This is a genomic window from Geodermatophilus sp. SYSU D00815 (assembly GCF_054050035.1).
This window is the reverse complement of record NZ_JBJGYO010000006.1, coordinates 111,735-166,603: the sequence shown is the minus strand read 5'-3', so window position 1 is coordinate 166,603 and position 54,869 is coordinate 111,735. Positions and strand designations below refer to the sequence as shown.

Here is a 54,869-nt window from a genome sequence, read left to right as displayed (position 1 = left end):
TCTTCGCCGTGGCGATGGGGATCATCACCGGCATCGAGCTGATCGGTCAGAAGCCGGTCTCGGCGATGGTCACCAGCTCCTCCAGCGCGGGGACGACGACCCTCGGCGAGCTGGGCGACGACCAGGCGGACGCCGGGACCACGACCCCGTCGACGCCGACCTCGCCGGGCACGAGCACGCCGGCGACGCCCACCGCGGAGGAGTCCCCGTCCCGGCCCACCGGGTCGGTGGAGGACGACTCGGAGCCCACCGGCCCGACCGGGTCCGCCTCGTCGTCGGCGCCGACGGGGACCGGCGCGCCGAGCTCCGCGGCCGGACCCACCGGGTCGGCCTCCGGCGCGCCGCAGACCACGCAGCCCGCGCCGCTGGGGGGCGCCACCCCGCCGGCCGGCGCCGCGTCGCCGGACGACACGGAGCCGCTGGACGGTGCCGCGCCGCTGGACGGTGCCGAGCCGGCCCCCTGACGCCCTGCGGGCATGGCCGAGCCGGGGAGCTGGAGCTCTGAACCCGACCCGGTGCCCCGCCAGGGAGTCCCCCTCCACCCGGCGCGGCGTGGCCTGCTGACAGGCTGCCACGACGCGCGCGGTCCGGCATCCCGAACCGGCTGCCCCGGCGCTGACCTGGGTATGCGGCGGTCCTCGCGTACCGACCGAGGAGAGCCGATGTCCGAGCAGCCCCCCGTCGCCCAGGTCACGCAGCCGCTCACCGACGACAGCATCCGCGTCCGGCAGCTGAGCCACTACCAGTTCTCCTGGGTGGCCCAGGAGCCCGGGAGCGCCGGCGTCTTCACGCTCCAACTCGTCCTCGACCAGGGCGCGTGGGAAGAGGTGCTGACCCTCTCGGCGGACGACGCCGACGCGCTGCAGGACCTCCTGCGGGACAGCGACGACGTCCACTACGACGTCGGCCGGCGGGTGCTGATGTTCGGGACCACGCCCGTCAGCTGACCCGCGCGACCGCCGGAGGACGCCGTCCGAGCGGTCGGCCGGCTCAGTCGTCCCGGTCGCGGCCCCGGTCGCGGTCGCGGCCCCGGTCGTCCCCGTCGCCGTTCCCCCCGTCGGAGTTGCCGTTGCCCCGACCCTCGTCCGTCGCGCCCGTCGCCGCGGGGGCCGGGGCCTCGGCGGTCGGCGCGGTCGTGGACGGCGCGGCGGTCCTGGGTGGGGCCGGTGGCGGCGGAGTCGCGTAGGTCACGGTCACGAGCTGGCCGGGGGCGAGCTGCCCGACCGGGTCGAGCTCGAGCACCTGCCCCGCCGGGACACCAGCGCGCTCGACCGCCTGCAGCCGCACCGCGAGCCCGAGCGCGACCAGCTGGCTGCGCACCTCGGTGACGTTGCTGCCGACCAGCCCGTCCGCCGCGAGGGCGACGGTCGTCGCGACGGCCGGTTCGGCGCCGGCGGTCGTGGCCCGGGGCGTCGCCCCGGCCGGCTCGGCGCTGCCCGGGGCGTCCGGGGAGAGCAGCACCGCGACGCCGACGACGACGGCGAGCACGGCCGCGAGGGCCAGCGCCACGAGGGCGACCACGGCCCCGCGCCGCCGCCCGCCGCCGAGCGCGAGGACGTCGGTGGCGGTGGCGCTGTGGGGGTCCGGGTCGACGTCGGTCGTCAGGAGCGTCGTCGGGCTGCGGTCGGGATCGGCGGCCGGCAGCAGCGCGTCGACGGCGTCGCGCAGGGCGGCGCCGTCGGGGAACCGGTCGGCCGGCTGCCGGGCCATGGCCCGCGCGACGAGGGCCTGCACGTCGGCCGGCACGTCGGCGGGCAGGGGCGCCGGCGTCTCGCGGGCGTGCTTGAAGGCGGTGGCGACGGAGTTGTCGCCCTCGACCGCGCGGTGCCCGGCCAGGCACTCGTAGGCGATGGCGCCGAGGGAGTAGACGTCGCTGGCGGGTGTGGCCCGGGAGCCGTCCAGGCGCTCGGGGGCGAGGTAGTGCACCGACCCCATCACCTGGCCGGCCCGGGTCAGCGGCACGTTCGCCGCCGACCAGGCGATGCCGAAGTCGGTGAGCTTGGCGACGCCGTCCGGCCGCACCAGCACGTTGGCCGGCTTGACGTCGCGGTGCACGACGCCGGCGGCGTGGGCCGCGGCGAGCGCCGACGCCGTCTGCCGCACGACCTCCAGCGCCGTCGTCGGGTCCAGGCGGGGCGTGCGGCGGAGCCGGGCCGCCAGGGTCTCCCCCTCGACCAGCTCCATCACCAGGTACGCGATCTCCTCGCCGTCGCCGTCGACCCCCTCGCCGTAGTCGTGGATCGCGGCGATGTGCGGGTCGCCGAGCTGCGCGGCGTGCCGCGCCTCGTAGCGGAAGCGGGTGAGGAACGTCGGGTCGGCGGTCTGCGCGCCGCCGAGCACCTTCACCGCGACCGGCCGGCCGAGCACCGTGTCGCGGGCCCGCCACACCCGGCCCATGCCGCCGGCGGCGATCACCGACTCCAGCTCGTAGCGATCGCCGAGCAGGTCGCCGGGGCGGGATCCGGTCCTGCGGATGTCGTTCACCGCGGCTCGCACGTCCAGCCGTCGTCCTTCCGGGGTCACGTGGGGTCGGGCAGCCGGACCCCCGTCCCGGCGTGACCTCACCGTAACCACGCGGTCTCGCTGAGTCGTGAACCGACGCGCGGGAGGACCACCACGGCGGAACCTCCTTCGGGGGAGGCGCTCCCGCCTGCGACGGCCACCGCCCCGGGCGGCCGGATAGCGTCCCTGCCCCGTCCCCTGACCCCACCGGAGGCACGTCCATGCGCACCCGCGCCCTTCCCGCCGCGGCCGCGCTCGCGGTCCCCCTCCTGCTCAGCGGGTGCGGGGGTGGCTCGGTCGAGGAGTTCTGCGCGGTCCACCAGCAGGTGGACGAGGCGGAGAGCGCCGAGGAGGGACTCCCGCTGCTGGAGGACCTCCAGGACGTCGCGCCGTCCGACCGGCTCGAGGACTCGGTGGAGGCGGTGCGCGTCGCCCTGGCGCGGGTGGAGGAGCTCGAGGAGCTGCCCCGGGACGAGCAGGCGGAGGTGGAGGGCGCCGTCGAGTTCCTGGACGCGTACGTCGACCAGAACTGCGCCGGCTGACCGGAGCCGACCCCTCCGGGGACGGCGCTGCGCGCGGCGGCGGCGGCCCGGCACCGTGGCCGGCGCCGCCGCCGCGGCGTGGTCAGCCGGCGCGCCGCCGCGCGGCCAGCCCGATCCCGAGACCGGCGACGCCGGCGACCAGGCCCAGCGCGCCGACGACGAGCGCCGTCACGGCCAGCCCGGAACCACCCGAGTCGTCGGAGGCAGCCGCGTCGGACCCGGCCGAGGCCTCGGCCACCGTGCCGCCCTCGGCCTCGCCGCCCGCGCTCTCGCCGGCCAGCGCGAGCACCGGCGCCGGGCGCTCCGGCTCGGGCTGCCCGTCGACGGTCGGCTCGATCCACGCCGCCTCGGTGCCGTCGTCGTAGGTCTGGATGGCGGGCAGGGTGAGCGACTCGGCGTCCGGGAGCGGCCCGGCGCTGATCGAGAAGGTCTGGTACTCCCCCGGCCGGATGCCGACCCCGGGGTCGGCGGTCCAGGTGATCTCGCTGACCGCCTCGGTGATCGTGGTGCCGTGCGACTCGATCGCCGGGTCCAGCGTGGTCGTCGTGGTCACGGCGGTCCAGCCGGGCACCGGCTTGACGCTGACGAACGCCAGCGGCGTGTCGGTGGGCAGCTGCACGCGCAGCCCCGTCGTCGACGCCGTGTCGCTCTCGTTCGGGACGCTGAAGGTGAGCTCGGCGAAGCCGCCGGCGGCGGCGTTCGGCGAGCCCACGCTGACGTGGGCGGACGCCGTCCCGACGCCCAGCGCGAGGACGGCGGCGACCGCGGCGAGGATCGCCAGGGCGGCGCGGCGCAGTCGGATGGTCACGAAGGTCTCCTGGTGGTCTCGGTCGGTCCGGCCGGCGCCGTCCCGGTCGAGTTCTTAGTCGCCGCGGGGGCTCGTCCGGTTCCCCGAGCTCCGCCCCCAGACCTGGGGAGTCCCGTCAGGGCGGCCCCGGCGGCCGATGAGTTCCGGCCGGGCCGCGGGTCCGCCATGGTGACCCCCCGGTCGAGACACCACGGAGGACGCGATGACGACCACGCCGGACCACCCCACCGCGCTGCCCGGCCGCCCGCCCGTCGTCGACCTGGCCACCTGGCAGACCGCCCGCGACGAACTCCTGGTCCGCGAGAAGGCCCACACCCGCGAGGGCGACGCCCTCGCCGCGGCCCGCCGCCGGCTGCCGATGGTGGAGTTCGACGGCACGGTCGAGGTCGTCGGACCCGACGGCGCGGTCCCGTTCCTGGACCTGTTCCAGGGCCGCGACGAGCTCCTGGTCTACAAGCACATGTGGTACGACGGCGCGCCGCACCAGGGGCAGTGCGAGGGCTGCACCATGACGACGTGGCAGCTCCGGGACACCGTGTACCTCGACGCGAGGGGTGTCTCGTTCGCCGTCCTGACCACGGGCCGCTGGGACGAGGTGGCCGCCTACGTCGAGTTCATGGGCTACACCCAGCCCTGGTACTCGGTGCGCGGCGTCGACGAGCCCGTCGGCGGGGAGATGGGGTACCTCACCTGCTACCTGCGCGACGGCGACCGCACCTTCCTGACCTACTCCACGACCGGCCGCGGCAACGAGCCGGTCGTCGGCTCCTTCGGCCTGCTCGACAGGACGCCCTACGGCCGCGGCGAGGTGTGGGAGGACAAGCCCGAGGGCTGGCCCGAGGGGCGCCACGCGTGCTGGTACTGGCGCTCCGACGCGGACGGGAACCCCACCTGGGGGCCCACCAGCCGCCCCGTGCCGCAGTGGACCCGCCCCGGCGCCACCCCCGTGGAGACCCTCGGCCGGCGCGGCCCGCACCACTGACGCGCTCCTAGCCCTCCCCGGGGCCGTCGAGGCGGACCTCGGACCAGTCGAGGGCGTCGAGGTTGACGACGACCGCCTCCTGGGTGGTGCGCGCGATGACCACGACCGCCTCGGTGTCGGGATCGGGGTTCTCCTCCCGGTGCGGCACGTACGGCGGGACGAAGACGTAGTCCCCCGGCCCGGTCTCGATGCGGGTCTCGACCGGCTCGTCGCCCTCGAGGTCGACGAACACGAACACCGGTGTCCCGGAGACGACGTAGATCGCCGTCTCCGAGGCCCCGTGGTGGTGGTTGCCCGAGGCCGTCGCGCCCGGCACGTGGGTCTGGCCCATCCAGAGGTGCCGCGCGCCGACGGTCTTGCCGCTGACCGCCTCGAGCCGCCGCATGCCCGAGGTCTGCGTGGTGTCACCGACCAGCCCGGACGGCGCGATGCGGTGCAGCCGCCGGTGGAACGGGTCGATGTCCGCGGGTAGCAGCACACCGCTGGGGGTGCGGACGAACTCCCCGCCGGCGCTGCCGGCGGGGACGTGGAGTGCGGGCATCAGGCTCCCTTGACGAGTGCGAGGTTCGGGACGGCGACCGGCGCCGCGAGCAGCCGCCGCAGCGCGTCGGCGACACGGCGGGCGATCTCGGGCGGGAGCCCCTGGCGGGTCCACGCCGCCAGCGGGAGGGGGTCGGGCCGGGGCAGGTCGTCGCGCGCGACCAGGCCCTCCGGGGTCTGGCCGAGCGTGGCCAGCAGCGCCACGCCGAGCCCGGCGCCCACCGCGGCCTGCACGCCGGCCAGCTGCATCGCCTCGGCGCCGACGACCGCGGGGATGCCGTGCCGCGCCAGCGTGTCCAGGGCGCGGGTGCGCAGCGCGCAGGGGTCGTCGAACGCGACGACCGGCACGGGCCGCGGCGCCGGCGGCAGCCGCCACGACGGCGCCGAGCACCAGGTGAGCTCCAGCTGCCCCACCGGCGTCGCCCGCGGGCCGTCGGCGGGGCCGAGCAGCAGCGCGACGTCGACCCGGCCCGAGGCCAGCGCCTCGCGCAGGCCGGTCCCCCGGTCCAGCCGGAACCGCACGCGGTGGTCGGGCAGCACGGCCTCGAGCGCGGCGGAGAGACGGGGCAGCAGCTGCGCCGCGGCGTGCTCGGTGGAGCCGATGACGACCGTCTCCTCCGTCTCGACGCCCAGGCTGAGCAGCGCCTCGTCGTGCGCGGCGAGGATCCGCCGGGCGTGGCCTAGCAGCTGCTCGCCCTCGGCCGTGAACCGGGAGCCGCGGCCGTCGCGCTCCACCAGCCGCCGGCCGGTCGCCGTCTCCAGCCGGCGGACGTGCTGGCTCACCGCCGCCTGGCTCAGGTGCAGCGCGGTGGCGGCCCGCTGGAAACCGCCGCAGTCCGCGACGGCCACGAGGCTGCGCAGCGGAGCGATCGCCAGTATCCGGTTCATGTCGATCAGATTAGTAGAGAAAGGATCGCGGCTCGTGATGGGTCCCCATCACGAACAGTCGTTGGACACCCGCGGCGCCGTCCCCGCATGATCGTCGGCATGACCCCGCCGGCCGCCGTGATGCTCACGTGTCGTCGCTGGCTGGACCTCGCTCGCAGCGAGGCGAGCCTCTGTCGCTGACCTGATCGGCTGATCGGTCCGCCGCGCCGCCGCGCGGCAGCGACACCCCCTCCGGCACCGCGCCGTCCCCTCCCCGCCCCCTGCCGCCCCGCGGCCGGGGGTGGCTCGGCGCTGCCTCCCCACGCCCACGTCAGGAAGGTCCCCCATGTCCCGTCGCACGCTGAAGCTCGGCGCCGTCCTCCTCGGGGTCGGCGGTCCGGGCCAGCACAGCACCTGGCTCGACCCGGAGATCCCCGGCGACGCCAGCGTCGACGTCCGCTGGTACATCGCCCGCGCCCAGGAGGCCGAGGCGGCGAAGTTCGACCACGTCTTCATCGTCGACAGCCAGTTCATCACCCCCGACTCGCCGCACCACTACCTCAGCCGCCTCGAGCCGCTGACCCTGCTGTCGGCGATCGCGGTGCACACCCGGCACATCGGCCTGGTCGGCACGCTGACGACCTCGTACAACGAGCCGTTCGACGTGGCCCGGCGGCTGGCCTCGCTCGACCACATCAGCGGCGGGCGGGCCGGCTGGAACGTCGTCACCAGCGGCGACGCCGGGACGGCGGGCAACTACGGCCGCGACGAGCACTACGATTACGCGACCCGCTACGGGCGCGCGCTCGAGCACGTCCGGGTGGCGCAGGGGCTGTGGGACTCCTACGAGGCCGACGCCTTCCCGCGGGACAAGGAGCGCGGCGTCTTCTTCGACCGCACCAGGCTGCACGCCCTCGAGCACCAGGGCGAGTTCTTCTCCGTCGTCGGCCCGCTGAACATCGAGCGCTCGCCGCAGGGCCAGCCGGTGATCTTCCAGGCCGGCGACTCCGAGGAGGGCCGCGACCTCGGCGCGGGCATCGCCGACGCGATCTTCACCCACGCCCAGACATTGGAGCAGGCGCGGGCCTTCCGCACCGAGCTGCGCGAGCGGGCCGCCGCCAAGGGCCGCGACCCCGAGCAGCTGCTGATCGTGCCGGGGATCTCGGTGATCGTGGCCGACACCGACGAGGAGGCCCGGGAGAAGGAGGCCGCCGTCCTCGGCGGCAGGACCTTCGACAAGGCGCTCGCCGAGCTCGGCCGCCCGTTCGGCTGGCACGACTTCTCGCAGTACGACCTCGACGCCCCGTTCCCCGAGGTGGGCGACGCCGGCGAGCGCAGCTTCCGCACCCAGGCCGAGGCGATCAAGAAGCTGGCGCGGGAGAAGGGCCTCACCCTGCGCCAGGTGGTCCAGCACCAGCTGGACGCCCGGCGCTCCCCCTTCGTCGGCTCGCCGCGGACGGTCGCCGACGAGATCCAGCGCTGGTTCGAGGCCGGCGGCCTCGACGGGGTGAACGTCACCGTCAACGCGCCCCGGGAGTTCGCCCGCTTCACCGACCAGGTGCTGCCGATCCTGCGCGAGCGCGGCGTCGTCCGCAGCGAGTACGAGTCGACCACCCTGCGCGGCAACCTCGGCCTGCCGGTGCCCGAGAACCGCCACACCGCCGCGCGCCGCGCCGCGACCACCCCCGACGAGCCGGCCGTCCCGGCGCTCGTCCCGTGAGCCCCGTGCCCGAGAGAAGGACGACGATGACCCCCGCCCGCCCCACGCCCCTCCGCCGCCGGTCCGGCACCGGCCTGTGGGCCGCCCTGCTGCTCGCCGCCGCGCTGGTCCTCGGCGCCTGCGCGGGGGGCGGCGCGGCCGGCTCCGGAGGCGGCGGCCCCGCCGAGCTGAAGTGGGCCACCTCGTACTTCCCGACCCACTGGGACCCGGTGGTCGCCGGCAGCGGCGCCCAGTTCCGCATCCTGGCCCTGGCCTACGCGTCCCTGACCAACATCGACGAGAACGGCGACCCCGTGCCCGGCCTCGCCGAGAGCTGGGACTACAACGACACCGGGGACGAGGTGACCTTCCACCTCCGCCCGGGCCTGACCTTCAGCGACGGCGCGCCGGTGGACGCCGAGGCCGTCACGACCTACATCGAGCGGGCCAAGACGCAGGAGAACTCCGCGCTGTTCGGTGACCTCACCACGATCGAGTCGGTCACCGCCGACGGGGACCTCGACGTGGTCGTCCACCTGACCCAGGTCGACTACCAGATCCCGCTCCTGCTCGGCCAGCGCGTGGCGATGATCCCCAGCCCGCAGGCGTCCGAGGACGTCGCCGCGCTCGACCAGAAGCCGGTCGGAGCCGGGCCGTTCGTGGTCACCGAGCTGATCCCCGGCACGAAGGTGGTCCTGGAGAAGAACCCGGACTACTGGGACGCCGACAACATCCACGTCGACCGCGTCGAGGTGGTCTCCGCCCCGGACGCCGCGACCGTCGTCTCCGGCCTGCAGACCGGCGTCTACAACTTCGCCGACATCGACGCCAGCCAGGCCGAGGCGGCCGAGACCGCGGGCCTCGACGTCTTCGTGCAGCCGGGCTTCAACGCCGCGAACATCAGCCTGAACATCAACAAGGCACCGTTCGACGACCCGCGGGTGGTCGACGCCGTCCGGTACGCCACCGACCGCCAGGAGTACGTGGACAAGCTGACCTTCGGCTACGGCCAGGCGACCAACCAGCCGTTCCCGCCGGGCTACGCGGCCTACGACCCCGAGTCGGCCGACCTCTACCCGTACGACCCCGACAAGGCCGAGCAGCTGCTGGCCGAGGCCGGCTACGAGCCGGGCGAGATCGAGCTGGACCTCGTCATCCCGTCGGAGAACCCCATGGCGGAGATCGTGCAGTCGCAGCTGGCCGCCGTCGGCATCACGGTGGACATCACGATCGACAAGAACTGGTCCACGCCCTTCTTCGCCAAGGACCTGACCTTCTCGCTCTACGGCACCACCGGCCGCGACTCCGCCGTGCAGACCCTCACGGCCCACTTCGGCCCGAACGGCCCGCTGAACCTCAGCACGCCGTACGAGCCCGAGGGCTTCGAGGAGGCCGTCGCGACGGTCCGGCAGACGCCCATCGGGTCGGCCGAGTACGAGGCGAACCTCCAGGCCGCCACCCGGGTCGGGCTGCAGAGCCAGGCGCTGGTGTTCGTCTACGAGGACCCGAACCTCTTCGCCAAGAGCCCGGACATCTCCGACCTGCCCGGCAACCCCGGCCACGTCGAGTGGACCGGCGTGACGATCGGCGGCTGACGGTGACCTCCACCGCGGGGACCAGGGTGCGGCGGGCCGCCGGCCGCACCCTGGCCACCCTCGGCCGCTCGGTGGCGATCTTCGTCCCCGTCTTCCTCGTGGCGACGTTCGTCACGTTCGCGCTGCGGGCGCTGTCCGGGCTGAGCCCGGCCCGCATCCAGCTCGGCGAGAGCGCCACCCCCGAGGCGATCGCGCGGGTCGAGGCGCAGTGGGGCCTCGACCGGCCGTTCCTCGCCCAGTACTGGACGTGGTTCGAGGGCGTGCTCCACGGCGACCTGGGCACCAGCTGGTCCAACGGCGCGGACATCTCCCTGCTGATCGCCGAGGGCCTGGCGATCAGCCTGTCGATCGCCACGTTCGCGCTGGTGATCGGCGTGGTGCTCGGCTTCCTGCTGGGCACGCTCGCGGCGCTGCGCCGGACCACGTGGGTCGACCGGGCGATCACCGGCTTCACCACCGTCGTCTCGGTGATGCCCGCGTTCGTCGTCGGGATCGTGCTGGTCACGTTCCTCGCCGTCGGGCTGGGCTGGTTCCCCTCCGCCGGCTACGTCCCCGCGAGCGCCGGCCTGGGCCCGTGGCTGGCGCACATCACCCTGCCGGCCCTGGCGCTGAGCTTCGACGTCGTCGCCGACGTCGCCCGCCAGCTGCGCAGCGGCCTGGTCGCCGCCTACCGCGAGAACTACGTGACCGGCGCGGTCGTCCGCGGCCTGGGGCCGCGGCGGGTCTTCCTCCGGCACGTGCTGCGCAACGGCGCCGGTCCGGCGCTCGCGGTGCTGGGCCTGAAGTTCCCCGCGCTGATCGGCGGCTCGGTCGTGACCGAGTGGATCTTCGGCCTGCAGGGCTTCGGCCGGTTCGCCAACGACTCGGCGCAGGCCGGTGACGTGCCCGCGGTGCAGGGGGTGCTCGTCGTCTCGATCGTGCTGGTCGTCGTCTTCAACCTGGTCGTCAACGTCGTCCTGGCCCGGGTCACCCCGGCCTCGCAACGGGGGGTCTGATGGTCCGCCGCGTCCTCTCCCTGCCGTCGGCCCGGATCGCGCTGGGCATCCTGGTGGTCATCGCGTTCCTGGCCCTGGCCGGCCCGTGGATCGCCCCGCAGGACCCGCTCGCGGCGAGCGCGGACACCCTGGCCGGCCCGTCCTGGCAGCACTGGCTCGGGACGGACTACCTCGGCCGGGACGTGCTCAGCCGGCTGCTCGACGGCTCCCGGGACAGCGTCGTGGGGTCGGTCGAGGTCGCCCTGGTGGCCCTGGCGGTCGGCGCCGTCCCCGGCATCCTCTCGGTGTACCTGGGCCGGGTCTTCGAGTGGGCGACGCTGCGGCTGGCCGACACCCTGGTGGCCCTGCCGTTCCTGCTGTTCGCCGTCGCGGTGACCGCGCTGCTGGGCAACGGCCTCACGCAGGCGATGCTCACCGTCGGCGTGCTGGTCTCGCCGCTGTTCTACCGGGTGGCCCGGGCGGCGACGCTGGCCGTGGCGCGGTCGCAGTACGTCGAGGCGGCCCTGATCTCGGGCGCGTCGCTCGGCTGGATCGCGCGCCGGCACGTGTGGGTCAAGGTGCTGCCGCCGATCGCGGTGTCGCTCGCGCAGACGATCGGCGTCGGCTTCGTCGTCGTCTCCAGCCTGACCTTCCTCGGCATCGGCGTGCAGCCGCCGCAGCCGACGTGGGGCGGCCTGCTCGCCTCCGACCTGGGCTACCTGAACTTCGCGCCGTGGGCGCCGGTGGCGCCCGCGCTGCTGATCATGGCCACGGTCTGGGCCTGCAACGTGCTCGCCGACGCCATCCGCGACGTCTCCGGCGAGGCCGGCCGGGCGCTGCTGAACGCCCGCCGGGCCCGCGCCTCCCGCGCCGCCCCGTCCGGACCCGTCCCCGCCGGAGGTGGTGCCCGATGACGACGCTCTCCGAGAGCCCCGCCGCGCCCGCGACCCCGTCCGCCCCCACCCCGCCCGCCCCGGTGCTGGCGGTCCGCGACCTGCGGATCCGCGACCAGGTGGGCGACCGGGAGATCGTGCACGGCGTGAGCTTCTCGCTCCCGCCCGGCCGGGTGGTGGGCATCGTCGGCGAGTCCGGCAGCGGGAAGACGCTCACCTGCCGCGCCGCGCTCGGCATCCTGCCGGAGCACTTCGCGGTCTCGGGCGGCTCGATCGAGATCGCCGGGGAGGACGTCGCCGGCCTGACCCCGGCGCGGTGGACCGAGCTGCGCGGGTCGACGATCAGCGCCGTCTTCCAGGACCCGGCCTCCTACCTCAACCCGTCGATCCGGGTGGGCCCGCAGGTGGCCGAGGTCGTCCGCGTCAAGAAGGGCCTGCGGCGGCGCGAGGCCCGCGCCCGGGCCGTCGAGCTGTTCGCCGCCGTGCAGCTGCGCGACCCCGAGCTGGTCTACGACCAGTACGCGTTCGAGCTCTCCGGCGGCATGCTGCAGCGGGTCCTCATCGCCGCGGCCGTCGCCGCGGACCCGCAGGTGCTCATCGCCGACGAGGCCACCACGGCGCTCGACGTCACGGTGCAGGCCGAGGTCCTCGACCTGCTGGCCGACCTGCGCAACCGCACCGGGCTCTCCCTCGTCCTCGTCTCCCACGACCTCGCCGTCGTGGCCCAGCTCTGCGACGAGGTCCTGGTGCTGCGCCGGGGCGCCGTCGTCGAGCAGGGGCCGACCGCGGCGGTCCTGCACGACCCGCAGCACGAGTACACGCAGCTGCTCGTCGCCGAGCACGAGCAGTACGGGCTCGAGCGGTTCCTCACCCCCCGCCCGGAGGCGACCCGTGCCGGCTGACCCCACGCCCGTCCTCGAGGTCAGCGATCTCGCGGTGCACCTCGGGCCGCGCACGGGGCGGCGCCAGGTGCTGCACGGCGTCTCGCTGACCGTCACCCGCGGCGAGACGCTGGGCCTCATCGGCGAGACCGGCTCCGGCAAGTCCACCCTCGCCCGCGCGGTGCTCGGGCTGGTGCGCGCCTCCGGCGGCCGGATCGTGGTCGGCGGCGAGGAGGTGACGGGGTGCTCGGCACGGCAGTGGCGGGCGCTGCGCCGCCGCGGCGTCGTCCAGTACGTCTTCCAGGACCCGCTGCGCAGCCTCGACCCCGACCTCACCGTCGAGGAGTCGCTCGTCGAGCCGCTGCTCGTCCGCGGCGTCGGCCGCGCCGACGCCGTCGCCAGGGCGCGCACCTACCTCACCCGCGTGCGGCTGGACGAGGAGCTGCTGGCCCGGCTGCCCGGTGAGCTCTCCGGCGGCCAGCGGCAGCGGGTCGCCGTCGCCCGGGCCCTGATCACCGAGCCGGAGCTGGTCATCCTCGACGAGCCGGTCAGCGCCCTGGACTCGGCCACCCGCGTGCAGGTCCTCGGCATCCTCGAGGAGCTGCGCGACTCGGGCGTCGCGCTCGTCTTCATCTCCCACGATCTCGGCTCCGTCGCCGGGGTCGCGGACCGGATCGCGGTCCTGTACCGGGGCGAGCTGGTCGAGGTCGGCCCGGCCCGCGACGTCGTCGGCAACCCCACCCACCCCTACACCCGCCTGCTCGTCAGCTCGGCGCCGACCCTGCGCTCGCGCACTGCGGACCGCGACGAGCGGGTGGCCCTGCGTGCCCTGCTCGACGCCTGAGAGGAACCCATGACCCCGAAGCAGCTCTCCCTCGCGCTGCGGCCCTGCGGGCTCGCGCTCGCCGCCGCCGGGGCCGAGTCGTGACCGCGCCGCGATTCCGGCTCGGCTTCCTCACCCACGTCCAGGGCCGGGACGACGCCGCGACCACCTACCGCAACGCCCAGGACCTGTTCGTCGTCGCCGACGAGCTCGGCTTCGACGTCGGCTGGGTGGCCCAGCACCACGCCCCCGGCGGTGGCGGCGGCCTGCCGTCGCCGTGGCCGTTCCTCGCGCACGCCGCGGCCCGCACCCGGCGGATCCGGCTGGGCACGGCGATCACGATCCTCCCGCTGGAGCACCCCGTGCGGCTGGCGGAGGACGTCGCCGTCGTCGACACCCTCAGCGGCGGCCGGGTGGAGCTCGGCGTCGGCAGCGGCGGCAGCGAGCTGGAGTACGCCGCCTTCGGCCGCGACGTCGCGCGCAAGCGGGAGCTCACCACCGAGGGACTGGCGGTGCTCCGCGCGGCCCTGGCGGGCGAGGAGGTGGGCACCGCCGGGTTCCGGGTCCAGCCGCCGGCGACCGGCTTCGCCGACCGCGTCTGGCAGGGCGTGTTCAGCGCGCCCGGCGCGGTCCACGCGGCGCGGGCGGGGTCGAACCTCCTGCTCAACCGCGCCGCCTACGGCCACGACGCGCCCACCGACGAGGTCCAGCGCCCCTGGGCCGACGAGTTCCTCGCCGCCTGGACGCGGCCGCGGGCGTCCCGGATCGGGCTGTCCCGGTTCGTGTTCCCGGCCGCCGACCGGCGCACGGCGCTGGCGCAGATCGGCCCCGACGTGCTGCGCGCCGCGCAGCCCTTCGTCGCCCGCGGCGCGTTCCCCGCGGGCCTGGGCACCGAGGGCTACCTGCGCCGGTTCCACGCCTTCTACGGCCACCCCGACGAGATCGTCGCCGGGCTGCAGCGGGAGCGGGTGCTGCCGGTCGCCACCGACCTGATCACCCAGTTCAACCCGGCCGTCCCCGACCACGACGCCGCGATCCGCGCCCTGGAGCTGATCGCCACCGAGATCGCGCCCGCGCTGGGCTGGCAGCCCGCGCCCGACCGCCGCCTGGCAGGAGCCGCCTCGTGACCGAGCACCTGGACTTCCCCACCCCCGAGGGCCTGCGCGTCCGCGGCACCGTCGTGGTCGTGCCCGGGCGCGGCGAGGGCCGCTCGGCCTACCGGCGCCTCGGGAGCCGCCTCGCGGCCGACGCCTACGCCGTCCGCGTGGCCGAGCCGCCGGCGCTCGACGGCCCCGCCGACCTGCCCCGCCTGGCCGAGTGGCTCTCGGCCGTGGTTGGGCCGGACGCCGTCCGGCCGCTGGTGCTGGTCGGCGCCGACGCCGGCGCCGTGGCGCTGGCCGCCGTCACCGCCCGGCCGGCGCCGGACGCGACCTGGTGGCCCGACGGGCTGGTCCTGGCGGGCCTGCCCGGCCACGACCCGCTCGCCGCGGGCGGGTGGGACGACGAGCTGGACGCGCGCACGCACTGCCCCGTGCACCGCGCCGTCCTCGCCGACGGGGCCGCGGACCGGCGCGCCGGCCTGCGCGCCCCCCTCCCCGCCGGGCTGCTGGACCTCGCGTACGGCAGCACCGCCGCCGTCCCGCAGCTGCTGCTGGTGGGCGACGCCGACCCGCTGGCCGACCACGAGGCGCTGGCCGGCGCGGCGAAGGCCCGCCCCCGGGCGCGGCTCACCGTGGTGCGGGGCGCGCACCACGACGTCCTCAACGACCTGCAGCACCGCTCGGTGGCCGCCGAGGTGGTCACGTTCCTGGAGGCCCTGCGCGCCACCCCTGCCCCGACCCCGCAGCTCGCGGTGGTGACCAGTGCCTGGTGAGCCGCGGCACCCCGTCGCCGCCGCGTTCCGCGAGGTGATGGCGGGCGTCTGCACGCCGGTGTCGGTGGTGACCGTGCTGCGGCACGGCCGGCCGCACGGCACCACCGTCAGCGCGTTCGCCTCGCTGTCGATGGCGCCGCCGATGCTGCTGGTGGCCCTCGACCGCGGCTCGGAGCTGCTCGCCCGGCTCGCGGTCGGGCGCCCGTTCGGCGTGAACGTGCTCGGCGCCGGCCAGGCCGACCTGGCCGCCGCGTTCGCCCGCAAGGGCCCCGACCGGTTCGCCGGCGCGCGGTGGGTGACCGACACGGGCGCGCCCCGGCTGACCGGCAGCCCCGGCTGGCTCGCGTGCACGGTCGCGCAGCTGGTGGACGGCGGGGACCACGTCGTCGTCCTCGGGGACGTCGTGCGGGCGGCGGCCGCGGACGGCCCGCCGCTGACCTACCACGCCCGCACCTTCGGCACCCACCGGGCGGCCCCCGTGCTCGAGCCGGTGGCCGGCTCGTGAGCGCGCCGGGTCTGGGCACACCCCGGTCGACCGACGTGGTCGTGGTCGGCGGCGGGGTCACCGGCTCGGCCACGGCCCGGGAGCTCGCCCGCCGCGGGGTCGGCGTGGTGCTGCTCGAGCGGCTGGGCCCCCCGGGCGCGCGGGCCACCGACGCGGCCGTGGCGCCCCTGCAGGCCGACGCCGGGACGCTCGGCGCCGTGGTCCGCCACCACCGGGAGGTGCTGGCCGTCGAGCGCACGCCCGGGGACGGCGTGCTGGTCCGCTCCGCGGCGGGCGCGGCGGTGCGGGCCCGCGCGGCGGTCGTCGCGGCGGGCCGGTGGAGCGCCGGCCTCCTCGGCGGCGCCGTCCGCCTGGCCTCCGGGGGCGTCGTCCTGCACCGGGTCGGCCCCGTGGTCGTCGCCGCCGGGCTGAGCCGGGCCGAGGGCGCGACCCCGGCGGCGCTCGGCCGCCTGGTCGCCGACCTCGCGCTGGCCGACGTCGGCGCGCCCCTGCTCGAACCGACCGGGACCTGGTGAGGAACGTGAGCACGATCGCCGTCGTCGGCAACCCCAAGCCGCACTCCCGCACCCGCTCGGCCGCCGAGCTGGTGGTCGAGCGCCTGACCGGCGCACCGCCCGACCGCGTCGTCGACGTCGTCGACCTCGGCGCCGGCCTGCTGACGTGGAACGACCCGGCGGTCGAGGACGCCGTGGCGGCGCTGAAGGCCGCTGACGTGGCGGTGGTCGCCAGCCCCACGTTCAAGGCCACCTACACCGGGTTGCTGAAGCTGTTCCTCGACCAGATCGGCACCGGCGAGCTGGCCGGCGTCGTCGCCGTCCCGCTGATGCTGGGCGGCGGGCCGGCGCACGCGCTCGCACCCGAGCTGTCGCTCAAGCCGGTCCTGGTCGAGCTGGGCGCCACCACGCCGACGAGGGGCCTGTACCTGCTGGACAAGCGCTGGGACGACCCGGCGGCGCTCGAGCCCTGGCTCGCCGCGGCCGCCGCGCAGGTCGCCGCGGCCCGCACCGCGCCGCGGCCGTGAGCCGCTGGACGGGGCGGTGCAACCGTGGTTGCATCAACCCGTGAGCCCGTCGTCCGCCCTCGGTGAGTGGGTGCTGCTGTCCTACCGGTTGCCGCGGGAACCGTCCGGCCCGCGGACGACGCTGTGGCGGCGGCTCAAGCGGCTGGGCGTGGCGCAGCTCGCCGACGGCGTGGTGGCGCTGCCCGCCGATGCCCGCACGCGCGAGGCGCTGGAGTGGCTGGCCGACGACGTCCTGGCCGCGCGCGGCACCGCGGGGCTGTGGGTGGCGCGGCCGGCCACCTCGGCGCAGGAGCGCGAGCTGGCCGCGGGCATGGCCGCCGCGCGGGCGCAGGAGTACCGCGACCTCGCCGCCGCCTGCCGGGAGGCCGCCACCGCCGACCCGGCGGAGCGCGCCCGGGCGCTGCGCCGGCTGCGCGGCGAGTGGCGCGCGATCGACCGCCGGGACTTCTTCCCGCCGCCGGAGCGGGAGGTGGCCGCCGCCGCGCTGCGCGACCTCGCGTCGGCCGCCACCAGAGCGGACGAGGTGGCGGAGGCGGCGCCGTGAGGTGGGCGACCCGCGCCGGGGTGCACATCGACCGCGCGGCCTGCGCATGGCTGATCCGCCGGTTCCTCGACCCGGAGGCCGAGTTCGTCTTCGTGTCGGACCGCAGCGAGGTGCCGGCCGACGCGACGCCGTTCGACATGCGCGGCGTCGAGCTGGGCCACCACGGCGGCGACTGCTCGTTCGAGACGATCCTGCGGCACCACGACCTCACCGACCCGGTGCTGTGGCGGATCGCCGAGATCGTCCACGAGGCCGACCTCGACGACGAGCGCTTCGACGCCCCGGAGGCGCCCGGGCTCGACGTGGTGCTCCGCGGGCTGTCGATGACCGGGGACGACGAGCGCACCCTCGCGGTCTCCGGACCGGTCTTCGACGGCCTCTACGAGTACCACCGCCGCCGCCTGCTGCTCGGCCGCGAGCCCGCCTGACCCGGCACCGACCCGCCGCCCGCCCCCGATCGAGGAGCACGACGCCCGTGACCCGCGACACCTCCTCCCCCGAGCAGGACGCCGGACCGCCGACCCCGGAGCCGGCGCGGGAGCCGCAGACGACGGCGGCCGTCGTCCCGTTCCGGACGGCCGTGCGGGCCTGGTTCCTGATCTCGCTGCAGACGTTCGGCGGCCCGGCGGGCCAGATCGCGGTCATGCAGCGCACGCTGGTCGACGAGAAGCGGTGGATCGGCCAGCGCCGGTTCCTGCACGCGCTGAACTACTGCACGCTGCTGCCCGGCCCGGAGGCCCAGCAGCTGGCCACCTACGTCGGCTGGTTGCTGCACGGCACCCGCGGCGGCCTGGTCGCCGGCGGCCTGTTCGTCCTCCCCGGCGTGCTCGCGCTGCTCGTCCTCTCGGCGGTCTACGTCGGGTTCGGGTCCACCACCGCGATCACCTCGCTGTTCACCGGGCTCGCCGCCGCGGTGCTGGCCATCGTCGTCCAGGCCGTCATCCGCGTGGCGAGGAAGGCGCTGGACAGCCGGGCCCTGGTGGCCGTCGCGGTCGTCTCGTTCCTCGCGCTGGCGCTGTTCGGCGTGCCGTTCCCGATCGTGGTCGCCCTCGCCGGGCTCGGCGGCTGGGCCCTGGGGCGCTGGCGACCCTCCGCGCTGCCCCGCAAGGCGGCCGCCGACGGCCCCGACGCCGGCCCGCCGCCGGTGATCTCCGACGACGTCCTGCACCACGAGGCCCCCACCGCCCGCCGCACCCTGCGGGTGCTGCTGGTCGGGCTGCTCGTCTGGGGAGCGCCCGTCGCGGCGTTCGCCCTGCTCACCGGCGCGGGCAGCGTCTTCACCCAGCAGGGCCTGTTCTTCTCCGGCGCCGCGGTGGTCACCTTCGGCGGCGCGTACGCGGTGCTGGCCTACGTCGCCCAGCAGGCCGTCGAGGTCTACGGCTGGTTGGGTCCGCGCGAGATGGTCCGTGGCCTCGCGCTGGCCGAGACCACCCCCGGGCCGCTGATCATGGTCGTGCAGTTCGTCGCGTTCCTGGGCGCCTACCGCGCCCCCGGCGACCTCGACCCGTGGGTCGCCGCCGTGCTCGCCTCGCTGCTGGTCACCTGGGTGACCTTCGTGCCGAGCTTCCTGTTCGTCCTGCTCGGCGCCCCGTACATGGAGCGGCTGCGCGGCAACCGGTCGCTGTCGGCGGCGCTCACCGGCATCACCGCCGCCGTCGTGGGGGTCATCGCCAACCTCGGCGTCTACTTCGCCGTCCACACGCTCTTCTCCGACACCGTCGCCGTCGACGGCGGGCCGCTGGCGCTCGAGCTGCCCGACCCCACCACCCTGCGGTGGGTGCCCCTGGCCATCGCGCTGGTGGCCGCGGTCCTGCTGTTCCGCGTCCGGTGGTCGGTGCTGCGCACCCTCGGCGTCTGCGCCGTCCTCGGCCTGGCCGCCGGGCTGGCCGGCCTGCCCCTCGGCTGACGCCGCACCGCCGGGGCCGGCCCGGCGGTCACCCCTCGGCGGGCAGCGGCCGTGCGGGCCAGTCGAGCAGCCGCGCGCCGAGCACGGCGGCCTGCAGCGAGAACCGCTGGTCGGGCCGGGCCACGCTGTGGCCGGTCAGCTGCGCCACCCGGGCCAGCCGGTAGGTGACGGTGCGCACCGAGACGTGCAGCCGGCGGGCGGCCTCGGTGGCGACGTCGCCGGCGTCGAAGTACGCGTGGAGCGTCTCCAGCAGCACCTGCGGGCCGCCCCGGACCTGCGCCAGCGGACCCAGCAGGTCGCGGACCAGGTCGGCGATCGCGGCCTGGTCGCGGCCGAGCACCCGGTACACCAGCAGGTCGCGGGCGTGGACGACGTCGTCGTCGAGGTCCAGCCGGTCGGCGAAGCCGAGGCTCTCCCGGCACTCCTCGTAGGACCTCGCTACCCCGTACGCCCCGGGGAACGCGCGCCCGGCGGCCACCCGCCAGCGGCCGGCGATCCGCAGCCGCCCCAGGTCCTGGCGCAGCAGGTCGCCGGTGTCGCGCCCCCGCGCCGCGGCGCCGGCGGGCGTGGCCGCGCTGGGCACGAGCACGACCACGCGGCCGTCCTTGGTGGCGACCAGCACCTCGCGGTCGCCGTACCGGTCCACCACGGCGCGCTCCAGCAGGGTGGCGGCGCGGGCCACGTCGCAGTCGGCGTCCCGCGGGGCCACCAGCGCCACGTGGTGCGGCTTGCCCAGGTCGATGCCGAACAGCGCGGCGCGCTCGACCATCGCCGAGACGTCGGCGTCGCCGCGCAGCAGGTCGTCGACGAACTCCGCGCGCAGCGTCTCCTCGCGGCGGACCATGTCCCGCCGCTCGGACTGGTGACCCTCGACCAGGACACCGACCGCGTCGTCGAGCACCCGCAGCACGGCCTCCGCGGCGCGGCGCACCTTCTCCGGGTCGGCGGAGCGCGCGACGACCGGCAGCTGCCGCCACAGCCGCCAGGCCGCCGACAGGTAGAGGTCGACCGCCCGGCGGGCCCCGACGCCTTCGGCGGCCGCCCGCCGGCCCAGCTCCCGCACCGCGTCGAGCTCCCACGCGTCGGGACGGCGGCCGTGGATGGCGGCGTCGGCGAGCAGCGGCAGGTACCCGCCCAGCAGGTCGGCCGGGGCGCGGCTGGCGGCCGCCGCCGAGGCCCCCACCGCCGCCAGCCAGTCCTCCGGCACCGGCGCGCCGGGGTCGGGGCGCCGTCCGTCCGCGCTGCGGGACACGTGCGGTCCTCCTCCGCTGCTGGTCGACGACCGGCCCGTCGGTCCGTTGCCGACGACCGGCAAGGACAGCCTGCCCCATCCGACCGGCGCGGGCCGTGGCGGGGCGGCCCCGAGGGCGGGATGGTCGGGGGCGACGAGGAGGAGGTCGGGCGTGCTCAGCGATCACGAGCAGCGGGTGTGGACGACGTCGAGCGGTTCTGGGCCGAGGAGGCGGAGGAGCCTCCCCGCCCGGCGCCGCGAACCGGGCACCGGGCGTCCCGGCACCGGACCCGCCTGCCCGCACCGGTGGTCGCCTGCGCCTGGGGACCGATCGCGCTGACCCTCTTCGGCGCGCCACCCGCCGGCCTCGCGATCGGCGTCGTCACCGCTCTCGGCTGGGCGCTGTGGCGCGTCTGGCCGCGGCTCGGCGACCTGGGGGCGGGCACGACCTGGTCGGTCCTCGGCGAGGTCCACCGCGGGCTGTCGACGCACCGCCGCCCGGCGGGAGACCGGCGGGAGCACGGACCCGACGGCCGGTGAGGGCGGCGGCCGCGGCTCAGCGGCGCGGCACCTCCGCCGCACGCCGCGGTTGCCGACGCCCGGCACCGGCCGGCGTGGACGTCCAGCGGGTGCCGTGGTCGGCCGGGTCGGCGTCGGTGGCGATCGCCTCCAGCCGGGCCAGGTCGGCCGGGTGCAGCCCCGGCGCGCCGCGCACGGCGTCGAGCAGCAGCTCGATCTGACGGCGCAGCGCGGGCACGTGCTCGGGCCGGCCGGCGGCCCGGACGTGACCGACGAGCATGCGCAGCACGCGCAGCAGCGCGGCGGCGACCTGCGGCTGGGCGGGCGCGGCCTGCCGGAGCTGGTCGAACCCGTGGGCGACGTACTCCTCGGCCGACAGCTGCCAGGGCCGCAGGAGGAGCCGCTGGCCGTGCCCGGCGACGACGTCGGGCGCGGGGTCGGCGGTGAGCAGCCGGCGCAGCAGGCTCCCGACGCGCAGGGTGACCTCGACGGCGGTGGTGGGATCGTTGACCGCCGCGCTGAGCGCGCGCAGGCCGACGTCGACCAGCTGCCGCAGGGCGAAGTCGACGTCGCTCTGCATGGTGTGGGTGTCGGCGACGAGCACCGTCGCCGACAGGCGCCGCTCGGCGGCCCCCCGGTCCTGCGGCGCGGGCCAGACGGTGACCAGGGGCTCGCCGGCGTGGAGGTAGGCGCCGATGCGCGTCTCCAGGCGCACGGTGGTGCCCGGGGGCACGGCCGCCAGGAGCCGGTCGGCGGGCGCCTGGGTGACCCAGCCGTCGCGCGGCGCCGGCACGACGAGCACCGGCTCGCCCGGCGACGGGCGGCGCGGCACCCCGGGCCGCTCGGCGGCGGTGGCGGCCGCGGTGGCGGCGAGCACCTGCCGGCCCTCGTCCCCGATGCGCTCGACGACGCGGCCCACCTGCAGGCCGTGCGCCAGGTGGTCGAGGTGCGCCACGATCAGCAGCACGGTCACCACGGTGAGCACGACGGCGACGGTCAGCGAGATCCGGGGCGCCGTCCGCGCGCTGCCGGCGTCGACCGTCCGCAGGACCAGGACGGTGTAGACGAACGTCGCCACGAGCAGGCCGATGACGAGCTGGCTGAGCCGGTCGCGGATGAACGAGCGCATGACGCGCGGGGAGAACTGGCTGCTGGCCAGCTGCAGGCTGACCACGGTCAGCGAGAAGACGACCCCGGCGGTGGTGATGGTCGCCCCGGCGACGGTGCTCAGCAGCCAGGCGGCGGTGCTGCTGCGCATCGACAGGGTGAGCGGTACGGCGTGCCCGCCGGTGGCCCGGTCGGCCGCGGTGGCGATCCCGGCCAGCCCGATGCTGCCGAGGACCAGCACCGCCGGCAGCGCGAACAGGCTCTCCCGGAACCGGTAGGCCGCGGCCGCGGCGCGCATCGGCAGCGGCGGACGGCCGGCTGCCCTCACCGGCCGACCCGCCGGGCCCGCCGCGCCGGGGGCCGGTGCGGCGCCGTCCGCGGGCGCCGACCCGGGCGCGGGCCGCACGGCCGCGACCGCTCGCCGTCGGCGGGGTCGACGGCGACGGTCCCGGTGAGGCCGGTCAGCTCCAGCGGACGCAGGACGGCGCGACGACCACCGGTGCGCACGACCAGGCGGGCGCCGCGCGCCCGGCACCGGCGGTCGGTCCGGGCCAGGACGCCGACCCCGGCGGCGCCGAGGAAGCCGACCCGCTGCAGGTGGACGACGAGCTCGCGCACGCCGGGGCGGGTCGCGTGCGTGCGCAGGCAGGCCTCCAGCACCGGCGCGGTGCAGGCGTCGACCTCGCCGACGACCTCGACGACCGCGCGGCCGGGGTGGGGACCGGGAACGGTCGTGACCGACAGCAGGTCACCGGGCTCGAGGGTGGACCGGGGGGCGGGGGTGGGCAGCACGGGGACGCTCCTTCCAGCAGCCGTGGGGTCAGCGCAGGGGGTCGAACGGGGCCAGCTCGGGCGGGGCCTCGCCCTTGAGCACGGCCTGGGCGACGAGCTGCCCGGTGATCGGACCGAGCGCGATGCCCCACATGCCGTGGCCGCCGGCGACGAACACCCGCGGGGAGGCGGTGGCGCCGAGCAGCGGCAGCCCGTCGGGGGTGCACGGGCGGGAGCCGACCCACTCGCTGCGCCGGTCGTCGACGTCCACCCCGGCCAGGAAGGGGCGGACGGCGTCGACGACGGCGGCGACGCGGCGCGGGTCGAGCGGGTCACCGGGGCGGCGGAACTCCATCATCCCGGCCACCCGCAGCCGCTCCCCCAGCGGCGTGCAGGCCACCCGCTGGGTCGGGAAGTACAGCGGGCCGCGGGGCATCCGCTCCGCGGGCACGCTGAAGCTGTAGCCGCGGCCGGCCTGCACCGGCCGGCGCACGCCGAACCGCCGCGCCAGCCGCCCCAGCTCCGCGCCGGTGGCCAGGACGACGGCGTCGTGGCGCAGCCGCTCACCGGCGGCGGTGACGACCGTGACGCCGGCGTCGCGCAGGTGCACGTCGGCGACCGCCGCGCCCTGCACGATCTCGCCACCGCGCGCCTGCACGGCGAACGCCAGGCTGGTGACGAACTCGGGCGGGTGCAGGTACCGCTGGCCGTGGATCTGCACCGCGGCGCCCACCCGGTCGGTCAGCGTCGGCTCCACCGCCCGCACCCGCCAGCCGGTGACCGGGTGGAAGCCGGCCTTCTGCCCGGCGTCGCGGATGCGCTCGAGCTCGGCGCACAGGTGCTCGGCCTCGCGCTCGGTGCGGAAGCAGGCCAGGAACGTCTCGGCGCGGCGGGTGGGCGCCATCACTCCGCCGGCGGCCAGCACGTCGAAGGCCTCCAGCGCCCGCTCGTTCAGCGGCACGTACGCGGCCATGCCGCGCCGCCACGCCCGCGCGGTGCTGTGCCGGACGAACCCGGCGAGGAAGCGCAGCAGGGTGGTGTCGGCGCGCAGCGGCAGGTAGACCGGCGACCGCGGGCTGAGCACCGCGCGCAACCTGTAGCGCAGCACCGCCGGCTCCGGCAGCGGCGCGGTCAGCGCGGGGGTGAGCCAGCCGGCGTTGCCCCACGAGGCGCCGGCGGCGATGCGGTCGCGGTCGTAGACGGTGACCTGCACGCCGGCCTCCTGCAGGAACCAGGCGCACGACAGGCCGACCATGCCGGCGCCGACCACGGCGACCTGGCGGGGTGAGCCGGCGACGAACACGGGGCCGTGCCGGGACGAAGGATCGGAGGGCATGCCCGCTCCTCTCCGTCGACGGTGCGACGGGACGGGTCGACCGGACGCCCGGCGCACAGGTGCGCGCCGGCGCCGGTCAGGCCGGGAGGGCGGACCGGTGGGCGTCCGGGAGACGGAGAACTGGGGACGGGGCGCCGCGGCGGACGCGGCGCCGGTGCGGGCCGGTCAGCGCACCGGCTCGCTGCAGGCGACGCAGGTGGCGGCGTACGGCCGGAACTCCAGGCGCTCGACGGGGATCCCGCCGCGGCAGTGCGTGCACACGCCGTAGGAGCCGTCGGCGATGCGCTGGAGCGCGGCGTCGATCTCCTCGATGGTGCGCTGCAGGCTGGCCGCGCGGCTCATCGCGACCGGGTCGGGCAGGGACGTGGCCGTCTCGGCCAGGGCGAGCTCGCGCTGCCGCACACAGTCGGCGCGCTGGTCGGCGAGCAGGACCCGGAACGGGTCCCAGGTCGTCGTGGGAGCCGCGGCGGTCGCGGCCGGGGTGCTCGTGGTGAGGGACATGGTGCCTCCTGTCGGAGAAGCGGAAGGCGCGCCCACCGATCGGTGGGACGCGCCTGGGAGTGGGGGCTGGGACGACCGCGGGGTCAGCGCACTCCCGGTGGCGCCCGGTCCTGACTCCGTCGCAGCACGTCGAGGCCGTGCAGGCTCGTCGCCGGGGCGAGCAGCTCCCCGCCGGTGACCGCCGACTGCGGGAGGCCGGGCACGCGAGGACCGGCGGCGCCGGTCGCGATCGACGCGTGCACCCGCATGCCGGTCACCTCCTTCGCCGCAGGACCTCCGAACCCGTGACCTGACCATGCCCGCCGAACGGAGGGCCGGAAAGGGCGGCGACCGGTGAACCGACGCCCCGCCACGTTGCCGACGACCGGCAACGGCCAGCGGTCCCCGCACCGCCTCGCCCCCGCCGGCCGCTCCCCCGCGCTCCGCGATGACATCTGCGGTCTCGGGCCGTTCGAGCGCCGGAAAGCCCCGAGATCGCAGAACTCGCTGCGGGAGCCGACCGGAGCGCGGCCCTGGTGAGCCCGCCCGGGGCCAGTCCGGGCGGTGCTGCTGCCGCAGCAGCTCCAGCAGCCGCTCCTCCGTCTCGGGCGCCGGAGACGGGATCGTCATCGCTCCCCCGGGGTGCCCAGCGCGCTCCTCGAGCCGGCCGCCTCCCCGCTGGTCGGGCTGACGTGCACGTCAGCGCCGCGTCGCGTCACAGCTCGATCCGTGCGGCGCCGCAGACGGACCGCTCGAGGACGGCCAGACGCCGGCGCCCTCCCCGCTTCTCATCGGATACGACTCAGGCCGTCCTCCTCGAGGAGGACGGCCTGGTCATCGAGGTGGGCCGAGGGAACTCGACCCCTGACTCCCGTACGAGGACGTCGCCCGACGAGACCGCTCCGCAACGCCTGGCTGAGCGTCACCGCGCGGGCCGGGCCGAGAGCGGGTCGACCAGCCGGGCGCCTTCCGGCCCGGGCGGCACTCAGGACACGGCGGCCCGCACGAGGGCAGCGACCTTGTCCTGCACCTCGGGGGTCCACGTGACGAGCGCGAACCCCACGGGCCACACGTCGCCGTCGTCGAGGTGGGCCGAGTCCTGGAACTCCAGGGTCGAGTAGCGCTGACCGAACTTGCCGGCGTTCTTGAACGCGAGGACGACCTTGCCCTCCGGGTTCGCGTAGGCCGGCATGCCGTACCAGGTCCTGGGCGCCAGGTCGGGGGCGCAGGCGGTCACCGTGACGTGGACCCGCTCGGCGAGCGCGCGGTCAGCCGGATCCATCCTCGCGATGCTGTCGAGCAGGGCCTGCAACCCCTCGGCCTTCTTCGCGCCGCTCCGGCCCTCGGCGCGCAGCTCCTCCGCCCGCTGCTTCATGGCGGCCCGTTCCGCAGCGCTGAAGCCGTCGGTCGTCCTCGTGCTGGTGTGGGTGGACATGCTGCTGCTCTCCCTTCGCCGGCGGCCTCGTCCCCGGAGTCCGGTAAGGCCTGCGCTGACCGTGTCGACGGAGCGACGTGCTCCTCGATGGGTTGACACGTCCCGGCCGGCGTGTGTGACACCGGCCCCACCGATCCCCCCGTGGACGCACCCGGGCGCGCGGCCGCACCGCTCCGGCAGGGCGTTCCGGGAGGCGCCGCGTCCGCCGACCCCCGGGGCACGTCCCGCGAGGCGGGTCACAGCCGGATCCGGTCGGCGACCTCCTCGGGCAGGCCGGGTGACGTCAGGACGTGGCCCATCCCGGGCACGACGTGCAGTACCGCGCCCGGGATCGCGGCAGCCAGGGCCCGGCCGTGGTCGAGCGGGTAGACCGGGTCCTGATCGCCGTGCACGACCGAGGTCGGCGCGGTGATCGACGACAGCGGGGCGAGCAGGTCAGGGGCGTCCAGCCACACGGCCCGGGCGTGGTCGGCCGCTGCCCCGGGGTCGGTGGCCGCGACAGCGCCAGCTCGAGCATCGACCGGGCGGCCGGCTCGTCGAACGGCCGCACCGGCCCGTTGAAGACCCGGAACAGGGCCACGTCGGACTCCACGCCCGGCGGCAGGCCCGCGGCCTGGTGCGCGAGGAACGCCGGCGACGGTGGCGGCAGGTCATCCGGGTCGGCCGGCTCCCCGGCCAGCGCCCGTGCCCACGCCGGCCGCGGATCATGACCCATCGGCGAGCTGGAGATCACCGTCAACGAGCGGACCCGGTCCGGCGCGTGCACACCCAGCCACTGCGCGATCATGCCGCCCAACGACGTCCCGGCCACGTGAGCGGCGCCCAGTCCGTGGCCGTCCAGCACGGCCAGGCAGTCGCGGGCCATGTCCCCGATCGTGTACGGGTGCGCGTCGAAGTCGACGACGCTGGAGCGACCGGTGTCGCGGTGATCGAACCGGATCACCTGGACCCCGCGCTCGACGAGCCGACCGACCAGCGCGTCAGGACACAGGACAGCCTGAGCAGCAGACCCCATGACCATCAGGACGGCAGGAAGCCCAGGATCCCCGACCCGCTCGGTCCAGATCCGCAGCGGCCCGGAGGCCACGAATCGCTCGTGCGCGTCCAGCACGGAGGCACGGTAGACGGGGCGACCTGCTGCCGATCACCGACACCGGTCGGAGACGACTCAGGCCGCCCTCCCGGAGGAGAACGGCCTGGTCATCGCGGTGGAGCTGAGGGGACTCGAACCCCTGACCCCCACACTGCCAGGCCGTCATGATCGCGTTCGCGGTGGTTCGCTGCCGTTCCCTATGCCGCTTGACGTGCTTGGTCGCACACCGGCGAACGGCCGCGCACTGACGCGAACACCGCCAACTGCAACCACACTGCAACCACAAAAGGCTTAGCCACTCCTGCCGAAGGGGCTCTCGAGTGTCCCTGAGGGCGGCTTTAGGGACACCCGCAGAAGACACTGCTCAGCAAGCACCGGCGATCCGGAACCGGCGAACCCGGAAAGCGAGTACGGTCGATCACACGCCGCGCCCAGTGCCCGGCGTCGAGTTGCGTCACACAGTCGGCGTAGCGCATTGCGGAACCCACCTTGGGGCTCGCCGCCGAGGTCGCCTTCGGTATACATCAGACCGGAGGCCCGCCGTGGCCCGCAGCGAGGACCAACGATCCATCGAAGCCGCCGAAGCGTTGGAGCACCTGAGCCAGTCGTCCCTGCGGGAACTCTCCATGGAGAGCCTGCTGCAGTCGATGGCCGACCTCACCAAGAAGGTCATGCCCGGAAACTCCGAGGCATCGGTCACGCTGCTGACAAATGACGTGCCGCGCACCGTCGTCGACACCGGACCGCTGGCCCTCGGGCTCGATGAGGTCCAGTACGACCGTGGCGACGGGCCGTGCCTGCACACCGCCCGCAACGGCGTCGCGGTCGAGATCGGCGATACGCGCATCGACGACCGGTGGCCGGACTATGCCCGCTACGTCGCCGACCACGGCGTCCTCAGCATGCTGGCCGTGCCACTCATCCTCGCCGGGGAGGATCAGGTCGCCGGATCGCTGAACATCTACGCCCGGACGCCGGACGCCTTCGACGAAGCCAGCCGGGCGGTGGCCACCGGGTTCGCTCCCTACGCGGCGGTCGCCGCCGGAACCGTCCAGGCGTACCGCAGCGCCCGGGAAACGGCCGACAAACTTCAACGGGCACTGGAATCCCGGGCGGTCATCGAGCAGGCCAAGGGCATCCTCATCGAGCGCCACAAGTTGACCCCCGACCAGGCATTCGAAGCCCTGGCCACCGTCTCGATGGGCAGGAACGTCAAGGTCCGCGACATCGCCGAGCACCTCGTGCTCACCGGCGAACTCCCTCTCGTCCGGACCGGTTCACGCCGACCGGCGAAAGCGCAGCCGGGCACATAACCTTCTTCGCGCAAGCCCCTGATCAGCCGTGGCAGCCGCCCGGGGGGCGTGCCGCGGTTAGGCCCCGCCACTCCTAACCGCGGGGTGGCGGGGCCGCCCTCCCTGCTGCGGCGGACCACAACCGCGCGCGCAACCCTGGTCGGAGGATCAAGATCCGCTGGAATCGCCCCTAGATGGGCGACCTGCCGGTCGTGCCCCTAAATGGGCCGCTTGGGAACATCGTCGGCACGTCTTCACTAGCCTGCGGTCGTGGTCATAGGAGCCCCGGGGGGCAACTGCTGCGGTGTCAGCGTTCCTCCTGAGGGCACGTCGCTTCAGGTCGTCATCCCGCTCACGCTCGTGTCCTTGGGCCTTCTCATTGCTGCGGGCGTAGTCATCTGGCGAAGTCGGCAGCGCTAGGAAAGCGGGCCTAACTGTCCCGTAGTGGGCCGCTCAGGGCCACGAGTCACGTGTCTCGCCCCGAGGCGGATCTGCTAGCCACGATGCGGTGGACGGTGGCACAGCCACTCGACCGTTGCCATGCTGCTGTCGTGTCCTGGTGGGGGCGAGCGAGGGAGCGGGCCGCCTCTGGAGCGGAAGTCAGCCTTCTGGTCCACAAGTTGGTCGAGCAGGGGGTCGACGAGGACGAGGCGGTCGCCGGGCTCCGCGCAGTTTGCGGTCCGCAGGCGCTTCAGGACGCCGCCCAGCTAACGGCCCACCGGGCCGGCCGGGGCTATCCCGCTTCTCGGGAGCACAGGTTGCTGCGGGCCGCCGCTGGCGACCCCCTGCCTGCCCCGACCGCCGAGGAGATGGCAGTGGAAGCGCGGCAGCGGCAACTGTGGGAGGAACCGTTCGATTGGTCGTTCCGGCTGCTTGCTGAACAAGTGCCCGGCCTCCGCGACCTGGAGCTGAGAGCCCGAACCGATGCCGACAGCTTCCTGCGCGAGCTGTCCTTCCGTGAGTCCGGGATGATCGGCCGCACACCACCGCGGAATCCCCGCGACCGGCAGATGCGGAGCGTGTGGGGGATGGACAAGGCGGTGAAGCGCTTGCTCGGGCCGGACTCCGGGCTCCCCGACCCGGTGTTGGCCTCACCGGCCGCTGAGCGCGCCGCCGCCTTCTACCTGCGGCAGGCGGCGGGCATCGACCTACGCCAGTGGCGGAAGCCTCGCTCCGCTCAGTGACCGAGATGTCCCTTAGTGGGCCGCTCAGAGACACCGGCCCATCTGGTCGCGAAGGCGGCCGCTGAGACGGGGGAGCTTCGACGGCCGGAGCATGCTGCAGGCATGGACGATCGCGAAGAATTCGTGGGTTGGGTGAAAACGGCGCTGTACGAGGCGGAGCTCGCGCTGCACAACGGCGACCCGTCGCTCCGTCGGGCGCTCTGGTCCCGTAACGAGCCCGTCAGCGTCCTGGGTGCCTGGCGCAACGCGCACGGCCAAGGGGAGCTCGACGAGCTCTTCACTGCCCTCGGGAAGAGCTTTTCCGACTGCACGTCGTACGCGTTCGAGCTGCTCGCATACGACGTGGTGGGCGACATGGCGTATACGGCCGGCTTCGAGCACACCTCCGCATCCGTCGACGGCCAGCCGCGCACCTACACCTTGCGAGCCACTCAGGTGTACCGCCGGGAGGACGGCGAGTGGCGGGTGGTCCATCGCCATGGCGACACCGTCGCCGACTGACGGGTGATACGGACAGGAGCGTGTTCTCGGATGGTCGAACGGTCCCAATTGGGGGGCGTTTGATACGGCGTCACGTGTCCCTGAGTGGGCCGCTCAAGGACGCCCCGGTTACTGCGGCAGGCGGAGGTTCCAGTCCTCCCCGTAGGCCGAGACGAGTCAGCGGTCGCAGTGGCGGACGGGTGGCTCGCGAGGCGAGCGGAGGATCTGTGACACGACGGATGCGAGCAGCGCCCACCCCTCGGATGATGCCTGCATGCCGACCACCGCCAGCTTCCCGTCCCCGGCCGACCGGCTCGCGATCGCCACGTACGAATGGGACGACGTCACGGGCGAGCCCGTCGCCATCGTCCAGCTTGTGCACGGGTTGGCCGAGCACGGGCGCCGCTACGACCGGTTCGCCCGGGCCTTGAACGCGGCCGGCTTCGTGGTGTCGGCCGCCGACAATCGTGGCCATGGCGCGTCGGTGTCCGAGGAAGTCCCGCTGGGCAGCTTCGGCGCGGCCGGAGTCGAAGGCTTCGTGGCCGACATCCGCGCGCACGCGCGCCTGCTCACCTCGCAGCATCCCGACCTGCCGCTGTTCGCCTTCGCCCACTCGCTCGGATCAATGGGCATGCAGATCGCGTTGCTGGCCGAGCCGGTCCGCTACGGCGGCGTGGTGCTCAGCGGGTCGACGACCCTCGACGGCCTCGGCGGCGTCCTTGCCGGCCTGCCCGCCGACCAGCCGGGGCTGGCCGCGTTCAACGCCGGCTTCGAGCCGCGCACCGGCTTCGAATGGCTCAGCCGCGACCCCGCGGAGGTCGACGCGTACGTGGCCGACCCGCTCTGCGGGTTTCCCACCGAGGACGCAATCATCGGCGGCGTCCTGGGGCAGGCCGAGCGCACCGCCGAGCCGTCGCAGATCCGGCCGGACCTGCCGCTCTTGTTGATCTCTGGCGATCAGGACCCGGTGGGCGGCCCGGGCGGGAGCAATGTCATCGCACTGGCCGACCGCTACCGCTCGGCCGGCCTCACCGATGTCACGGCCACTCTCTACCCCGACGCCCGGCACGAGCTGGTCAACGAGACCGTCCGCGACGAGGTCACCGCCGACGTGATCGGCTGGCTCCGGGCGCACCTGCCGGGGTGACGAGCCCGATAGCCCTTATGAGCACGACCCGAGTTGAGCGTGCGGCCGGGACTTGACGTCGCACTTGCGTTTTGCAAGTGTCGCCCGCATGAGCCTCTTCATCACCTGCCCGGTCGAGAACGTCGAGCGCGCGACCGCCTTCTACACCGCCCTCGGCTGGACCCTCAACACCGAGATGTCCGATCACAACGTGTCGTGCTTCGCGATCGCGCCCGAGCAGTACGTCATGCTCGGCAGCCGCGAGATGTACGCGAGCGTCGGCGGCGTCGAGGAGCTGGTCGGCGGACCCCACACGCCCTCGAAGGTCACGGTCTCGTTCGACCTGAGCAGCCGCGAGGCGGTCGACGAGCTCATCGAGCGCGCCGGCACCGCCGGCGGGCGGATCGGTGACACCGACGACTACCCCTTCATGTACCAGCGTCAGTTCGACGACCTCGACGGCTATCACTACTCGCCGTTCTGGATGAAGCCGGCCGCCGATCCGACCGCGTGAGCGACCTCGCCGCGGCCCTCGACATTGTCGGAGCCCGGTGGGCCCTACTGGTCGTGGAGCGGCTTCTTGACGGGCCGCAGCGCTACGGCGATCTGCAGCGCGACCTCGGAGTGCCGACGAACATGCTCGCGACCCGCCTGCGCGAGCTCGAAGCGGCCGGCGTACTGACCCGTATGCCGCTCCGGCACAACACCCGGGCCTACGCGCTGACCGATCGCGGGCTTGCCTTACGCGAGGCGATCGTCGCGCTCGCACGCTGGGGCGCCGAGCAGGCCTAGGTGTGGCGCGGAGTCGCGACGCGCTACAGGGGCTCAGCCGTTGCGGGGCCTGTCTCATAGTGGGCCGTTTAGAGACACCCCATGCGGCTGACGGGGGGACTGCCCCCAGTCCGGTTGACTCGTTCCGGTAGGGGTTAGGCCGCTGCTGCGGCGTGGGTGAGTGTCTCGTATTCGACCGGGGTGAGCCGGCCGAGGCGGCGCTGCCGGCGACGGCGGTGATACGTGCGCTCGATCCAGGTGATGATCGCCAGCCGGAGCTCGTCGCGAGTCGCCCAGCGCTGCCGGTCGAGGACGTCCTTCTGCAGTAGCGCGAAGCGACCTCGCCACCGCGTTGAACATCGACGAAGCCCGCGCCGTCCTCGACGCCGCAGCCCGCGTCCGGAACTCCGCCCGCTGGACCGTCGCCCTCGCCCTCGGCCTGCGTCAGTCCGAGGCGCTGGCGCTGCAGTGGAAGGACGTCGACCTGCTCGCCAACACCCTCACGGTCCGGCGCAGCATCCACCGCGTCCGCGGCGGCGGGCTCATCTACGAGCAACCCAAGAGCAAGCGCAGCCACCGGACCCTGGCCCTGCGCCTACCGCTGGTCGCCGAACTGCACCGGCACAAGGCCGCGCAGGTCGGCGAGCGGATGCCGGCGGGCTCCGAGTGGCACGACGAAGACCTGGTCTTCGCCCAGCCCAACGGCCGGCCGATCGACGAGAAGACCGACTACGACGACTGGACCCGTCTGCTGCAGCGGGCCGGCGTCCGCCGCATCCGCCTGCACGACGGGCGGCACACCGCGGCCACCTTGCTGCTGAGCGAGAACGTGCACCCGCGGGTGGTCATGGAGCTGCTCGGCCACAGCCAGATGCGCACCACGATGGACATCCACAGCCATGTGATGCCGGCCTTGGCCCGCGAGGCCGCCGACCGCATGGGCGCCGTCCTGTTCATGAAACCCACGTCAACTGCAACCAGAGACGACTCAGGCCGTTCCCCCGAGGGGGAACGGCCTGGTCAGACGGGTGGAGCTGAGGGGACTCGAACCCCTGACCCCCACACTGCCAGTGTGGTGCGCTACCAGCTGCGCCACAGCCCCGCGGCCCGGTCCGGTTCGTCCCGAGCCGTCGACAACTGTACAGGGCCGCGACGCCCGGCCGACGCAGGGGTGGCGAGGGGGTGTCAGGCCTTCATCTGGGCGATGCGGAGGTGGTTGCCGAAGGGGTCGCGCAGCCCGAAGTCGATGCCGTAGGGCTGCTCGGTCGGCTCCTCGGCGATCTCCACGCCCTTCTCCTTGAGGTCGGCGTACGTCTTGTGCGCGTCGTCGCAGCGCAGGAAGAGGTGGCCGCCGGTCGCGCCCTTGGCGAGCAGCTCGCGGACCTGCGCCGCGGTCTCCTCGCTCATCGACGGCGGACCGGGCCGCTCCAGCAGGATCTGCCGGTCGTCGCCGGGCACGCCGACGGTGAGCCAGCGCATGAAGCCGAGGTCGATGTCCTCCTTGACCTCCATGCCGAGCTTGCCGACGTAGAAGTCCAGCGCCTGGGCCTGGTCGGGGACGTAGATCTGGGAGATGCCGAGAGAGGTCAACATGCGCAGAACGCTAGGAGGCGCCCCCGACCTCAGGCTTCTCCAAAACTGCTCGGTCTGGTCCAGGCCCGCGCGAAGCACGACGGCACCTGCGGCAGCGGCCCGCGCGCGCGGTAGGCGCTCGGCGGCTCGCCGACGATGTCGCGGAACACCCGGCTGAACGTGCCCAGGCTGGAGAAGCCGACGTCCATGCAGATGTCGGTGACGCTCCTGTCGCTGGCGCGCAGCAGCCACATGGCCCGCTCCACCCGGCGCCGCTGCAGGTAGCGGTTCGGCGTCTCGCCGAAGGTCTCCCGGAACGTGCGGATGAAGTGCGCCTCGGACACGCAGGCGATCCGCGCCAGGGTGGGGACGTCGAGCGGCTCGGCGTACGCCCGGTCCATGGCGTCGCGGGCGCGCAGCAGCCGCCGGTTCTGCTCCTCGGCCGCCCTGCTCACGGGCCGTATGGAACCAGACGATCCGGGACCGGAGGGGCGGGGCTCAGACCTCGACGCCGCGCTCCGCCAGCCACGGGAGGGGGTCGATCCGCTCGCCGTCGATACCGCCCTGGTGCACCTCGAAGTGCAGGTGCGGGCCGGTGGACTGGCCGCGGTTGCCGAGCTTCGCGATCTCCTGGCCGGCCTCGACGTACTCCCCCACCTCGACCGAGATCGAGTCCATGTGGCCGTACACGGTGACGTCGCCGTTCTCGTGGAGGATGTAGACGGCCAGGCCGAAGCCGCTGGCCGCGCCGGCCCGCAGCACGATGCCGTCCATGGCCGCGTACTCGGGGGTGCGCATGGGGGCGGCCAGGTCGATGCCGTAGTGGAAGGTGCCCCACCGGCCGCCGTACCCGCTGGTCAGCCGGGCGCCGTTGACCGGCAGCACCGCCTTCGGCCGCGCCGCCTCGCGGGCGGCCGCCTCGGCCTCGGCCCGCGCGGCCCGGGACGCGGCGACCTCCTGCAGCCGCAGCTGGGCCTCGGCCTCGGTGATCGAGGCCATCGGCATGACCTCGAGGTCGTCCTCGCTGGCGGCCAGCGCCTCCTGGGCCTCGAGCACCGACGCCGACTCGGCCGAGGCGGGCGTGAAGCCCTGGAAGGTGACCACGCCGGCACCCATCCCACCGGCGATCAGCGCCGCGAGCAGCAGCACCGGGCGGCGGGGCCGGCGGCCGGCCGGACGGCCCGCCGAGCGGCGCCGCCGGGCAGTGGGCGTGCGGTGCGAGGAGGTGCCGGCCGGCCGCTCGAGGTGGTCGGCGTCGATCGTCCGCGTGCCCATGCGTGCCCGTGCACCTGCCCCGTCTCGGAGGAAGCGGCCCGTGACGGGCCCGATCCGGTCGGTACACATCCAAACACCCCGTGACCGATCCGTGACCCCCCGTGCGGCGTGTCGGATCGGACACGCCGTGTGAACGGTCTCACGGGTCCACGCCGCGGCCGGCGCCGGAACGGCCGCGTCAGGCCGGCAGGGGTTCCCCGGCGGTCTCCGGAACGGGGGCGGCGTCGCGGAAGCGCCGGGCGGCGACGATGCCGCCGACCACCAGCCCGGCGCCGAGGGCGACCAGCACCGCCACGGCCGCCCGGCCGAGCGCCGCGGGCCCGTTCGACAGCACGTTGGCCGTCCACAGCACGTCGACGTCCGGCAGTCCCTGGATGAGCAGCAGCCACCCCATGAGCAGGGCCATGAGCCCGGTCATGACGCCCTTGCCGCGCAGCGCGGCCCGCGCGCCCAGCCCCGCGACCAGCAGCACGAACACCACCGGCAGCAGCGCGGAGACGATCGCGCCGGCGTGCGTGCCCAGCGAGGCCGGGGGCGCCGGCGTGGCCAGCGCGTGCCAGAGCGCGGCAGCGGCGCCCACGACCAGCAGCGCGCCCAGCGGGCGCGGCGAGCGCGCGAGCAGCCCGGCCAGCACACCGGCCAGCGCGAGCGCGCCGTACACCGGCCAGATCACCGCCGGCGACGGCGGCGGGCTCCAGGTGAGCTCGCCGGCGACCACCACCTCGTCTCCCCCGTGCTGCAGCGGGATCTCCCACTGGAACACCGTGTGCGTCCGCGTGGGGTCGGCCGCCACCGCCGGCGGCAGCTGCCCCTCGCTCATCCAGTGGGTGCGGTGGTCGTGCCAGACGTAGCGCGGCTCGGTGGAGACCTGCTGCCAGTCCGGGTCGGCCGCCGGGTCGGCGTTGGCCGGCAGCGTCACCCGCCCGAAGCGGTCGAGGTTGATGTAGGTGGCGGGGCTGTTGGCGTTGCGCCAGACGCCGTCGGGGCCGATGCGCAGGTACGGCTCGTCGGAGTAGCCGGGCACCAGCACCTCGGCGTTGGTGCCGTTCACCAGCTCGAACTCGTCACCGAAGGACAGCACCCGCACGTCCACCCCGGGCATCGGCGGCGTCACGGCGAGGACCCGGCCGTCGTAGTCGCTGCCGGCCGCGCCACCGCCCACGTGCGCCTGCGCGGGGCCGGCCACGAGCAGCGCGGCGAGCGCGCCCAGGACGACGACGAGCAGCCTCCTCACGACGCGGCCGCCACCGTCTCGATGTCCTCGGCGATGTCGCGGGGGGTGTTGCCGGCGTCGAAGGCCACGTGCGCCACGTCGTCGGCGCCGTAGAGCAGCAGCAGCGACGAGTGCAGCCGCCCGCCGTCCTCGGCCAGCGGCACCCCGGCCGACAGCTGCGCCTGGTCGATCGCCTCCTGGTCGCCGGTGAGCCCGATGAACTGCGTGGGCAGGTCGGCGTCGAAGCGGTCCAGGTACTCCCCCAGCACCGGCGGCGTGTCCGTCGCCGGGTCGGTGGTGACGAAGACCATCTGCACCTGCTCGGCCAGGGCCGGGTCCAGGTCGCGCAGCGCGACGGCGACGTCGGCCATCGTCGTCGGGCAGACGTCGGGGCAGTTGGTGTAGCCGAAGAACAGCAGGGTCGGCCGGCCCGCGGTCGCGGCCCGGAAGTCGTAGGCGGCGCCGGTGGCGTCGGTGAGCGTGAACGACGGCTTCTGGTACGGCGGGTCGAGGTCGACGCCGGCGTAGTCGCTCCGCGGCCCCTCGGCCGAGGCCACGCCGCCGTGGTCGTGCGCCGCCCCGGCCTGCGACACCTCGGTGCCGCCGGACTCGCCCGACCCGCCGCAGCCGGCCAGCAGCAGCCCCGCCGCGAGGAGGGCGGCGAGGCGCGCGCGGACGGAGGAGGTCACGACGACACGGTACGTCGGCGCGCGCGCAACCCCAGGACGACGCCCGCAGCGGCGGTGCCCAGCGCCAGGATGGCGAGGAAGAGCGCCAGCCCGGCCGGTTCGTTCGTGGTCTCGCCGTGCCCGTGGTCCGCGCCGGCCGCCGCGCCCGTCCCCGCCGCCGGCGCGTCGGACGCCGCGGCGGCGCTCAGCACCGGCGCGGGGTTCGCCGGCTCGGCCTGCCCCTCGACCGTGGGCTCGATCCACGCGGCCTCGGTGCCGTCGCTGTAGGTCTGCACCGTGGGGAAGGCCACGGTCCCGGCGTCGGGGAACGGGCCGAGCGACAGCGCGAACTCCTGGAACTGGCCGGGCCCGATCCCCTGGCCCGGGTCGGCGGCGAACTCGACCACCGACACCGTCTCGGTCACCTGGTTGCCCTGCTCGTCGGTCACCGGCGGGTCGAGGCGGGTGCGGGTGAGCGTCGTCGTCCAGCCGGCCACCGGCTGGTAGCTGACGAACGCGAACGGGGTGTCGGTGGGCAGCTGGATCCGCAGCCGGACGGTGCTGGCGACGTCGCTCTCGTTGGGGACGCGGAAGACGACCTTGCCGAAACCGCCGGGGCTCGCGTCCGGGGAGGACACCGTGACGTGGGCGGCGGCGACGCCGCCGCCCAGGAGCAGCAGGGCGGCCAGGGCGGCCAGGACGACGCCGATCCGGCGCGCCGGGCGGGACGGGAGCACGGGCAACCCTCGCACGGGGTTGGACGGGCGGTTCACCGCACGGGGAAGTCGGTGCTGGCGGTGCGCGCGGTGAACTCGTCGAGCCGCACGGTCACCGTGAGGGTCCACGTCCCCTCCGTCGGGACGTCCATGCCGTCGCCGACGTAGTGGCCGGGCCCGGCCGGCTCGAGCTCCACGTCGAGCGGTCCGATCTGCTGCGCCGACTCGGTGAGCGCCACCGAGATCGACGCCGGCTGGGCCAGCTGCCCCTCGTCGTCGAAGAGGTACACGTGCAGGGTGTTGGGGCCCGGGCGGGCCGGGTCGACCGAGACCTGGACCGTGCCCTCGGCCCCCGCCGCACCCTGCAGCGGGAGCGTCACGTCGACCGGCCGGGCGAGCGCCTGGGCGGCCGGCGGCGTGCCGACGAGCACCGACGTCACGCCGAGGACGACGACGGCCAGCGCCAGCTCGACCAGCACCGACCGGCGGAACGGCGGCAGGGCGTCGGCGGCCGCGCCGGCCCGCGTCCGCGCGCGGACCGCGACCGCGTCGGCGACGTCGGGGGACTCGGCGGCGAACGCGTGCGCGGTCACCCGGCGCCGGCCGCCCGGCCGCGGGCCGTCCACCCCGAGGTGCTGCTGCACCCACACCCGCGACACCCCGGCCGCGGCCAGGATGACGGCGACGACCAGCAGCTTGGCCACCAGCAGCCAGCCGTAGGTGGTCTCGACCAGCGCCGCCGGGGAGCCCACCTCCCGCACCGACTGCACGATGCCGGTGACGACGAGGGCGACCACCGACCCGAACGCCAGCCGCGAGAACGTCGGCAGCGCGCCGGCCAGCTCCTCGGCGGGCACCCCCGGGCGCAGCACGCCGGCCAGCAGGCCGGTGAGCCCGCCGAGCCACACGGCCATGGCGGCGACGTGCACGGCGGTCACCGGCAGCGCCAGCCCGGGCCACGCCCCCGCCACCGGGTGCCCGACGGCGGCGGTGGTGACGACCAGGCCGAGGGCGGCCGCGGCGGCCGCGGTCAGGGACCACCCCGTCGGCGGCGTCCCCCGCCGCCAGGCCCGCGCCAGCGCGGCGAGCAGGTACAGCGCCAGCAGCGCCCGGACGACGAGGACGACGCCGAAGCCGGTGCCGGCGGTGGTGCCGAGCAGCGCCGGGTCGAGCACCGCGCCGAGGCCGGCGCCCGCGGCGTACGGCCCCTGCAGCGCGAAGCTCGCCAGCGCGCCGACCGCGACGGCGCCCGCGCCCCACTCGGCCAGCCGCCGCAGCCGCACCGACGCCCAGCCCCGCGGCCAGCAGGCCAGGACGAGCACCGGGACGCCGACCGCCAGGGAGATGCCGGCGAAGCCCAGCCAGCGGGCCACCGGCAGCGCCGCCGCCACCCCGGGATCGGTCGCGGCGCCGGTGTCCCCCGCGCCCGCCGCGATCAGCTCGCCGTCCCCGACGACGAAGGAGAAGGCACCCGAGACGGGGTGGGAGTCGGCCGAGATGATGCGGTAGGTGACCAGGTAGCCGCCCTCGGGCAGCCCGTCGCGCAGCGGCACCGTGAGCACGGCGCCGGCCACCGACGGCGCGCCGGTGTCGACCCGGGCGTTCTCGGCGTCGAGCACGCGGGCGTAGCCGGCGCCGACCGAGATGCCCTCGGTGAAGGTCAGCGTGACCTCGGCCGGCGCCTCGTCGAGCCGCGCGCCGGACTCGGGGTCGCTCGACACGAACTCGGCGTGCGCCGCCGCCGGCCCGGCGAGGGCCACCCCGGCGACGAGCCAGCCGCCGAGGAGGGTGAGCAGCAGCAGGGCCGCACGGCGGGTCATGCGACCACTCTGCCGCGCACCGCCGCCGGAGCGGGCCGGCGCCGCCGCCGGCCGCGCCACGCGGTGCCGCTCACCAGCAGCACGCCCACGAGGAGCAGCAGGTGCGCGACCGCCCGGTCGGCGTGCACGTGCCCCGAGCCGAGGTCGCGCACCGTCACCACGACGAGCAGGGTCGCGAACGTGCCGAGGAAGGGCAAGGCGCCGGCCGCCAGCCGCGGCGCCGCGGCGACGGCGACGAAGGCCGCGGCCAGGCCCAGGTTCCAGGCGCCGGTCTCGTGCGCCATGTGCATCGGCGCGCTCATCGCGCCCGACCCACCGGACAGCGACGGCCACGCCAGGCCGGCCTGGGCCACCCCGACGGCGAGCAGCGCCAGGCGCAGGGCGCTCTCGACCAGCCGGGCGCGGGCCGCCGCCCGCGCGCCGGGCAGCTCCCGGGGGAGCGCGCCGAGCACGCGGGCGGTGAGGTCCGGCACGGCCGGGGCCGCGGCCAGGCGGGCGCGCCGGGTCACGGCCGCGGCCTGGTGGGCCCAGGCCGCGCACGCCCGGCAGCCGGCGAGGTGCTCGTCGAGGACCTGCGCGGGCATCCCGAGCGGCTCGCCGTCGATCCGGGCCGAGACCGCCTCGCGGTAGGCAGGGCACTGCATGACGCTATGGTCGCTCCCCGAAGTGCGGGAGTTCCCGGGTTTCCGCCATGCGCGCGGCGAAGATGGGGACGTGGACGAGCTCGAGCGGGTGGCGGCCGACGCCGCGAACGGGGACCCGGTCGCCGCGGCCGCGCTCGTGCGCGCCACCCAGTCCGACGTCTGGCGGCTGTGCGCGGCCCTGGGCGACCCCCAGTCGGCCGACGACCTGACGCAGGAGACCTACCTGCGGGCCTTCGGTTCGCTGCACCGCTTCGAGGGCCGCTCCTCGCTGCGCACCTGGCTGCTGTCGATCGCCCGCCGGGTGTGCGCCGACGCCGTCCGCTCCCGCCGCCGGCGCCGGCTGACCCTGGTGCGGGAGGACGCCGACCTGGAGGCGCTGGCCGCCGGCGACGGGGCCGACCGCGTCGGCGAGGGCGCCGTGGTCAGCGACCTGCTGTCCCGGCTCGACGCCGACCGCCGCGAGGCCTTCGTGCTCACGCAGCTGCTGGGCCTGCCCTACGCGGAGGCGGCCGAGGTGGCCGGGTGCCCGATCGGCACCATCCGCTCGCGCGTGGCCCGCGCCCGGGCCGACCTGGTCGACGGGCTGGCCGAGGAGGACGACGCCGCGCGCGGCTGACCGTGACCGGCAGGTGAACACGGGGCCAACACCGGGCACCTATGCTCCCCGAGGCCGCGGACCCGCCAGGACGGCGATCGGTGGCCCCACCTGCCCGCCTCACCCGGAGCCCCGCGTGCCCTTCAGCCTGTCCCCCAAGGACTCGAGCTTCTACCCGCTGTTCACCGCCTCGGCGGAGAACCTCGTGGCGGCCACCAACGTCCTGAGCGAGTTCATCCACGACCACGCCCGTCGGGACGAGCTGGCCCAGCAGCTGCGCGACCTCGAGCACACCGGCGACCAGTCCACCCACGCGATCTTCCGGCAGCTCAACACCAGCTTCGTCACGCCGTTCGACCGCGAGGACATCTACAACCTCGCCAGCGACCTCGACGACGTCATGGACTTCGTCGAGGCGGCCGCCGACCTGGTGATCCTCACCGGGCTGGGCACCCTGCCCCCGGAGATGAGCCAGCAGACCGCGCTGCTGCAGCGGGCCGCGCAGACCACCGCCGAGGCCATGCCCCGGCTGCGCACCATGAAGGACCTCGCCGACTACTGGATCGAGGTCAACCGCATCGAGAACGAGGCGGACAAGCTGTACCGGCGGCTGATCTCGCGCCTCTACAGCGGCGAGTTCGACGCGCTGGAGATCCTGAAGCTCAAGGAGGTGGCCGACCAGCTCGAGGAGGCCGCCGACGCCTTCGAGCACGTCGCCAACGTGGTCGAGACGATCGCCGTCAAGGAGTCCTGACCTCCGATGGACGCGGCCTTCGTCGCGCTGATCGTCATCATCGTGGTGGCGCTGGCCTTCGACTACACCAACGGCTTCCACGACGCGGCGAACGCGATCGCCGTCGCCGTCTCCACCAAGGCGCTCACCCCGCGGGTCGCCCTCGCCCTGGCCGCGGTGATGAACCTGGTCGGCGCCCTGCTCTCCACCGAGGTGGCCAAGACCGTCGGCGCGGGCATCATCGACGCGCCGCAGGGCAGCGAGGGGCTGGAGATCGTCTTCGCGGCGCTGGTCGGCGCGATCACCTGGAACCTCATCACCTGGTGGTTCGGGCTGCCGTCGTCCTCGTCGCACGCGCTGATCGGCGGGCTGGTCGGCGCCGCGATCGCCGCCGCCCACACCGTGCAGTGGCTCGGGGTCTTCGACAAGGTCGTCGTCCCGATGATCGTCTCCCCGATGGTGGGCTTCGGGCTGGGCTACCTGTTCATGCTCACGATCCTGTGGCTGTTCCGGAACGCCAACGTCACCCGGGCCAACCGCGGGTTCAAGACGGCGCAGATCTTCAGCTCGGCCACCATGGCGCTCGGCCACGGCATGCAGGACGCCCAGAAGACGATGGGCATCATGACGCTGGCGCTGTTCACCGCCGGCGAGATCGACGACTTCACCGTGCCGTTCTGGGTGGTGCTGGCCGCGGCCGCGGCCATCAGCGCCGGCACGTACGCCGGCGGCTTCCGCATCATGCGCACGATGGGCCGGCGGATCATCCAGCTCACCCCCGCCGGGGGCTTCGCCGCCCAGACCGTCGCCTCCAGCGTCATGGTGACGACGGCGACGGTGTTCGCCGTCCCGGTGTCGACGACGCACATCACGACCACCTCGATCATGGGCGTCGGCGCCACCCGCCGGCTCTCGGCGGTGCGCTGGGGCGTCGCCGGCAACATCGTCATCGCGTGGATCGTCACGCTGCCCGCCGCCGGGGCCGTGGCGGCGGCCGCCTACTTCCTGACCGACCTCGTCGTCGGCTGACACGCCGCCCGGTGGAGCACCCCTGAGGGACGAGCTCGCCTCCGGGAGCGGTGCCGGACGCGCGCTCCTGCGGTTCTCCCCACGGTCTCGCGGTGGTGCAGCAGCGCAGGAGAACGGGCAACACCGCGGAACCGCCGGCCTCGTCGTCGGCTGATCGGCCGCCGTCCCACCCACCAGGACTGGGGGGTGGCCTTACTCGATCGATCTGGTAGACATACCTCTCGTGACGGCGACGGCGGTTCTGCTGGTGGGGCGGATCCACGTCGACCTGTTGCGGGTCTGCACCGCGGCCTGTCGGGGCCGCTGACTCCGGCGCCCCACCGGCGCCTCTCCCCTCCCCCGTCCCGCCGCGGCGCACGGTCGTGCCCGCGCGACCCCTCGGAGTCCCGCCCCGTGAAGACCCTCGTCCTCCTCGCCCTCGTGGGCCTCGGCGCCCAGCTCGTCGACGGCAGCCTGGGCATGGCCTACGGCGTCACCTCGACGACGCTGCTGCTGGCCATCGGCACCAACCCGGCCGCTGCGTCGGCCACCGTGCACCTCGCCGAGATCGGCACCACCCTCGCGTCCGGCCTGTCCCACTGGAAGTTCGGCAACGTCGACTGGAAGGTCGTCGCCAAGGTGGGCGTGCCCGGCGCGATCGGCGCCTTCGCCGGCGCGACCGTGCTGTCGAACCTCTCCACCGAGGTGGCCGCGCCGGTGATGTCGCTGATCCTCCTGGCGCTCGGCGCGTACCTGCTGATCCGCTTCACCTTCCGCGGCCTGGACCGCCGGCACCTGGGCAAGCCGGTGCGCAAGCGCTTCCTCGCCCCGCTGGGCCTGGTGGCCGGTTTCGTCGACTCCACCGGCGGTGGCGGCTGGGGGCCGGTGGGCACGCCGGCGCTGCTGGCCAGCGGCCGGATGGAGCCGCGCAAGGTGATCGGCTCGATCGACACCTCGGAGTTCCTGGTCGCCGTCGCGGCCAGCCTCGGCTTCCTGTTCGCCCTCGGCGACGAGGACATCAACGTCACCTGGGTGGTGGGCCTCCTGCTCGGCGGCCTGATCGCCGCGCCGATCGCGGCCTGGCTGGTGCGGCACATCCCGCCGCGCCTGCTCGGCTCCCTGGTCGGCGGCGTCATCGTGATCACCAACACCCGGACCCTGCTCAAAAGCGACTGGATCGACGCCTCCGACCCCGTCCGGTACGCGGTGTACGCCCTGCTCTACGCGGTCTGGGCCGCGGCCGTCGTGCACTCCTTCCGCGAGTACCGCAAGGACCGCGCGGTGGAGTCGGCCGACGCGATCGCCGCGGAGGCGGAGCGGAAGATCGCCGTCGAGGAGGCGGAGCCGACCGCTCAGCGGTCCAGCAGCTGAGCCTCGAGCTCCAGCGGTAGCCCGGGCAGCGCCCGGCCGGACGGTGGTTCCGGCCGGGCGCTGCGCTGCATCCAGGCCCAGGTGTCGGCCACCGACTCGCGCAGCGGCCGGCTCGGCAGGCCGAGCTCGCGCGCCCGGGTCGTGTCGACGTCCCACGCGGTCGCCGCGACGTCGGCGGGCAGCCAGAACGGCAGGTGCTGCCAGGGCTCGACGCCGGCGGCGAGCAGCTCGGCCTCGGGCACCGGGGCCCACTCGGCGTCCCCGCCGGTGACCTCCCGGCACAGCTCGAGCACGCCGCCGAACGTGGTCATCCCGGCCGGTCCGGTCGCGTTGACCGCGCCGCCCCGGCCCTGCTCGGCGACCTCCACCAGCCAGCCGGCCAGGTCGCGGGCGTCGACCGCGGCCATCGGCTGGTCCAGGCCCTCCGCGGGCACGACGACGCGGCCGCCGCGGGCGATCCGGTCCAGCCACCAGCCCAGCCGGTACAGCGGGTCGTGCGGCCCGACGATCAGCCCCGCGCGGGCGGTGAGGAAGTGGTCGCCGAGGGCCGCGCCCAGAACCCGCTCGGCGGCGGCCTTGCTGGGCCCGTACCCGTCGTCGTCGGTGTCCCAGGTCGGCTCGTCGTCCTCGCGGCCGATCGGACCGGGCGGCCAGGTCGAGTAGGCGTTGAGGCTGCTGACGAAGGCGTAGCCGGCGACGCCGGACAGCGCCGCGGCGGCGTGCCGGGCCGCGGCCCGGGTCTGGCACGAGGTGTCGACGACGAGCTCGGGCCGCCAGCCGTCGAGGGCGCGCGGCAGGGCACCGGGGTCGTCGCGGTCGCCGTGCAGCGCCCGCACGCCCTCGGGCGGGGCCCCGGAGACGCCGCGGGTGAACGTGGCGACCTCGTGGCCGCGCTCGAGCGCCGCCGTGACCACGTGCCGGCCGAGGAAGTGGGTGCCACCGAGGACGAGGAGCCGCATGCCCCCACCCCAGCCGAGCCGCCCCGCCGCCGTCCAGCCGGTTCGCCCAGGGCGCAGCCGGTCAGCTCGCCGGCGTCAGCTCCGGGACCTGCGGGATCGGGGTGGCCCGCGCCGCGGCGAGCACCATCTGCGGCGAGCGGGGCAGCCCGCGCCGGGTGCACAGCCGCAGGGCCCGGGCCCCGGTGACGACGTCGGTCTCCGGCGGGACGACGAGCAGGTCGGCCCGCTTCGCGCCGCCCTCCCAGCTGATGCAGACCACCTGGCGGTCCATGCTGCGGAACCCGCCGGTGCGGATGACCCGGCCGAGGACGGCGATCTTGCGCGGGATCTGCTCCCAGGCCTCGAGCGAGTACGTGAACCGCTCGACGCGCACGCCGCGGCGGCCGAGCTCGGCGATCAGCTCGGGCAGCTCGACGGTGAGGTCGTACCCGCGCGGCCACCAGGCGCCGTCGAAGGCCGAGTCGCTCGCCGTCCCGGCGTCGTGGCGCAGACTCACCCGGACGTCGATCCCGCCCCGGAAACCGTTCCTGCCGAGGGCCGTCCGTGTGATCGTCATCTGGCGCTCGCGCCGCCTCTCCTCGCTCGACCGTCGACCCGCTCCGCGGACGGGTCCGATCTGAACGTAGGGCGGCGTGTCCGCAGGTCAGCGGCAGGGCCCGGGCGGCGTGGCGGACCGGTCCGGCCCGTCGCGACGAACCGTGACCGGACGGCCACGTCCGCCCGGCGCGGCCGCCGCGCAGCGCTCGGCAGGGCGAGATGGCGGTCGGTGCACGAGACACGCGCGGACACGCCGCCGAGCCGTGCACGAACTGCCTTCTCGGCCGCGGGTCAGGCCTTGGGCTTGCGGTTCTTGGCCTTGCCGCGCTCGTTCTGGTCGAGGATCACCTTGCGGATGCGGACGGCGGCCGGGGTGACCTCGACGCACTCGTCCTCGGCGCAGAACTCCAGCGCCTGCTCCAGGTTGAGGATCCTCGGCGGCACCAGGCGCTCGAGCTCCTCGGCGGTCGAGGACCGCATGTTGGTGAGCTTCTTCTCCTTGGTGATGTTGACGTCCATGTCGTCGGGGCGGGAGTTCTCGCCGACGATCATGCCCTCGTACACCTCGGTGCCCGGGGCGACCATGAGCTGGCCGCGCTCCTGCAGCGAGAACATCGCGTACGACGTCGCCACGCCCTGCCGGTCGGCCACCAGGGAGCCGGTCGGCCGGGCGCGCATCTCGCCCTGCCAGGGCTCGTAGCCCTCCAGGTTGTGGTTGAGGACGCCGGTGCCGCGGGTCTCGGTGAGGAACTCGGTGCGGAACCCGATCAGGCCGCGCGAGGGGACGACGTACTCCAGCCGCGCCCAGCCGGTGTCGTGGTGCACCAGGTTCTCCATGCGGCCCTTGCGGGCGGCCAGCGCCTGGGTCAGCGTGCCGACGTACTCGCCGGGGGTGTCGATGGTGACCCGCTCCATCGGCTCGTGCAGCTTGCCGTCGATCTCCTTGGTGACCACCTGCGGCCGGCCGACGGTGAGCTCGAACTCCTCCCGGCGCAGCTGCTCGACCAGGATGGCCAGCGCCAGCTCGCCGCGGCCCTGCATCTCCCAGGTGTCGGGGCGGTCGGTGGGCAGCATGCGCACCGACACGTTGCCGACCAGCTCCTGGTCGAGGCGGTTCTTGATCAGCCGGGCGGTGAGCTTCTTGCCGGAGCGGCCGGAGATCGGCGAGGTGTTGATGCCGATGGTGATCGAGATCGACGGCTCGTCGACGGTCAGCGGCGGGAGCGGGCGCGGGTCCTCGGGATCGGCGAGCGTGTCGCCGATCATGACGTCCTCGATGCCGGCGATGGCCACGAGGTCGCCGGGGCCGGCGCTCTCGGCCGGCGTGCGGGTGAGCCCCTCGGTCATGAGCAGCTCGGTGATCTTGACCCGCGAGATCGTGCCGTCGGTCCTGCACCAGGCGACCTGCTGGCCGTTCTTGAGCGTGCCGGAGTGGATGCGCAGTAGCGCCAGCCGGCCGAGGTAGGGCGAGGCGTCGAGGTTGGTGACCTGGGCGCGCAGCGGCTCCTCGGCGTCGTAGGTGGGCGCCGGGATGGTCTCCAGCAGCGTCTTTACCAGCGGCGCGAGGTCGGGGCTGTCCGGCGAGGTGCCGTCGGCCGGGCGGGTCAGCGACGCCTGGCCGGTCTTGCCGTTGGAGTAGACGATCGGGAACTCCAGCGCCTCCTCGCCCAGGCCGTTGTCCTCGAGCAGCTCCATGAACAGCTCGTAGGTCTCGTCGACGACCTCGGCGATGCGGGCGTCGGAGCGGTCGGTCTTGTTGACCACGAGGATCACCGGCTTGCGCTGGCCGAGCGCCTTGCGCAGCACGAAGCGGGTCTGCGGCAGCGGGCCCTCGGAGGCGTCGACGAGCAGGACGACGCCGTCGACCATCGACAGGCCGCGCTCGACCTCGCCGCCGAAGTCGGCGTGGCCGGGGGTGTCGACGATGTTCACCGTGACCGGGTTGCCGTCCTCGTCGGCCAGCCGGATGGCGGTGTTCTTGGCGAGGATGGTGATGCCGCGCTCGCGCTCGAGGTCCATCGAGTCCATGACGCGGTCCTGCGTGGTGTCCGCGTCCGTGCCCTCGCCCTTGGCGCGGCCGAGCGCGCCGGCCTGGCGGAGGAGGGCGTCGACCAGGGTGGTCTTGCCGTGGTCGACGTGGGCGATGATCGCCACGTTGCGCAGGTCGTCGCGGGTGGGCATGCGGGAGGGCACCTCAGGGGGTTCGGGGACGCCGCCGGCGTCTGCGCGCGCGGCATCTCGTGCAACGGTCGCCGGGGCGGCGACCTTCCCACTGTAGGGGCTCAGCCGCGGACGGCGTCCCGGTCGGCCACGGCGTACGTCACCCCGGCGGCGGTGATCGTGACCAACGCCACCGCCAGCCAGGAGTTCAGCCCCACCCCGAGGGCCAGCACGTGGGCGAGCACGAAGGCGCCCAGGTACAGCAGCCCCAGCCCCGCGGCGACCGCCCAGCCGCGCCGGCGGACCCACAGCGCGGCGGCGCCCACCCCGCAGACCGCCAGCAGCGCGCCCCCGAGGGCCCGCACACCCGTGCCCTGCGCGACGCCGAAGCCCGCGGCGAGGCCGACGGCCACGAGCGCCGAGGACGGGAAGCGGGTGCGGGTCGGCGAGGAGACGGCCATGCCGCCAGTGTCCCCGCGCTCAGTTCCAGGGCGGCGCCCAGGGCGCGATGCCCCACGTGCCGCCGTCGGCGATGTCGAACGGCGCCGGACCGTGCCCGCCGGCGACCGGGACGTCGACCGCGGGCGCGCCGGGGGCGAGCGCGACGGTCACCGACTGCGGGGTCTCCGCGTCCGCCCAGCCGGCGTAGGTGCGCCAGTCCAGCAGCGCGTAGGCGTGCCCGCCCGGCGCGAGGCCGACCCGCTGGACGACCGGTGGGGAGCCGTCGGCGGTCCGCCCCTCCTCGACGGTCAGCGCCAGCGGCCGGCCGCCCTGCAGCAGCGTCACCACGGGCACGCCTGCCACCCAGCACGGTCGCGTCCCGGTGTTGGTCGCCTCGACCGCGGCGGATCGGGCGCCCATCGCGGCGTCCCAGCCGGTCACCGCGAAGCGCAGGTCGGCCGGGTCGCACGGCACCTCCGCCTCGACCGGCGGGGGCGTGGTCGCCGGCGCGGGCGCAGCGCCGGTCGGGGGCGCGACCGGCGGCTCGGTCGTCGGCACCGCTGGAACCGGACCCGCCGCGACGACGGGCTCCGGACGCGGCAGCAGCGCGGCGGGGGCCAGGACGGCGACGACGACCAGCGCGACCGCTCCCGCGGCAGCAACCGTCCCGACCACGCGGCCGGCCCGGCTGCCGCCGCCGCGCGGGGCGAGCAGGGTGCGCGCGGCCAGCACGGTCAGCGCGACGACCGCCGCGTCGACGACGGCGGGCACCGCGTTCCGCGCCGTCGGCCAGGCCAGCAGCACCGCCCACGCGGCGCCCGACCCGAGCGCCCCCGCCGCGAGGCCGGTCAGCCACGACCGGCGCGGCGACGACCACTCCGCACCGACCCCCCGGTCCGCGCCGGCGACCGCCGCGGCGTGGACGAGCCACGCCCCGAGGGCGGCGAGCGGGACGAGGTGGTCCCCGACGAGCAGCAGGAAGACCACCGGCAGGAACAGCACCACGGGGACGACGAAGCCCACCATCCCCGCGAGCAGCGCGTGCGCGGCGGTGGGCAGCGGACCCGCCGGACGCCGCGGCGCCGGGTCCAGCCGCCGGACGAGCAGCAGCGTCCCGGCGAGCGCGCCCACCGCGCCGGCGGCGACCCAGATCCACAGCGACGCGCGCGCCGAGGCCGCCTCCTCCGGCGAGCAGCCGCACGGCAGGGGGTCGCCGGGGTCGAACCAGCCGGGCGAGTACCGCCCGGCGGCGGAGCCGGCCAGCAGCATGACCAGGAAGCCGCCGGCGAGCAGCACGTACGGCGTCGACCGCCACCGCCCCCGCGCCACCCGTCTCCCCCGCCGTCCGGAACCCCTCCGGACGGATCCTGCCCGCTCAGCCCCGCGCGGCGGCGGAGACGGCGGCGCTCAGCGCGTCGGCGGAGAGGTCGGCGAGCTGCTCGCCGTCGACGAGGACGGTCGGGGTGCCGGTGACGCCGTCCCGCGAGGCCGCGTCGGTGACCCGCTGCACCCAGTCGCCGTAGGCGAGGTCGCCGATGGCCCGCTCGACCTCGGCGCCGCTCGCGCCGGCCTCGGCGGCGTGCTCCACCAGCTGCTCGTCGGTCAGGCCCGGGCCGCCCTCGGCCGGCTGGTCGGCGAAGAGCAGGTCGTGGAAGGCCCGGAACGCGTCGGGGCCGGCGGCGTCGAGGACGACCGCGGCGGCGTTGAGGGCGCGGGTGGAGTAGTCGTCGTTCGCGCTCGTGTCCAGGAACGCCATGCCGTGGTAGCGCAGCCGCACGGTGCCGTCGGCGACCAGCGACGCCAGCGTGGCCCCCGACTCCTCCTCGAAGGTCTTGCAGACCGGGCACTGGAAGTCCTCGTAGACGTCCACGGTCACCGGCGCGTCGGCGGAGCCGACGGCGACGGCGGTCCCGTCGTCGGTGGTGTGGGCCGGCACCGGCGCGTCGGCGGCGGTCGCCGTGCGGTGGCCCTGGACGACGACGGTGACGACGACGGCCACGGCGACCAGCGCGGCGGCGACGAGCCCGCCGAGCAGGCGCCGGCGGCGCTGCGCGCGGACGCGGGCGGCGGCCTCGGCGGCCCGCTTCTCGGCGATGCGGCGGCGGGCGGCCGCGCGGGCGGCGTCACGGGACACGGGCGGGTTCCTCCTCGGGGAGCGGGCGACCGCCCAGGGCCAGCCGCGAGCGGGGCCACCGGGCGAGCGCGAGGGCGACGAGGAGCAGCGCGCCGTCGCGCAGCACCTCCGCGGGGTACGCGGTGCCGTCCGCGGCCACCTCGCCCCCGCCGCCGAAGCAGCCGCAGTCGATCCGCAGCCCGCGGGCCCAGGCGGAGGCCACGGCGGCGGTGAAGACGGCGAGCAGCACGGCGGCGGCGATCGCGGCGGTGCGCACGAACACGCCCGCCAGCAGGGCCAGCCCGACGGCGACCTCCACCACGGGCAGGCCGAAGGCGACCGGCGCGACGAGCGGCTCGGGCAGCAGCCGGTAGGCGCGCACCGCGCGCACCGCAGCGGCCGGGTCGGGGAGCTTCAGCGCGCCGGCGACGAGCAGGACGCCGCCCAGCAGCAGCCGGGCCGCGGTGGCGGACCAGGGCACGACGGACCTCACGACCCCACTGTCGGCCGCGGACCCCGGGGAGTTCCCGGGAGCCGGCCGTGAACCGGCTGGGGACGACGAAGGGCCCCGGGAGAACCCGGGGCCCTTCGGGAGGTCTGCGGCGATCAGGCCTTGCGGAGCACGGCCTCGATCTCGAGCTCGACGCTCACCTTGTCGCCGACGACGACGCCGCCGCCGTCCATCGGCATCTTGATGTCGACGCCGAAGTCGTTGCGGTTGATCTCGGTCTTGCCCGAGAAGCCGGCGCGGTAGCCGCCGTAGGCGTCCGGGCCGAAGCCGTTGAGCTCCAGGGCCAGGGTGACCGGCTTGGTGTTGCCCTTGAGGGACAGCTCGCCGTCGATGAACCAGTCGGCGCCGTCGGTGCGGACGGCGGTGGACCGGAAGGTCATCTGCGGGTGGTTCTCGACGTCGAAGAAGTCGGCGGAGCGGATGTGCGCGTCACGCTGCTCCTGACGGGTGTCGATCGAACCCAGGTCGATGGTGGCGGTCACGGTGGACTGCGCCGGGTCCTCGGCGGTCACGATCTCGCCGGAGAACTCGCGGAAGTAGCCCCGCACCTTGCTGACCATCATGTGGCGGACGGAGAAGCCGACGGTCGAGTGCGACGCGTCGATGTCCCAGGTGCCGACGACGTAGCCGGGGATCTGGGTGGTCTGGGTGCTGGTCATCGGAAGTGCTCCTCAGAGTGGTTGAGCGTTGTACCTTCTGCCCGGCCTCAGCGTAGTTGAGAGCTTGACTATTCCGCCAGTACCCTGGAGGCATGACCACGCAGGTGTCGCCTTCCTCACAGCCGGGCGCCGCGGTGAGCGCGCCCCGCTGGCTCGACGCCGAGGAGCAGAAGGCCTGGCGTGCCTGGCTGTTCAGCTCGATGCTGCTGCAGGACCGGCTCGACCGCGAGCTCACCCACGCCACCGGGATCTCGCACGCCTACTACGAGATCCTCGTGGCGCTGTCGGAGGCGCCCGAGCGGCGGCTGCGGATGAGCCAGCTGGCCGACCGGTGCCTGTCCTCCCGCAGCCGCCTCTCGCACGCGGTGTCGCGGCTCGAGGAGCGCGGCTGGGTGCGCCGGGAGGTCTGCCCCGACGACGGCCGCGGCCTGCTCGCCGTGCTCACCGACGAGGGGTTCGCCGCGCTGGAGGCCGCCGCGCCGGTGCACGTGGAGAGCGTGCGCACGCACCTGTTCGACCAGCTCTCCCCCGAGCAGGTGGCCGCGATGCGCGACCTCGGCGAGACGCTGCTGCGCCACCTCGACCCCCCCGCGGGCGCCTTCACCTTCTAGCCGGACGCCACCGGGAGCCGGGTGCGGGTGGTTCTCCGGCGGCGCGATCCCACCGCGGGTCGACAGCCGCCGGCATCGCTGCAGCCCCCGGGCGGGCGGGGGGCGCGATCCGGGGCCGATCCGCCGCTCCAGGTGGCACCATGCCCGCCGTGACCGCCGCCCCCGATGCCGCGACCCTCGTCGAGTGCCGGGTGCTCGGGCCGCTCGAGGTGCACGCCGGCGGCGGGCCGCTGCCCCTCGGCGGGCGCAAGCAGCGGCTGCTGCTGGCCGCCCTGCTGCTCGCGGGCGGGCGCACCGTGTCGGCCGACCGGCTGGTCGACCTGCTGTGGGGCGAGGAGGCCAACGACAAGGTCCGCAACACCCTGCAGGTGCACGTCTCGACCCTGCGCAAGCTGCTCACCGCCGGCGGCAGCGGGCTGACCGTCGTCCGCCGCGAACCCGGCTACGCCCTGGAGGTGCCGCCGGACCGGCTCGACCTGCTGCGCTTCCGCGCCGCGGTCGAGCGCGGCCGGGCGGCGCTGCGCGGGAGCCGGCCCGGCGCGGCGGTCGCCGCACTCGACGAGGCGCTCGGCCTGTGGCGCGGTTCCGCGCTGGCCGACCTGGCCGACGAGCCCGGGCTGCAGGCGGAGCTGGCCGCGCTGGAGGAGGACCGGCTGGCCGCGGTCGGCACGCGGATGGAGGCGCACCTGGCCCTGGGCCGGCACGCGGAGGTGGTGCCCGAGCTCGCCGACCTGGTGGCCGCGGCACCGCTGCACGAGCACCTGCGGGCCCTGCTGGTGCTGGCGCTCTACCGCAGCGGGCGGGCGGGCGACGCCCTGGCCGTGCTCCGCGCGGGCCGCCGGGTGCTCAGCGAGGAGCTCGGCGCCGATCCGGGGCCGGAGCTGCGCGACCTGGAGCGGGCGGTGCTGGCCACCGAGGACCTGCGGGGCGTCGAGCGGGAGAGCCGGCCGTTCCTGCTCTACCGGGACGCGGCCGGCGAGCAGCAGGTCGTCGTCCTCGACGCCGCCCGGTCGCCGGTGACGATCGGCCGCGCCCCCGGCAACCAGGTGACCCTCGGCTGGGACCGGGAGGTGTCGCGGGCCCACGCCCGGCTGGAGTGGTGCCGGCTGGGCTGGGTGCTGGTGGACGGGTCGCGCAACGGCTCGCTGGTCGACGGTCGGCAGGTGCGCGGGCGCCGGTTGCTGCGCGACGGGGCGGTGGTGCGGATCGGCGAGACCCCGCTGCTGTTCCGCTCGTCGAGCCGGGCCGCGCCGCCGGCCGAGGAGTCCTCGGTGGTCACCCTCGACGCCCCGCTCGCGGTGCTCCGCGAGCTGCCGGCGCGAGAGGCCGAGGTCCTCGCCGCCGTCCTCGCCGCTCCCGCCGGGGCGTTCCGCGCGGGGCGGCCGGAGGAGCTGCTCGCCGAGGCGCTGGCGCTGCCGGTCGAGGACGTGGCCGCCGTCCTCGACGACCTCTGCCGGAAGCTGGGGGTGGGCGACGGCCCGGCCCGGGTCCCGGAGCTGGCGGTCCGGGCCCGGGCTCTCGGGCTGGCGTCGGTCTGAACGTCGCGGGGCACGGGTCCGGTCAAAACCCGAGCAGGCCCGCCAGGGTGTCGGCCACCACCGCGGCGCCGTCCGGCGTCGTCGAGAACGCCTGCTCGGGCTGGCCCGTGGTCAGGGAGGCGATCCCGCTCGCGGTCTCGTCGCCGGCGTCGTCGGAGACCAGGTAGCTGTACCCGTACTCGTAGCTGACCTCCCAGTACGTGTAGCCGTAGGCCTCGACGAACACGTAGCTCACCGTCGTGTAGGCGTAGGCCGTGTCATAGGCGGCCTCGTAGTAGTCGGCGTAGCCGTCGTCGTTGGTGTCGTAGTAGAGGACGTCGGCGTAGCCGTCGTAGTCCTCGTCGACGCCCCACACGTCCGGCGCGCCGTTGTAGGTGGTGTCGACGCCGACCTCCTCGACGAGGCCGTCCTCGTCGGAGTCGAACGACCAGGTGTCGGCGTAGCCGTCGAGGTCGGTGTCCTCGGCGATCTGCTCGGCGTAGCCGTTCTCGTTCGCGTCGAACGCCCAGGTGTCCTCCCACCCGTCGTAGTTCGCGTCGAAGCCGTAGGCGTCGATGTAGCCGTTGCCGTTGTCGTCGTAGGCGTTGAACGGCACCTCGGTGGCGGAGGCGGGACCGGCGAACGCGACGGCGGCGGCGACCACGGCGGTCGGGACGGCGGTGCGGACCAGGGTGCGGGAGATGCGGGTCATGGCGGGGGCCTTCCTCGGGCGGGAGCCGGTCGGCTCCGGATGCGAGGACGGTCGCGCCGGGCGCTGAAGAACCGCTGAAGTCGGCGACGGGCCCCGGCTCAGGCCGGGCGGAGGTCGTCCGGCGGGCGCGGCCAGGGCGGGATGCCGGCCGCGTCGCCGGGTGGGGCGGTGAACCCCGGGGGCCGCTTCTCGAGGAACGAGGCCACGCCCTCGGCGGCGTCGGGGCCGGCGCCGAGGGCCATGAGCGCCTGCGACTCCAGGCGGTGGGAGTCCCACGGGGACGGCGCCCCGAGCATCGACCACATCAGCCGGCGCGCGGCGGCCACCGCCACGCCCGAGGTGTTCTCGACGACCTCCGCGGCCAGCGCGCGTGCGGCCGGCAGGAGCTCGTCGTCGGGGACGACGCGGGAGACCAGCCCGCCGCGCAGCGCCTCGGCGGCGTCGAAGACCCGGCCGGTGGCCACCCACTCGACCGCCTGGCTGATGCCCACCACCCGCGGCAGGAACCAGCCCGACGCCGCCTCGGGGAGGATCCCGCGGCGGACGAACGGGAAGCCGAAGCGCGCCGACTCCGCGGCGATGCGCACGTCCATCGGCAGCGTCATCGTCGCCCCGATGCCCACCGCGACGCCGTTGACGGCGGCGATCACCGGCTTGCGCAGCGCGGCGAAGGCCAGCGACACCACCCCGCCGCGGTCGCGCGGGACGCCGCCGATCGTCCCGCTCATCGGCCCGGCCGGCCGGTCCGCCACCCGCGCGCTGTCGAACGTGCCCCGCCCGCCGGACAGGTCGGCGCCGACGCAGAACGCCGACCCCGCGCCGGTCACCACGACCACCCGCACCTCGTCGTCGGCGTCGGCGGCGCCCGCGGCCCGCGCCAGCTCGTCGGCCATCGTCGCGGTGAAGGCGTTGCGCGCCTCCGGCCGGTGCAACGTGATCGTCGCGACGCGGTCGGCGACCTCGTAGCGCACCTCGGTGTACGTCACCCGCCCAGCGCCCCGGCCACGGCCAGCCGGGCGACGGCGTCCAGGTGCTCGGCCTCGTCGCCGAGCAGCAGCCGGTCGACCTTCGCCCGCCGCCAGAACAGGTGGGCATCGTGCTCCCAGGTGAACCCGATGCCGCCGTGCACCTGGATCAGCGTCTCGGCGGCCCGCTCGAGCGCGCTGGCCGCCTGCGCCTTCGCGGCGGAGGCGGCCAGCGGCAGCTCGCCGGGCGCCGCGTCGGCGGCCCACGCCGCCCACCACACCAGCGAGC

62 protein-coding genes, 1 tRNA gene and 2 pseudogenes (2 of these 65 cut by a window edge) are annotated in these 54,869 nt (G+C 75.2%); 32 read left to right on the top strand and 33 right to left on the bottom strand.

What is annotated here, in order from left to right:
• Both ACI78S_RS09575 and ACI78S_RS09570 read left to right on the top strand, forming a co-directional pair.
• A protein-coding gene (locus ACI78S_RS09575) for a hypothetical protein (RefSeq protein ID WP_456972563.1) crosses the window boundary here: on the top strand, positions 1-464 show its 3' portion. The gene continues 409 nt to the left of window position 1, outside the view; the window shows 464 of its 873 coding nt (coding positions 410-873); its start codon lies beyond the left edge, outside the window; its stop codon occupies positions 462-464.
• 198 nt (positions 465-662) lie between these two features.
• Entirely contained in the window at positions 663-947 is a 285-nt protein-coding gene (locus ACI78S_RS09570; RefSeq protein WP_456972561.1) for a hypothetical protein, read from the top strand.
• A gap of 43 nt (positions 948-990) precedes the next feature.
• Here the strand turns inward: ACI78S_RS09570 and ACI78S_RS09565 are convergent, their stop codons facing one another.
• Positions 991-2,496: a serine/threonine protein kinase gene (locus tag ACI78S_RS09565; protein ID WP_456972559.1), complete on the bottom strand. Its 1,506-nt coding sequence runs from the start codon at positions 2,494-2,496 to the stop codon at positions 991-993.
• Between the two features lie 227 nt (positions 2,497-2,723).
• Here ACI78S_RS09565 and ACI78S_RS09560 point away from each other — a divergent pair, with 227 nt between their 5' ends.
• Positions 2,724-3,044, top strand: a complete 321-nt coding sequence (locus ACI78S_RS09560; RefSeq protein ID WP_456972557.1) for a hypothetical protein — start codon at positions 2,724-2,726, stop codon at positions 3,042-3,044.
• 82 nt (positions 3,045-3,126) lie between these two features.
• Here ACI78S_RS09560 and ACI78S_RS09555 read toward each other — a convergent pair whose 3' ends face one another.
• Complete coding sequence (locus tag ACI78S_RS09555) at positions 3,127-3,852, bottom strand: YcnI family protein (RefSeq protein ID WP_456972555.1); 726 nt, start codon at positions 3,850-3,852, stop codon at positions 3,127-3,129.
• A 202-nt stretch (positions 3,853-4,054) separates the two neighbouring features.
• Between ACI78S_RS09555 and ACI78S_RS09550 the strand changes: the two genes are divergently transcribed.
• The gene (locus ACI78S_RS09550) at positions 4,055-4,834 is read left to right on the top strand and encodes a DUF899 family protein (protein WP_456972553.1); all 780 of its coding nucleotides are present in this window, start codon (positions 4,055-4,057) and stop codon (positions 4,832-4,834) included.
• Between the two features lie 7 nt (positions 4,835-4,841).
• Here the strand turns inward: ACI78S_RS09550 and ACI78S_RS09545 are convergent, their stop codons facing one another.
• The gene (locus ACI78S_RS09545; protein WP_456972551.1) at positions 4,842-5,375 is read right to left on the bottom strand and encodes a cupin domain-containing protein; all 534 of its coding nucleotides are present in this window, start codon (positions 5,373-5,375) and stop codon (positions 4,842-4,844) included.
• Positions 5,375-6,262: a LysR substrate-binding domain-containing protein gene (locus ACI78S_RS09540; protein ID WP_456972549.1), complete on the bottom strand. Its 888-nt coding sequence runs from the start codon at positions 6,260-6,262 to the stop codon at positions 5,375-5,377. The genes ACI78S_RS09545 and ACI78S_RS09540 overlap by 1 nt, the downstream gene beginning before the upstream one ends.
• 325 nt (positions 6,263-6,587) lie before the next feature.
• Here ACI78S_RS09540 and ACI78S_RS09535 point away from each other — a divergent pair, with 325 nt between their 5' ends.
• From ACI78S_RS09535 to chrA, 14 genes are all read left to right on the top strand, one after another.
• Positions 6,588-7,961, top strand: coding sequence for an LLM class flavin-dependent oxidoreductase (locus ACI78S_RS09535; protein ID WP_456972547.1), 1,374 nt, complete (start codon positions 6,588-6,590; stop codon positions 7,959-7,961).
• Positions 7,962-7,987: 26 nt separating this feature from the next.
• The gene (locus ACI78S_RS09530) at positions 7,988-9,535 is read left to right on the top strand and encodes an ABC transporter substrate-binding protein (protein WP_456972545.1); all 1,548 of its coding nucleotides are present in this window, start codon (positions 7,988-7,990) and stop codon (positions 9,533-9,535) included.
• Between the two features lie 2 nt (positions 9,536-9,537).
• On the top strand, positions 9,538-10,530 hold the full coding sequence (locus ACI78S_RS09525; protein ID WP_456972543.1) for an ABC transporter permease: 993 nt from the start codon (positions 9,538-9,540) through the stop codon (positions 10,528-10,530).
• Positions 10,530-11,423 carry an ABC transporter permease gene (locus tag ACI78S_RS09520; RefSeq protein WP_456972541.1) on the top strand — a complete coding sequence of 298 codons (894 nt, stop codon included), beginning with the start codon at positions 10,530-10,532 and terminating at the stop codon, positions 11,421-11,423. Before ACI78S_RS09525 ends, ACI78S_RS09520 begins: the two co-directional genes overlap by 1 nt.
• Positions 11,420-12,304, top strand: coding sequence for an ABC transporter ATP-binding protein (locus tag ACI78S_RS09515; RefSeq protein ID WP_456972539.1), 885 nt, complete (start codon positions 11,420-11,422; stop codon positions 12,302-12,304). The genes ACI78S_RS09520 and ACI78S_RS09515 overlap by 4 nt, the downstream gene beginning before the upstream one ends.
• The gene (locus ACI78S_RS09510; protein ID WP_456972537.1) at positions 12,294-13,127 is read left to right on the top strand and encodes an ABC transporter ATP-binding protein; all 834 of its coding nucleotides are present in this window, start codon (positions 12,294-12,296) and stop codon (positions 13,125-13,127) included. The genes ACI78S_RS09515 and ACI78S_RS09510 overlap by 11 nt, the downstream gene beginning before the upstream one ends.
• 80 nt (positions 13,128-13,207) lie before the next feature.
• Complete coding sequence (locus ACI78S_RS09505) at positions 13,208-14,233, top strand: LLM class flavin-dependent oxidoreductase (protein WP_456972535.1); 1,026 nt, start codon at positions 13,208-13,210, stop codon at positions 14,231-14,233.
• Positions 14,230-14,979, top strand: a complete 750-nt coding sequence (locus ACI78S_RS09500) for a hypothetical protein (RefSeq protein WP_456972533.1) — start codon at positions 14,230-14,232, stop codon at positions 14,977-14,979. The genes ACI78S_RS09505 and ACI78S_RS09500 overlap by 4 nt, the downstream gene beginning before the upstream one ends.
• Positions 14,969-15,484, top strand: a complete 516-nt coding sequence (locus ACI78S_RS09495) for a flavin reductase family protein (protein ID WP_456972532.1) — start codon at positions 14,969-14,971, stop codon at positions 15,482-15,484. Before ACI78S_RS09500 ends, ACI78S_RS09495 begins: the two co-directional genes overlap by 11 nt.
• The gene (locus tag ACI78S_RS09490; protein ID WP_456972530.1) at positions 15,481-15,999 is read left to right on the top strand and encodes an FAD-dependent oxidoreductase; all 519 of its coding nucleotides are present in this window, start codon (positions 15,481-15,483) and stop codon (positions 15,997-15,999) included. The genes ACI78S_RS09495 and ACI78S_RS09490 overlap by 4 nt, the downstream gene beginning before the upstream one ends.
• Before the next feature lie 5 nt (positions 16,000-16,004).
• Positions 16,005-16,505, top strand: coding sequence for an NADPH-dependent FMN reductase (locus ACI78S_RS09485; protein ID WP_456972528.1), 501 nt, complete (start codon positions 16,005-16,007; stop codon positions 16,503-16,505).
• 40 nt (positions 16,506-16,545) lie between these two features.
• Positions 16,546-17,049, top strand: coding sequence for a Chromate resistance protein ChrB (locus ACI78S_RS09480; protein WP_456972526.1), 504 nt, complete (start codon positions 16,546-16,548; stop codon positions 17,047-17,049).
• Entirely contained in the window at positions 17,046-17,477 is a 432-nt protein-coding gene (locus tag ACI78S_RS09475) for a chromate resistance protein ChrB domain-containing protein (protein WP_456972524.1), read from the top strand. The genes ACI78S_RS09480 and ACI78S_RS09475 overlap by 4 nt, the downstream gene beginning before the upstream one ends.
• Positions 17,478-17,524: 47 nt before the next feature.
• Positions 17,525-18,955: a chromate efflux transporter gene (chrA, locus tag ACI78S_RS09470; RefSeq protein ID WP_456972522.1), complete on the top strand. Its 1,431-nt coding sequence runs from the start codon at positions 17,525-17,527 to the stop codon at positions 18,953-18,955.
• Positions 18,956-18,983: 28 nt separating this feature from the next.
• Here the strand turns inward: chrA and ACI78S_RS09465 are convergent, their stop codons facing one another.
• Entirely contained in the window at positions 18,984-20,207 is a 1,224-nt protein-coding gene (locus tag ACI78S_RS09465; RefSeq protein ID WP_456972520.1) for a PucR family transcriptional regulator, read from the bottom strand.
• Positions 20,208-20,384: 177 nt separating this feature from the next.
• Between ACI78S_RS09465 and ACI78S_RS09460 the strand changes: the two genes are divergently transcribed.
• The gene (locus ACI78S_RS09460; RefSeq protein ID WP_456972518.1) at positions 20,385-20,726 is read left to right on the top strand and encodes a hypothetical protein; all 342 of its coding nucleotides are present in this window, start codon (positions 20,385-20,387) and stop codon (positions 20,724-20,726) included.
• Positions 20,727-20,742: 16 nt separating this feature from the next.
• Here the strand turns inward: ACI78S_RS09460 and ACI78S_RS09455 are convergent, their stop codons facing one another.
• The 7 genes from ACI78S_RS09455 to ACI78S_RS09425 all read right to left on the bottom strand — a co-directional run bounded on the left by ACI78S_RS09455 (position 20,743) and on the right by ACI78S_RS09425 (position 26,945).
• Positions 20,743-22,140, bottom strand: coding sequence for a DUF2254 domain-containing protein (locus ACI78S_RS09455; RefSeq protein ID WP_456972516.1), 1,398 nt, complete (start codon positions 22,138-22,140; stop codon positions 20,743-20,745).
• Positions 22,137-22,604: an STAS domain-containing protein gene (locus ACI78S_RS09450; protein WP_456972514.1), complete on the bottom strand. Its 468-nt coding sequence runs from the start codon at positions 22,602-22,604 to the stop codon at positions 22,137-22,139. Before ACI78S_RS09450 ends, ACI78S_RS09455 begins: the two co-directional genes overlap by 4 nt.
• Positions 22,605-22,632: 28 nt before the next feature.
• Positions 22,633-23,919, bottom strand: coding sequence for an NAD(P)/FAD-dependent oxidoreductase (locus ACI78S_RS09445; protein ID WP_456972512.1), 1,287 nt, complete (start codon positions 23,917-23,919; stop codon positions 22,633-22,635).
• 165 nt (positions 23,920-24,084) lie between these two features.
• Positions 24,085-24,420 (bottom strand): TraR/DksA family transcriptional regulator, encoded by a 336-nt coding sequence (locus ACI78S_RS09440; RefSeq protein ID WP_456972510.1) that lies wholly within the window; start codon positions 24,418-24,420, stop codon positions 24,085-24,087.
• Between the two features lie 83 nt (positions 24,421-24,503).
• The gene (locus ACI78S_RS09435) at positions 24,504-24,668 is read right to left on the bottom strand and encodes a hypothetical protein (protein WP_456972508.1); all 165 of its coding nucleotides are present in this window, start codon (positions 24,666-24,668) and stop codon (positions 24,504-24,506) included.
• 716 nt (positions 24,669-25,384) lie between these two features.
• Complete coding sequence (locus ACI78S_RS09430) at positions 25,385-25,834, bottom strand: iron chaperone (RefSeq protein ID WP_456972506.1); 450 nt, start codon at positions 25,832-25,834, stop codon at positions 25,385-25,387.
• Positions 25,835-26,117: 283 nt separating this feature from the next.
• The gene (locus ACI78S_RS09425; RefSeq protein WP_456972504.1) at positions 26,118-26,945 is read right to left on the bottom strand and encodes an alpha/beta fold hydrolase; all 828 of its coding nucleotides are present in this window, start codon (positions 26,943-26,945) and stop codon (positions 26,118-26,120) included.
• 524 nt (positions 26,946-27,469) lie between these two features.
• On the opposite strand from ACI78S_RS09425, the gene ACI78S_RS09420 reads away from it, so the two are divergent.
• The 6 genes from ACI78S_RS09420 (at position 27,470) to ACI78S_RS09395 (ending at position 31,801) form a co-directional block, all read left to right on the top strand.
• Positions 27,470-28,240, top strand: a complete 771-nt coding sequence (locus tag ACI78S_RS09420; protein ID WP_456972502.1) for an ANTAR domain-containing protein — start codon at positions 27,470-27,472, stop codon at positions 28,238-28,240.
• 599 nt (positions 28,241-28,839) lie between these two features.
• Positions 28,840-29,403, top strand: a complete 564-nt coding sequence (locus ACI78S_RS09415) for a hypothetical protein (RefSeq protein ID WP_456972500.1) — start codon at positions 28,840-28,842, stop codon at positions 29,401-29,403.
• A 102-nt stretch (positions 29,404-29,505) separates the two neighbouring features.
• Entirely contained in the window at positions 29,506-29,904 is a 399-nt protein-coding gene (locus ACI78S_RS09410; protein WP_456972498.1) for a nuclear transport factor 2 family protein, read from the top strand.
• 253 nt (positions 29,905-30,157) lie between these two features.
• Positions 30,158-31,030 carry an alpha/beta fold hydrolase gene (locus ACI78S_RS09405; protein WP_456972496.1) on the top strand — a complete coding sequence of 291 codons (873 nt, stop codon included), beginning with the start codon at positions 30,158-30,160 and terminating at the stop codon, positions 31,028-31,030.
• 88 nt (positions 31,031-31,118) lie between these two features.
• Complete coding sequence (locus ACI78S_RS09400) at positions 31,119-31,523, top strand: VOC family protein (RefSeq protein WP_456972494.1); 405 nt, start codon at positions 31,119-31,121, stop codon at positions 31,521-31,523.
• Complete coding sequence (locus tag ACI78S_RS09395; RefSeq protein WP_456972492.1) at positions 31,520-31,801, top strand: winged helix-turn-helix transcriptional regulator; 282 nt, start codon at positions 31,520-31,522, stop codon at positions 31,799-31,801. Before ACI78S_RS09400 ends, ACI78S_RS09395 begins: the two co-directional genes overlap by 4 nt.
• A gap of 134 nt (positions 31,802-31,935) precedes the next feature.
• Here the strand turns inward: ACI78S_RS09395 and ACI78S_RS09390 are convergent.
• Positions 31,936-32,118: pseudogene (locus ACI78S_RS09390) on the bottom strand (IS3 family transposase); the annotation flags it as partial.
• A gap of 14 nt (positions 32,119-32,132) precedes the next feature.
• Between ACI78S_RS09390 and ACI78S_RS09385 the strand changes: the two are divergent.
• A pseudogene (locus ACI78S_RS09385) lies at positions 32,133-32,618 on the top strand (site-specific integrase); the annotation flags it as partial.
• A 191-nt stretch (positions 32,619-32,809) separates the two neighbouring features.
• Here the strand turns inward: ACI78S_RS09385 and ACI78S_RS09380 are convergent.
• From ACI78S_RS09380 to ACI78S_RS09340, 9 genes are all read right to left on the bottom strand, one after another.
• A tRNA-Ala gene (locus ACI78S_RS09380) sits at positions 32,810-32,882 on the bottom strand.
• An 83-nt stretch (positions 32,883-32,965) separates the two neighbouring features.
• Entirely contained in the window at positions 32,966-33,373 is a 408-nt protein-coding gene (locus ACI78S_RS09375; protein WP_456972490.1) for a VOC family protein, read from the bottom strand.
• Between the two features lie 29 nt (positions 33,374-33,402).
• Positions 33,403-33,807, bottom strand: coding sequence for a helix-turn-helix domain-containing protein (locus ACI78S_RS09370; protein ID WP_456972488.1), 405 nt, complete (start codon positions 33,805-33,807; stop codon positions 33,403-33,405).
• Positions 33,808-33,850: 43 nt separating this feature from the next.
• Positions 33,851-34,627, bottom strand: a complete 777-nt coding sequence (locus ACI78S_RS09365; protein ID WP_456972486.1) for a M23 family metallopeptidase — start codon at positions 34,625-34,627, stop codon at positions 33,851-33,853.
• Positions 34,628-34,805: 178 nt separating this feature from the next.
• Positions 34,806-35,861, bottom strand: coding sequence for a hypothetical protein (locus ACI78S_RS09360; RefSeq protein WP_456972484.1), 1,056 nt, complete (start codon positions 35,859-35,861; stop codon positions 34,806-34,808).
• Positions 35,858-36,529, bottom strand: coding sequence for an SCO family protein (locus tag ACI78S_RS09355; protein ID WP_456972482.1), 672 nt, complete (start codon positions 36,527-36,529; stop codon positions 35,858-35,860). Before ACI78S_RS09355 ends, ACI78S_RS09360 begins: the two co-directional genes overlap by 4 nt.
• Positions 36,526-37,245, bottom strand: a complete 720-nt coding sequence (locus tag ACI78S_RS09350) for a YcnI family protein (RefSeq protein ID WP_456972480.1) — start codon at positions 37,243-37,245, stop codon at positions 36,526-36,528. Before ACI78S_RS09350 ends, ACI78S_RS09355 begins: the two co-directional genes overlap by 4 nt.
• A gap of 32 nt (positions 37,246-37,277) precedes the next feature.
• On the bottom strand, positions 37,278-39,044 hold the full coding sequence (locus tag ACI78S_RS09345; RefSeq protein WP_456972478.1) for a copper resistance CopC/CopD family protein: 1,767 nt from the start codon (positions 39,042-39,044) through the stop codon (positions 37,278-37,280).
• Entirely contained in the window at positions 39,041-39,688 is a 648-nt protein-coding gene (locus ACI78S_RS09340) for a zf-HC2 domain-containing protein (protein WP_456972476.1), read from the bottom strand. Before ACI78S_RS09340 ends, ACI78S_RS09345 begins: the two co-directional genes overlap by 4 nt.
• Positions 39,689-39,758: 70 nt before the next feature.
• On the opposite strand from ACI78S_RS09340, the gene ACI78S_RS09335 reads away from it, so the two are divergent.
• The 4 genes from ACI78S_RS09335 (at position 39,759) to ACI78S_RS09320 (ending at position 43,395) form a co-directional block, all read left to right on the top strand.
• Entirely contained in the window at positions 39,759-40,304 is a 546-nt protein-coding gene (locus ACI78S_RS09335; RefSeq protein ID WP_456972474.1) for a sigma-70 family RNA polymerase sigma factor, read from the top strand.
• A gap of 115 nt (positions 40,305-40,419) precedes the next feature.
• Positions 40,420-41,037, top strand: coding sequence for a DUF47 domain-containing protein (locus tag ACI78S_RS09330; protein ID WP_456972473.1), 618 nt, complete (start codon positions 40,420-40,422; stop codon positions 41,035-41,037).
• 6 nt (positions 41,038-41,043) lie between these two features.
• Positions 41,044-42,045, top strand: coding sequence for an anion permease (locus ACI78S_RS09325; RefSeq protein WP_456972471.1), 1,002 nt, complete (start codon positions 41,044-41,046; stop codon positions 42,043-42,045).
• Positions 42,046-42,438: 393 nt separating this feature from the next.
• Entirely contained in the window at positions 42,439-43,395 is a 957-nt protein-coding gene (locus tag ACI78S_RS09320) for a sulfite exporter TauE/SafE family protein (protein ID WP_456972469.1), read from the top strand.
• Here the strand turns inward: ACI78S_RS09320 and ACI78S_RS09315 are convergent.
• From ACI78S_RS09315 to ACI78S_RS09280, 8 genes are all read right to left on the bottom strand, one after another.
• Positions 43,377-44,354 (bottom strand): NAD-dependent epimerase/dehydratase family protein, encoded by a 978-nt coding sequence (locus ACI78S_RS09315; RefSeq protein ID WP_456972467.1) that lies wholly within the window; start codon positions 44,352-44,354, stop codon positions 43,377-43,379. The genes ACI78S_RS09320 and ACI78S_RS09315 overlap by 19 nt on opposite strands.
• Positions 44,355-44,415: 61 nt before the next feature.
• Positions 44,416-44,850, bottom strand: a complete 435-nt coding sequence (locus ACI78S_RS09310; protein ID WP_456972465.1) for a DUF5994 family protein — start codon at positions 44,848-44,850, stop codon at positions 44,416-44,418.
• Positions 44,851-45,182: 332 nt separating this feature from the next.
• Positions 45,183-47,072 (bottom strand): translational GTPase TypA, encoded by a 1,890-nt coding sequence (gene typA, locus ACI78S_RS09305; protein ID WP_456972463.1) that lies wholly within the window; start codon positions 47,070-47,072, stop codon positions 45,183-45,185.
• Between the two features lie 101 nt (positions 47,073-47,173).
• The gene (locus ACI78S_RS09300) at positions 47,174-47,512 is read right to left on the bottom strand and encodes a hypothetical protein (RefSeq protein WP_456972461.1); all 339 of its coding nucleotides are present in this window, start codon (positions 47,510-47,512) and stop codon (positions 47,174-47,176) included.
• 19 nt (positions 47,513-47,531) lie between these two features.
• On the bottom strand, positions 47,532-48,821 hold the full coding sequence (locus ACI78S_RS09295) for a DUF4232 domain-containing protein (protein ID WP_456972459.1): 1,290 nt from the start codon (positions 48,819-48,821) through the stop codon (positions 47,532-47,534).
• Between the two features lie 46 nt (positions 48,822-48,867).
• The gene (locus ACI78S_RS09290) at positions 48,868-49,626 is read right to left on the bottom strand and encodes a DsbA family protein (RefSeq protein WP_456972457.1); all 759 of its coding nucleotides are present in this window, start codon (positions 49,624-49,626) and stop codon (positions 48,868-48,870) included.
• Entirely contained in the window at positions 49,616-50,098 is a 483-nt protein-coding gene (locus ACI78S_RS09285; RefSeq protein WP_456972455.1) for a MauE/DoxX family redox-associated membrane protein, read from the bottom strand. Before ACI78S_RS09285 ends, ACI78S_RS09290 begins: the two co-directional genes overlap by 11 nt.
• A gap of 113 nt (positions 50,099-50,211) precedes the next feature.
• Positions 50,212-50,775 carry a YceI family protein gene (locus ACI78S_RS09280; RefSeq protein ID WP_456972453.1) on the bottom strand — a complete coding sequence of 188 codons (564 nt, stop codon included), beginning with the start codon at positions 50,773-50,775 and terminating at the stop codon, positions 50,212-50,214.
• A gap of 92 nt (positions 50,776-50,867) precedes the next feature.
• Between ACI78S_RS09280 and ACI78S_RS09275 the strand changes: the two genes are divergently transcribed.
• Both ACI78S_RS09275 and ACI78S_RS09270 read left to right on the top strand, forming a co-directional pair.
• Positions 50,868-51,386: a MarR family winged helix-turn-helix transcriptional regulator gene (locus tag ACI78S_RS09275; RefSeq protein ID WP_456972451.1), complete on the top strand. Its 519-nt coding sequence runs from the start codon at positions 50,868-50,870 to the stop codon at positions 51,384-51,386.
• 140 nt (positions 51,387-51,526) lie between these two features.
• Entirely contained in the window at positions 51,527-52,924 is a 1,398-nt protein-coding gene (locus ACI78S_RS09270) for a BTAD domain-containing putative transcriptional regulator (protein WP_456972449.1), read from the top strand.
• A gap of 22 nt (positions 52,925-52,946) precedes the next feature.
• On the opposite strand, the gene ACI78S_RS09265 is transcribed toward ACI78S_RS09270, so the two are convergent.
• The 3 genes from ACI78S_RS09265 to ACI78S_RS09255 all read right to left on the bottom strand — a co-directional run.
• The gene (locus ACI78S_RS09265) at positions 52,947-53,615 is read right to left on the bottom strand and encodes a hypothetical protein (RefSeq protein WP_456972447.1); all 669 of its coding nucleotides are present in this window, start codon (positions 53,613-53,615) and stop codon (positions 52,947-52,949) included.
• A gap of 98 nt (positions 53,616-53,713) precedes the next feature.
• On the bottom strand, positions 53,714-54,601 hold the full coding sequence (locus ACI78S_RS09260; protein WP_456972445.1) for an enoyl-CoA hydratase-related protein: 888 nt from the start codon (positions 54,599-54,601) through the stop codon (positions 53,714-53,716).
• Positions 54,598-54,869, bottom strand: partial view of an acyl-CoA dehydrogenase family protein gene (locus ACI78S_RS09255; RefSeq protein ID WP_456972443.1) — the final stretch only. 709 nt of this gene lie beyond the right edge of the window; 272 of the gene's 981 nt are visible here — the last part of the coding sequence; the start codon falls outside the window, past its right edge — the gene reads right to left on this strand; it ends in the stop codon at positions 54,598-54,600. Before ACI78S_RS09255 ends, ACI78S_RS09260 begins: the two co-directional genes overlap by 4 nt.

Excerpts from the sequence above, each read along its gene's own strand:
- ACI78S_RS09540 (WP_456972549.1), bottom strand. The coding sequence starts at position 6,262 with ATGAACCGGATACTGGCGATCGCTCCGCTGCGCAGCCTCGTGGCCGTC.
- ACI78S_RS09410 (WP_456972498.1), top strand. The coding sequence starts at position 29,506 with ATGGACGATCGCGAAGAATTCGTGGGTTGGGTGAAAACGGCGCTGTAC.
- ACI78S_RS09265 (WP_456972447.1), bottom strand. The coding sequence starts at position 53,615 with ATGACCCGCATCTCCCGCACCCTGGTCCGCACCGCCGTCCCGACCGCC.
- ACI78S_RS09545 (WP_456972551.1), bottom strand. The coding sequence starts at position 5,375 with ATGCCCGCACTCCACGTCCCCGCCGGCAGCGCCGGCGGGGAGTTCGTC.
- ACI78S_RS09340 (WP_456972476.1), bottom strand. The coding sequence starts at position 39,688 with ATGCAGTGCCCTGCCTACCGCGAGGCGGTCTCGGCCCGGATCGACGGC.
- ACI78S_RS09400 (WP_456972494.1), top strand. The coding sequence starts at position 31,119 with ATGAGCCTCTTCATCACCTGCCCGGTCGAGAACGTCGAGCGCGCGACC.
- ACI78S_RS09280 (WP_456972453.1), bottom strand. The coding sequence starts at position 50,775 with ATGACCAGCACCCAGACCACCCAGATCCCCGGCTACGTCGTCGGCACC.
- ACI78S_RS09560 (WP_456972557.1), top strand. The coding sequence starts at position 2,724 with ATGCGCACCCGCGCCCTTCCCGCCGCGGCCGCGCTCGCGGTCCCCCTC.
- ACI78S_RS09515 (WP_456972539.1), top strand. The coding sequence starts at position 11,420 with ATGACGACGCTCTCCGAGAGCCCCGCCGCGCCCGCGACCCCGTCCGCC.
- ACI78S_RS09520 (WP_456972541.1), top strand. The coding sequence starts at position 10,530 with ATGGTCCGCCGCGTCCTCTCCCTGCCGTCGGCCCGGATCGCGCTGGGC.
- ACI78S_RS09325 (WP_456972471.1), top strand. The coding sequence starts at position 41,044 with ATGGACGCGGCCTTCGTCGCGCTGATCGTCATCATCGTGGTGGCGCTG.
- ACI78S_RS09445 (WP_456972512.1), bottom strand. The coding sequence starts at position 23,919 with ATGCCCTCCGATCCTTCGTCCCGGCACGGCCCCGTGTTCGTCGCCGGC.
- ACI78S_RS09530 (WP_456972545.1), top strand. The coding sequence starts at position 7,988 with ATGACCCCCGCCCGCCCCACGCCCCTCCGCCGCCGGTCCGGCACCGGC.
- ACI78S_RS09270 (WP_456972449.1), top strand. The coding sequence starts at position 51,527 with ATGCCCGCCGTGACCGCCGCCCCCGATGCCGCGACCCTCGTCGAGTGC.
- ACI78S_RS09550 (WP_456972553.1), top strand. The coding sequence starts at position 4,055 with ATGACGACCACGCCGGACCACCCCACCGCGCTGCCCGGCCGCCCGCCC.
- typA (WP_456972463.1), bottom strand. The coding sequence starts at position 47,072 with ATGCCCACCCGCGACGACCTGCGCAACGTGGCGATCATCGCCCACGTC.
- ACI78S_RS09535 (WP_456972547.1), top strand. The coding sequence starts at position 6,588 with ATGTCCCGTCGCACGCTGAAGCTCGGCGCCGTCCTCCTCGGGGTCGGC.
- ACI78S_RS09405 (WP_456972496.1), top strand. The coding sequence starts at position 30,158 with ATGCCGACCACCGCCAGCTTCCCGTCCCCGGCCGACCGGCTCGCGATC.
- ACI78S_RS09440 (WP_456972510.1), bottom strand. The coding sequence starts at position 24,420 with ATGTCCCTCACCACGAGCACCCCGGCCGCGACCGCCGCGGCTCCCACG.
- ACI78S_RS09570 (WP_456972561.1), top strand. The coding sequence starts at position 663 with ATGTCCGAGCAGCCCCCCGTCGCCCAGGTCACGCAGCCGCTCACCGAC.
- ACI78S_RS09430 (WP_456972506.1), bottom strand. The coding sequence starts at position 25,834 with ATGTCCACCCACACCAGCACGAGGACGACCGACGGCTTCAGCGCTGCG.
- ACI78S_RS09275 (WP_456972451.1), top strand. The coding sequence starts at position 50,868 with ATGACCACGCAGGTGTCGCCTTCCTCACAGCCGGGCGCCGCGGTGAGC.
- ACI78S_RS09435 (WP_456972508.1), bottom strand. The coding sequence starts at position 24,668 with ATGCGGGTGCACGCGTCGATCGCGACCGGCGCCGCCGGTCCTCGCGTG.
- ACI78S_RS09365 (WP_456972486.1), bottom strand. The coding sequence starts at position 34,627 with ATGGGCACGCGGACGATCGACGCCGACCACCTCGAGCGGCCGGCCGGC.
- ACI78S_RS09315 (WP_456972467.1), bottom strand. The coding sequence starts at position 44,354 with ATGCGGCTCCTCGTCCTCGGTGGCACCCACTTCCTCGGCCGGCACGTG.
- ACI78S_RS09375 (WP_456972490.1), bottom strand. The coding sequence starts at position 33,373 with ATGTTGACCTCTCTCGGCATCTCCCAGATCTACGTCCCCGACCAGGCC.
- ACI78S_RS09300 (WP_456972461.1), bottom strand. The coding sequence starts at position 47,512 with ATGGCCGTCTCCTCGCCGACCCGCACCCGCTTCCCGTCCTCGGCGCTC.
- ACI78S_RS09345 (WP_456972478.1), bottom strand. The coding sequence starts at position 39,044 with ATGACCCGCCGTGCGGCCCTGCTGCTGCTCACCCTCCTCGGCGGCTGG.